The following is a 54,839-nucleotide window of genomic DNA, read 5'->3' as shown; positions in this document are numbered from 1 at the left end:
GGCGTGGTCGCCGATCTCGATGTACTGGTCGCGGTCGAACTCCACGCGGTAGCGGTACTCCAGGTAGGTCATCTCGCCCCACGGCGTCGACCGGGGCGTGTTCTTCATGTGCTCCGGCGTGGAGATCGCCGGCGTGCGCTTCTGGAACTTCACCGCCTGCAGTCCGGCGTCGGCCGCGACGTCGATGAGCCGCTTCGCGATGTCGACGTCGCCGTTGTGGTTGAGGCCGATCTCGCCGATCAGGTAGGCGGGGTGGCCCGCGCCGATCGTGGACGTGCCGATGGTGACCGTCATGGTGCTCCGTTCAGGGCTGGGTCGAGGTGCAGCGCGATGGCTTCGGCGACCGCGAGGTCACCGGGGTCGTCGATGTCGATCGCGCCGCGGGGGTCGACGACGACGAGTTCCATCCGCCCGTGGAAGCGGTTGCGGTGCTGCCGGAAGGCCGCGGTCCGGAAGACGTAGAACGCGCCGGTCTCGCGGTACTCCGGCTCGCGGTCCTGGCGGCGGGGACGGACCGCGGCGTCGTGGTTCACGGCGCGGGCGGTGACGGCACCGTCTGGCTCGCGTTCGACGCGCCACAGGAAGGCGTGCGAGGGGGTCGCCGCGAACACCGAGTCGGCGAGGCCGTCACGCACCCGGGCGACGGCGGCGTCGAGGTCCGCCGGGTCGGTGAACGGCGACGTGGCCTGCAGGAACACGACGACCTCGGGCTCCTCGCCCGCGGTCGCCAGTTCGTCGAGGACGTGCAGCAGCGCCGACTCCGACGACGCTTCGTCACCCGCCAGTTCGGTCGGACGTCGGACGACCCGGGCACCGGCGAGCTCGGCCTCGGCGGCGATCGCGTCGCCGTCGGTCGAGACCACCACGGCGTCGATCGACGTTGCCTCCAGCGCCGCCTCCACCGCACGGCGGACCAGGGATCGGCCGGCGACCGCGCGGAGGTTCTTCCCCGGGATCCCCTTCGAACCGGCACGGGCGGGGACGACCGCGACGACGGAACCGGTGGAGCGCATGTCCGGACGCTACGAAGCGCTGGTGACCCGGAAGCGAACTCCAGGCAGACGCGCGCCGAACCGTTCCGGAACCCGCCCTGCGGGGCCGAGCTGTGCCTCCCGGCAGTTGCACAGCGGTACCAACGGATGCCGAAAGCCGACGCGGTGACCCTGGGACCATGAGCGCCACGTCCCGCACACCCGTCGTCCAGCGAGCACGCTGGGAACGCCCGGCGTTCCTCGGGCTGCTCCTCGCCACCGGGGTGCTCTACATCGTGAACCTCGGGGCGAACGGGTACGCGAACGCGTTCTACTCCGCCGCCGTGCAGGCCGGCAGCACGAACTGGGAGGCGTTCTTCTACGGGTCCTCGGACGCCGGCAACTCGATCACCGTCGACAAGCCGCCCGCGTTCCTGTGGGTCATGGAGCTGTCCGTGCGGCTCTTCGGCCTCAACTCGTGGGCGATCCTGGTCCCCGAAGCGCTCATGGGGGTCGGAGCCGTCGCCCTGCTGTACGTCGTCGTGCGGCGACGGTTCTCGGTCGGATCGGCCCTGATCGCCGGAGCCGCGCTCGCGACGACCCCGGTGGCGACGCTCATGTTCCGGTTCAACAACCCGGACGCGCTGCTCACCCTGCTCATGGTGCTGTCGCTCTGGCTCGTCCTGCGCGGTGTCGAGAGCGGGCGCGTGCGGTGGGTCGTGCTCGCCGGGGTGGCCGTCGGGATCGCGTTCCTGACGAAGCAGCTGCAGGGGTTCCTCATCCTGCCGGTGCTCGTCGGCGTGTACCTGTACTGCTCGTCGCTGCCGTTCGCGAAGCGCCTCGTGCACCTGATGTGGGCGGCGCTCGCCGTGGTCGTCGCCGGCGGCTGGTGGGTGGCGATCGTGGAACTCGTGCCGAGTTCCGCGCGCCCGTACGTCGGCGGATCGCAGACGGACTCGTTCCTCGAGTTGACCTTCGGGTACAACGGCCTCGGGCGTGTGACCGGCGACGAGACCGGCAGCGTCACGGGCGGTGGAGGGGGCGGCACTGCCGGCGCGGGGTCGTGGGGTGCCACCGGGCTCCTGCGACTGTTCGGCTCGGAGTTCGCCGGGCAGATCACCTGGCTGCTGCCGACCGCGCTCGTCCTGCTCGTGGCGTCGCTCGTCGCCCTCGGGTTCCGGCAGCGGACCTCCGCCAGGCTCGCGACCGTGCTCGCCCTCGGCGGCGCCCTGCTGCTCACCGCCCTCGTGTTCAGCTTCATGGGCGGGATCTTCCACCCCTACTACACGGTCGCCCTCGCCCCGTACATCGCCGGGCTCGTGGGGATCGGGGCCGGGCTGCTGTGGGAGCGACGCGGATCCTGGTGGTGGCGGGGGACCGCGGCGCTCGCGGTGGTCGTGACCGTGCTGTGGCAGTGGCACCTGCTGACGGCGGCGTCAGGGTGGCAGCCGTGGATCCGGTGGGTGGTGCTCGGGGTCGGCGTGCTGACGGCGGTCGCGGTGCTCGTGCCGGTGCGGCGGGCCGGGGGTTGGGCGGATGTTCCTCTGCTCGATGTGGGCGGTGCTCGCCGGGCGTGGGGGCTGCCCGCTCGCTGGGCCCGTCCTGTCGGTGGCGTGGCCGTCGTGGGCGCGCTCGTCACGGGACTGCTCGGTCCGACGGCGTACTCGATCGACACGGTGACGACCGCGCACACGGGCTCGTTGCCGTCGGCGGGGCCGAGTGTGGCGAGTGCCGGGTTCGGCGGCGCGGGCCGGGGCGGCTTCGGTGGTGGCGGCGGCCGTGGCTTCGGCGGTGGCGGTGGTGCGGCTGGCGGCGGGGGCGCTGGTGGCGGTGCTGCGACGGGCGGGGGTGCGACGGGCGGGCCGGGAGGCGTCGGGCGTGGGTTCGGCGGTGGTGGAGCCGGCAGTCTGCTGGGCGGGTCGACCGACGTGGCCTCCGCGCTGCAGGAGGCACTGCGGGAGGACGCTTCCGACTACACCTGGGCGGCCGCCACGATCGGTTCGAACAGCGCTGCCACGTACCAGCTCGCCACGGGGGAGTCCGTGATGCCGATCGGTGGGTTCAACGGCTCCGACCCGTCACCGACCCTCGCGGAGTTCAAGGAGTACGTGGCTGCGGGCGAGATCCACTACTTCATCGCCGGGAGCGTCGGCCGGTCGAACGGTGGGAGCGACGCCGCCTCGGAGATCTCCGCGTGGGTCGAGTCGCACTACGCGGCGACGACGATCGGCGGCGTGACCGTCTACGACCTGACGACCGGGTGACGCCGGGCTAGGGTCGATGGATGCTCGGTGCCGACGACCCACTCGATCCGACCCCGCGGCGCATCCTGGTCGCCGGCACGACGGGCGTCGGGAAGACCACGACGGCCGGACGCATCGGTGCCGTACTGGGGGTCCCGCACACCGAGATCGACTCGCTGTTCCACGGCCCGGACTGGGAACCGCGGGAGACGTTCGTCGCCGACGTCGAGGCGTACACGAGCGAGCCGACCTGGGTCACGGAATGGCAGTACACCCCGGTGCGGGCGCTGTTGGCAGAGCGAGCGGACACCCTGGTGTGGATCGACCTGCCGACACCGGTGGCACTGTGGAGGCTGCTCCGCCGGACCCTCCGGCGACGACTGCGGCGCGTCGAGCTCTGGAACGGCAACCTCGAGCCGTCGCTCTGGACGTTCTTCACCGACGAGGGGCACATCCTGCGCTGGGGCATCCGGACCCGGAACGTCTCGCGCCGGCGCGTTCCCGAACTCGCCACGTCGGCACCGCACCTGCGGATCGTGCACCTGCGGTCGCAGCGGGAGATCGATCGGTTCGTGCAGCACCTCGGCGGAGGCCGCGGATAGAATCGTGGCCGTCCGCCTCCGTAGCTCAGTGGATAGAGCAGGTGGTTTCTACCCACCGTGCCGCGGGTTCGATTCCTGCCGGGGGCACCCACGACGAAGGCCGCCGTCCCTCGGGACGGCGGCCTTCCTGCTGGAGCGAGGGTCTACTCGTCGTCCTCTGCGGCGCGACGACGGAGCTCGCTGGCACTGATCGGCTGCGTGTAGGGCGCCTCCGAGGTCTCGTTCGCGTCGGTCGGTTCCGCCGGGGCGTCGGCGATGCGCGTGGGGACCGAGGTCGTGATCGGCGCGCGGGGTGCGTCGACCTTCCGGCCGTCCGTGTCCGGCGTGCGGTTGACGTGCGCGTCGGCCGAGGTCGGCTTCGCGACGGGTGGCGGTACGGAGCCGGGCGCGCTGGCGGACGGTGCGGTCGTGCTCGGCTTCGATCCAGCACCGCGTGCGTCGTCCACGGCGTCCGCGTTGTCGGCGTCGGAGTCCCTGCCCACCGGGGAACCCAGGGTCGGGCGAACGGGCGATCCGGGCAGCGGTGTGGTCGCGCCGTCGCCGTAGGCGCGCGTCGTGTTGGCATCCGAGATCGGCGTCGTGGCGTTCGTTGCATTCGTGGCGTTCGTGCCGCGCGTGCCGTTCGTGCCGTTCGTGTCCGTGATCGGCGTGGTGGCGTTCGGGTCGACCGGGGCCGAACCGCGGGTGACCGAGAACCCTGCACCTGCACCTGCACGTGCACCTGCACCGGTGCCGGCACCCGTCGGGGTGGATGGTGCCGCGCCCCCGGGCCGCTGCGGGGCGGGCCGGAGCGACGTCGTGGTCGGGGTGGGTCGCTCGGCTGCCGGAGCAGCGGTGGTCGCGGGCACGGCCGTGTCGGCCGGGGCGACCTGGTCGGCGTTCCAGTCCTGCTGACGCTTGATGAGGTCGGCGTCGGGGTCCGGCGAGTCGAACTTCCAGCGCTCGAGGTCGCTCTTGAACAGCTTGCGAGCACGACCGGGGCGTGCCTGCCACTCGAGCAGGCGATCGCGGAACTCGGCGAGGGACTGCTCCGCCTGGAAGCTGAACGTCGACGAGTTCTTCTTGATGTCGGCGATCTCGTGCTGCGTCCAGTTGGCCGCGAGCGGAGCACCGGCGACCGGCAGCAGTCGGAGACGGATGTCGGCGTCCTCGGCGAGGTGGTCGGCGTAGGCGCGTTCGTCGTGCCCGAGCGAGCCCCAGGCCGCCGCCTTGCGTGCCGCGGAGACGATGCCCGCGACCGCCGCGTTGCGTGCCTCGCGCTCCTGCAGCGCGACGACGCGCTTCGTCGCCCCGCGCCCGATGAGCGCCGCGACGACGCCGGCGACGATGATCGCGACGAAGGGGATGAGTGCTCCGGAGATCACTCGCCAGCCGTTGTCCGACGAGATCCAGTCGGTCAGGTCGTTCCACCAGTCCATGCGCGCACCATACTCACGAAACGGTCAGGCGTCGGGGAGGTCGGTCGGCGTTCCGTCCATCCGACCGGACTTGATTCCAATGTGGAACATCATCAGCCCCACCGGAGGCAGTCCACGGCGTCGTCGGCGGACCACACGTTCGGCAGCTCGACGAACCGGCGCTCGGTCGACACGTACCGGCGGGCACGGTACGCGGTCCCGCCGGCGACGTCGACCCGGTCCACGTACCCGACGATCTCGCCGTTCGCGCGGGTCACCCGGCTGAGGTCGTCGCGGACGTCGAGGATCCGGAGGTCACCGCGCGAACGGGCGACGGGCACGGTGCGGATCCGCAGTGCGGGTTCGGTCGTCGTGTGCATCGTGGTGCCTTCGGTTCGTCGTGCGGTTCGTCGTCCTGGGAAGGACGCTACGGCGCACCACCGACACGCCGAGCGCCGGTCACCCTCCTTGGGGAACGTCGGCGACCGCGTCCGCGTTGTGGAGGAGGAAGTCGCGGTCGCGGCTCGCTCCAGGACCGGGAAGGTAGGTTGAGCGCATGACCACGTTCGTGCTCGCAGGTGGATGTTTCTGGTGTCTCGACGCCGTGTACCGCACGCTCCAGGGCGTGCAAGACGTGGTGTCCGGGTACGTCGGCGGTGCGGTGGGGAACCCCTCCTACGAACTGGTCTGCACCGGGACCACCGGTCACGCCGAAGCCGTGGCGGTCACCTTCGACGAGACGGTGATCCCCGCCGAGGTCGTCCTCGACGTGTTCTTCACGCTGCACGACCCGCGTCAGCTCAACCGGCAGGGCGCCGACGTCGGCACCCAGTACCGGTCGGCGATGTTCCCGGCGGACGACGACCAGAAGGCCCTGTTCGAGCGTGCGATCGAGCGCGCTTCGGACATCTGGGACGGTGGCATCGTGACCACGATCGAGCCGTTGGGTACCTTCTACCGTGCGGAGGAGTACCACCAGGACTTCTTCGCGAAGAACCCCGGTCAGGGCTACTGCCTCGCGGTGGCGCTGCCGAAGGTGAACAAGGTCCGCAAGGCCTACAGTCAGTACATCCTGGCGTCCTGACAGTCGGGCGTCGGGGCCACGAGGAGGTGGTCGAACGATGACGAACAACACCGGGACCTGGGTAGCGGTCGGACCGGCGGGAGCGGTGGGCAGCATCCACCACGCCGACGGCGGCTTCCGGGTCGAGCTCTACGGTCACCGCGGCGCCGGCGGGACGTACCCGTCGCTCGAGTCCGCGAAGGGCGCGGTCCACGCGGCGCTCGGACCGCTCGCCGATCGGCCCGAGTTCCGCGCGCACTGACCGTTCCGGACCGGAGGCGCGGGGGACTTCTCCTCCACAGGTCGCCTCCCCGAGACATCCGGTCACAGATCGAGCCCCGGGGTGCTTCCGTACCCCGGGGCTCGATGACGATCGACGCATGAACGACACCATCACCGTCTGCGGGATCATCGCCACCGAGCCACGTCACCTCGTGACCGACACCGGCATCGCCATCACGAGCATGCGGCTCGCCTCACCCTCGCGGCGCTGGGACCGCGCCACCGCCACGTGGACCAACGGCGCCACGAACTGGTTCACCGTCACCGCGTTCCGGTCCCTCGCCGCGAACGTCCACAAGTCGTTGAAGAAGGGCGACCGCGTCGTCGTGACGGGCCGGGTCCGCATCCGGACGTGGGAACGCGACGGCCGCGGGGGCACCTCGGTCGAGATCGACGCCGAGGGACTCGGCCACGACCTCGCGTGGGGGATCAGCAACTGGATCCGTGTCCCGCGTCATGCCGGCGAGGCCTCCGGTGGGCCGAGCACCGCGTCGACGGTGGACCCGCGTACCGTCGGGGTCGACGGCTCCGGGGACCCGCACACCGTCCACGGGTCCGTGGACCCGCACACCGGGGTCGTCGACGAGTCCCTCGACGTCGACGCCGCAGCGGGCGAGGACCTCCCCGACGACTCGGACGCGGCGCTGCACGCGGCCGCGGTCCACCGGGGTGCGTTCGATCTCCCGGATCCGGACGACCTCGAGCACCCGCAGGAACGGGACGCCGCGTGAGCGCCGACGGCCCCGGCCGGCAGCGCGGGCTACCAGCGCTGCGTGATCATCGCGATGCCCGCGACCTCCTCGGTGTCCCAGTTGCCGCCCTTCGGCAGACCCGACACGCGTCCGTCGACCCAGAAGCTCGCGCCCTGGACCTTCGGCACGTTCGTCTGCCGCGCCTTGAGCCCACGGAAGGTGAACGAGGTGTTCCAGGTCCCCTGGAGCCCGGTCACGCCCGGACGGTTCCGCGTGATGATGTTCACGTTCTGGATCGACGAGTGCACGACGTCGCCGTTCAGGCGCGCGTTGGCTTCGGCGTTGAAGAAGAGACGGCCCTTCAGCGTGAGGGGGACCGCCGCCACCGTGTGGTTGTTCGCCAGGAAGGTGCCGACGCCGTTCGGGTACCAGCGCAGCATGACCGGCGTCAGCCCGTGGGTCGCGGGTCCGAGGTAGCCGTACGTGAACTTGCCGTTCTGCACGCGCTCCCAGATGAACCGGGGAGCGCCCTTGCTCACCGTCGAACCCTTGTCGGACTGGATCCCGACCGAGAACGCGTTGTTGTACGCGTCGTGGACGTTGATGTAGGACGAGTACCCCGTGCCCGTCCCGGTCTCGGAGATGCTCGCCGAGTACTCGGCGAGCGGGGTGCCGTGCGGGGCGACCGTCGCCGCGGACGCCGTGGCGCCCGTGGGGACGACGAGTCCCGCGGCGAGGGCGAACGCTCCGATGACGGGGAGCGCGAGTCGGTGCAACCGTGTTCTGGCCATGTCCATGATCCTGATCTGCTTGCGTTCGACGGATGCCTCTGGTTGAAGGCCAGGCCACGGTACGTCGAAGTCTGCGAGCGCAACAGCCCCCGTGCGGGTTCCGGCGAGCACGACGCAGCAGGCGCAGCATGCGCGCTCGGTCAGTAGACTTGTCGCGATATGGCTGAGTACATCTACCAGATGGTCCGCGCCCGCAAGGCGGTCGGCGACAAGCTGATCCTCGACGACGTCACGATGTCGTTCCTCCCCGGCGCCAAGATCGGCGTCGTCGGACCGAACGGTGCGGGCAAGTCGACGATCCTGAAGATCATGGCGGGTCTCGACCAGCCGTCCAACGGCGAGGCGAAGCTCACACCGGGCTTCACCGTCGGCATCCTCATGCAGGAACCCGAGCTCGACGAGTCGAAGACCGTCCTCGAGAACGTGCAGGAAGGCGTCGGCGAGATCCACGCCAAGGTCACCCGCTTCAACGAGATCTCCGCGTTGATGGCGGAGCCGGACGCCGACTTCGACGCCCTCCTCGCCGAGATGGGCACCCTGCAGGAAGAGATCGACGCGGCCGACGCGTGGGACCTCGACTCGCAGCTCGAGCAGGCGATGGCCGCGCTGCAGTGCCCTCCGGGGGACGAGCTCGTCACGCACCTGTCCGGTGGTGAGAAGCGTCGTGTCGCGCTCTGCAAGCTCCTGCTGCAGAAGCCCGACCTGCTCCTCCTCGACGAGCCCACCAACCACCTCGACGCCGAGTCCGTGCTCTGGCTCGAGCAGCACCTGCAGCAGTACCACGGCGCCGTCCTGGCCGTGACCCACGACCGGTACTTCCTCGACCACGTCGCCGAGTGGATCGCCGAGGTCGACCGTGGCCGCCTCTACCCGTACGAGGGCAACTACTCGACCTACCTCGAGAAGAAGCGCGCCCGGCTCGAGGTCCAGGGCAAGAAGGACGCCAAGCTCGCGAAGCGGCTGTCCTCCGAGCTCGACTGGGTCCGCAGCAACACGAAGGGGCGTCAGGCGAAGTCGAAGGCCCGCCTGGCCCGCTACGAGGAGATGGTCACCGAGGCCGAGCGCACGCGCAAGCTCGACTTCGAGGAGATCGTCATCCCCGTGGGTCCGCGTCTGGGCTCGCAGGTCATCGACGCCGAGAAGCTGCACAAGCAGTTCGGCGAGCGCGTCATCATCGACGACCTGTCGTTCACGCTGCCCCGCAACGGCATCGTCGGCGTCATCGGCCCGAACGGTGTCGGCAAGACCACGCTCTTCAAGACGATCGTCGGCCTCGAGCCCCTCGACGGCGGCACGCTGAAGATCGGTGAGACGGTCGACATCTCGTACGTCGACCAGAGCCGTGGCGGCATCGACCCGAACAAGAACCTGTGGGAGGTCGTGTCCGACGGGCTCGACTACATCCAGGTCGGCAAGACCGAGATCCCGTCGCGTGCGTACGTGTCGCAGTTCGGGTTCAAGGGCCCGGACCAGCAGAAGCGTGCCGGCATCCTCTCCGGTGGTGAGCGCAACCGTCTCAACCTCGCGCTGACGCTGAAGCAGGGCGGCAACCTGCTGCTCCTCGACGAGCCGACGAACGACCTGGACGTCGAGACCCTCGGCAGCCTCGAGAACGCACTGCTCGAGTACCCCGGCTGCGCCGTGGTCATCACGCACGACCGGTGGTTCCTCGACCGCATCGCGACGCACATCCTCGCGTGGGAGGGCCTGAACGAGGACGGCACCCCGAACTGGTACTGGTTCGAGGGCAACTTCGAGGCCTACGAGGAGAACAAGATCGAGCGACTCGGGGCCGAGGCCGCGAAGCCGGGTCGGGCGACGTACCGCAAGCTCACCCGCGACTGACCGTGGCGCGACTGCACGCTCCCATCCGCATGCGGTGGAGCGACATCGACGCCTACGGTCACGTCAACAACTCCGCGATGCTGCGCCTCCTGGAAGAGGCGCGCATCGTGGGGTTCTGGGGGCCCGACCCGGACGAGTTCGCGGCCGACGGGTCGATCCCGGAGCCGATCATCGACGGGCGTCCGGGTTCCGGCACGATGACGGTGATCGCGGGGCAGCGGCTGGAGTACCTGGCCTCGATCCCGTACTTCCGGCAGCCGCTCGACATCCAGATGTGGATCGGGCGGATCGGGGGAGCGAGCATCGACGTCTCGTACGAGGTGTGGTCGCCCGTCGGGCACGAACCCGCGGTGCTCTACACCCGTGCGACGACGGCGCTCGTGATGGTCGACGCTGCGAGCAACCGGCCACGTCGGCTCACCGAGGCGGAGCGTGCGGCATGCGCGCCGTACACCGAGCCGGCGGTCGAGTTCTCCCGGCCGTAGACCGGGCGCACGACGGGACGGCGTCAGCGCGGGATGCGCATCATGCCCTCCTGCGCGACCGATGCCAGCAGCCGACCGTCCGGCGAGAACATCCGGCCGAACGCGAGTCCCCGACCGCCCTGTGCGCTCGGGGACTCCTGCGTGTACAGCACCCACTCGTCGGCACGACCGTCGCGGTGCCACCACATCGCGTGGTCGAGGCTCGCGCTCTTGACCCCGGGCGTCCCCCAGGCCACCCCGTGCCGACGCATGATCGGCTCGAGGATCGACAGGTCGCTCGCGTACCCGAGGACCGCGCGGTGCAGCGCCGGGTCCTCCGGCAGGTCGCCCTCCACCCGGAACCAGACGGCCTGGTGCGGGACGTGCTCGCCCTGCACGTCGACGAACACCGGTCCCTCGACGTGTCGGAGGTCGATCGAGCGTTCGGCCCATGCCCGCGCGACGGGGTGGTCGATCGTGGACAGGATGGAGGCCGCCGACGGCAGGTACTCCGGCGAGGGCACGTCGACGGGGAACGGGTCCTGGTGCTCGACGCCGTCGTCGGGCCGCTGGAAGGACGCGATCATCGAGAAGATCGGGACGCCGCGCTGGTACGCCTGCACCCGGCGTGCCGCGAAGGACCGGCCGTCGTGGATGCGCTCGACGCCGAACGTGATCGGGACGTCGATGTCGCCGGGGCGGAGGAAGTACCCGTGCATCGAGTGGATGGCCCGGTCCTCGATGGTGGACTGCGCGGCGACGATGCACTGCGCGAGGACCTGACCGCCGAAGACGCGGCCGCCGGGTGACCAGTGGCTCGCACCGGTGAGGATCGTCTCGCCGGTGCTCGCACCCGTGTCCTCGAGTCGGAGGGTGCTGAGGAAGTCCGGTTCGCCGTTCACACGAGCAGTCTCACACGAGCCGGGGCACGAGCCCGCTACGAACGACGCCGTGCGGGGGCCGCGGTGACCACCGACCGCACGACACCCCAGGCGACGACGGCGAGCAGCGCGCCGACGACGCTGCACACCCAGGCGCTCAGCAGGTTCGTCCACATCGTCGGGGCGACCACCCAGAACAGGAAGTTCGCGGTCGTCGCACCGCCCAGGCCGAGCAGGATCGCGACCCGCCGTTCCATGCTCGGGACGGCCAGGGCCGTGGTGGCGACGAGGACGGACACGACGAGGTTCGCGAGCAGGAGCACCATGCACGCCAGCGTCGTCGGTCCGGATCGGCGGACACCCGGCACCGGCCGGGAGCCGACCGTGAGGTCGCCCAGCCGCCGCTGACAGCGGCGCCCGGTAGGCTCTGCGGTGACATGGGCACCTCGTTCACGCTTCCTGACGCAGCCTCCCACGGAGACCTCCGCACCTACCTCGGACGGGCCGCCCGCATCGAGGACGGGTCCGTCCGCCTGATCGCGGACTCGGGCGTGCTGGCGGTGTACACGGCGATCCTGTACCCGCTCGGCCTGCTCGACGAACTGCCGACGGTGCTCGGTCTCCGCACGTTCTCGCTCGCGCAGCCGGCCACGATCGACGCCGTCGTGCCGCTCGCCTCGTTGCAGGAGCGCCTGCGGGTGCTGGCCGAGGCGCACGACGCCGAGCACGCCGACGGTGCGGACCCGACCCGTGCCACCCCGATCGAGGTCGAGCTCCCGCACGAGGTGCACACCGTGACGTGGGCTGCCATCTCCCCGCCCCGCGGTGGATGGGTGCCGCTGCCGGACGTCTCGCCGGAGCACCTCCGCCGCGCAGCGCGGGACGGCATCGCCGAGGTCGCCGACGCCGTGCCGTCGAACGCGGGCGAGGCGATCGTCCGGAAGATCCGCGCCGAGGTGTGGGGCCGTCCGGTCGCGGGCATCGAGCACGTGCCGGCCGGTGCCGGGTTCGCGGGGGAGAGTCTCGGCTTCCTGGGACACGACCCCGTCCGGCTGTTCGAGACCGGACCGTGGAGCCGCTTGACGACCAGCCGTGGGCACGTCCTCGTGAAGCGGCGCGCCTGGACCCTCAACCTCTAGGCTGCATTCTCCGGACGCCGCGTGGTTGGCTGGTGGCATGCACGTCTTCCTCACCGGCGCCTCCGGCTACATCGGTTCCTCCGTCCTCCGCGCCCTCGTCGCCCACGGGCTCGAGGTCACGGCCCTCGTGCGCACGGACGAGAAAGCGCAGGCGGTCCGGGACGCCGGCGGGCGGGCGCTCGTCGGGGACGTCACCGACACCGACGTGGTCCGTCGTCTCGCGCACGAGGCCGACGCCGTCGTGCACACGGCGTCCGCGCAGAGCGTCGACGAGTCCTTCATCGCCACCGTCCTCGAGGCGCTCGAGGGCACCCCGAAGCCCTTCGTGCACACCGGTGGGATCTTCACCTTCGGCGACTCGACGGACATCTCCGAGCAGTCGCCCGCGTCGCCGCCGGCCATGACCGCGTGGCGTGGTCCGAACGAGGCCGTCGTCCGTGCGAGCGACGTCCGCACTACGATCGTCGCCCCTGGCATCGTCTACGGGCGCGGCGCCGGCATCCCCGCGATGTTCGTCGGCGACGGCGACGGCGACGGCGAGCACGAGGTCCGACTCGTCGGCGACGGCTCGCAGCGGTGGTCGACCGTGCACATCGACGACCTCGGCGAGCTCTACGTCCTCGCACTGCACCGTGGCGAGCAGGACGGCTACGTGCTCGCGGCGACCGGGGACAACCCGACGGTCCGCGAGATCGCGGAGGCCGGCGCTCACGGTTCCCCCGTGGTCGCCGAGAGCGTCGACGCGAGCCGGGAACGGCTCGGCGCGGTCTACGCGGACGCCCTGCTCATGCACCAGGAAGCGTCCGGCGCGCACGCGCGCGCCGCCTTCGGGTGGGACCCGACCCGTCCGTCCCTGCTCGAGGACCTGGCAGACGGGTCCTACGTCCGCTGACGCGACCACAAGACGGCCTGGAGGCACGTGGCGGCGCCGCCACGTGCCTCCAGTCCGGTGGGGCGTCAGCCCCGTTCGTCGCTACCCGAGCGCGTTGAGCACCGGTCGCACCGCGTTCGCGAACGCGTACCCGTTCGAAGCGTCCCAGTTGATCGACCAGGTCATCGCGCCGCGGAGCCCGGGGTACTTCGCCGACGGGACGAAGGAGCCGCAACCGGTGCCCTTCGCGAGGCAGGTCATCGCGTTGTTCACGACGCCCGGCGCGACGTACCCGCTGCCGGCGCCGCTGGTCGACGCCGGGAAGCCGAGTCCGACCTGGTCAGCGCGCAGGCCGCCCTGCAGCGAGGTGCACGCGAGCGCCGTCGCGAAGTCGACCGAGCCCTGTGCGTAGACGCCGCCGTCGCACCCGTTCATCGACCCGGAGTTGTAGTACTGCGTCTGCACGATCGTCAGGACGTCCTTGATGTTCAGTGCGAGGGCGAAGTAGTCCGACGACGTGCTGAGCATGTCGATGGTCTGCGGGGCCATCGTGATGATCATGCCCGGGTGCTTCGCCGCGACCGTGTGCAGCGCCTGCGCCATGTACGTCGGGTTGACCCCGTTCTCGAGGTCGATGTCCACGCCGTCGAACCCGAACGTGTTCATGAGCGAGTCGACGCTCGCGGCGAAGTTCGCGGCCGAAGCGCTGTCCGACACCGAGATCGTGCCGTTCTGCCCACCGACCGAGACGATCACCTTCTGTCCGCGAGCGTGGACCGTCGCCACGTCGGCGGTGAACTGGGCGTCCGTGTAGCCGCCGAGCTTCGTGGAGAGGCCGGGGTCGACCGAGTAGCTCACCGCGCCGGGCTTGGACGGGTCGGCGTTCGCGAAGGCGACCGCGATCAGGTCGTAGCTCGTCGGGACGTCACTGAGCCTGAGTGCCTTCGCGCCGTTGTCGAAGTCCTGCCAGTAGCCGGTCAGCGTGTGCTTCGGGAGTTGCGCGGCCGCGCCGGTCCCGGTGCCGGGCGTCGGAGTGGGCGTGGATGTGGGCATCGGTGTCGGTGTTCGCGTCGGCGTCGCCGTCGGGGTGGTGGTCGGCGTGCCGCCGGCACCGGCCGGTCCGGCCAGCGTGAGGTCGTCGGCGAAGTACGTGCCCTGGCCGTACCAGCCGTGGACGTACACCGTGGCGCTCTTCTGGGACGCCCCCGTCGTGAACGTCGTGGACAGCTGGTGGTAGCCCGAGCTCGACGTCCACGTGCTCGCACCCGAGACGCTCTCGCCGAGGTACACGTAGTTGCCCGACACCCAGCCGGACAGCGTGTACGAGGTGCTCGGCTGCACGGCGATCGTCTGGGAGCACTGCGCGGTGTCCGACGAGGTCGGCGTACCCGACACGGCCTTCGCACCGGAGTGGACCGGCGTGGAGACGACCGAGGCGCCGGAGCACACCCAGCCGCTCGTGGTCCCCGTCTCGAATCCCGGGTTCGACACGAGGTTGCCACTCGCCGCGTCAGCGGTGTGCGGCAGGAGGACGGCCCCGGCGAGCAGGGCGACCCCGGCTCCGACGGCGGCGAGTTTCGGAACGACCTGCATGGTTCTCCTCATGAGGCGTCGCGGCCCTCGGGAGTGGGCGCCGTGCCCGGACCACACCATTCCGCAAGGACGTTGCGGAATGGTGTGGAGAGGTTATGACCAGTCGGAGCCGACCGTCAAGGGGCAGCGCTCGGACGTCAGTCGAACGTGTTCGTCATCGCGTGCGCGGCGCGGTCGAGGTAGGCCCAGAGCTCGGCCTCGTCGAGGGGCGCCAGACCGAGCGACTCGACGGCGTCACGCATGTGGTGGAGCCAGCGCTCGCGTGCCTCGGAGGTGATGCGGAACGGCATGTGGCGCATCCGCAGGCGCGGGTGGCCGCGTTCCTCGCTGTACGTGCCGGGGCCACCCCAGTACTGCTGGAGGAACGCGGAGAGGCGCCAGATCGCACCCTCGAGGTCGTCGGCCGGGTACATCGGCCAGATGACCTCGTCCTGCTGGACGCCCTCGTAGAAGCGCCGGACGAGCCGGTCGAAGGTGGGGGCGCCACCGATGCGTTCGTAGAGCGAGCCGGTCGCCGAAGCGCCGTGCTCGCCGACGCGGAGGGTGATCGGCTGGGCAGGCACGGTGCCGAGGGGCGGGGTGGGTGCGGCGGGGCTCGGTGCGGCGGGAGTGGGTTCGGCGGGGGTCGGTTCGGTCACTGCGGGTCCTTCCCGGCGTCGGGCTCGTCGGTCCGGATCGGCTGACCGAGGATGTTCTTGCGGCCGCGCCGGGGCTTCGTCGGCGCCGGCGTCGGCTGCGTCCGCACGGTGCGGAGGCCGTTGATCGAGGTGGCGTTCTCCCAGCCCGCGGGCATGATCATCGCCATCGCCGGCAGCGTCACACCGAGTTCGTCGACGGCGTGCTTCAGTCGGATGCGGAGCTCGCGGCCGACGACGTCGAGCTCCGAGGCCCGCGTCTTCACGACGAGGCGGAACACCATGCCCGCGTCGGTGATGGACTGCAGGCCCCAGATCTCCGGCTTCTCGACGATGCGCTGGCGCCACCGGGGCTCCTGCGACATCGTGACCGCCGCCTTCAGCAGGGCGTCCTGCACGGCGTCGATGTCGGTGTCGTACGGCACGGTGATGTCGACGAGGACACGCGACCAGCCCTGCGACAGGTTGCCGACGCGCAGGATCTGCCCGTTCGGCACGAACCACAGGATGCCGTTCACGTCGCGGATCTGCATGACGCGCAGCCCGACGTTCTCGACCACGCCCGTGGCCTGCCCGGTGTCGACGACGTCGCCGACGCCGGCCTGGTCCTCGAGGATCATGAAGACGCCGGACAGCAGGTCCTTCACGATGCTCTGGGCGCCGACGGCGAGGCCGGCGGCGACGAGGGAGGCACCACCGACGATGCCGACGGCGGCGCCTTGCCACACGGCAGTGACGATGATGATGAGCGCGACGGCCACGACGACGACCGTCGCCAGGTTCTCGAGCACGCTGCCGAGCGTCCGGGTGCGCTGGACGACGCGCGCCGTCTGGATGGGAGACGCGATGAGGGCCTGCGTGTCGGCGGCGCCCTGTCGCTTCTTCACACCGTTGACGACGCGGTCGACGACCTGCTTGATCATCCGTCGCAGGATCAACCGGAGGATGATCGCCGCCACGATCGTGATCACGATCGTGATCGGCGCCTGCCACGTGTCGACGAACTGGGTGAATGCGTTCGACGCCCACTTCGAGACGTCGTCGGTCTGTGCAGCCAAGGTCATGATCCGGTCGATGCTAAAGGGCGGGGCCATGGCGTCCCCTGAGGAACGCCACGACCCCGCCGATGGTCACCCGATGCTCAGGCGTCCGCTGCCTGCACCCGGAGGGCACGCTCGGTGCCGGCCAGGCCCTCGGACACGATGCGCCGCAGCGCCGGGGTCTCCGGGTGCTGCTCGAGCCACGCCACCGCTGCGTCACGGAGCTCGGCGGACGCGAGCGGCGCCGGGTAGAGGCCCGTGACGATGGTGTCGGCGATGTGGTAGCTGCGCTCGGCCCAGATGCGCGTGAGCACCTCGAAGTACTTCGGCACCAGGCCCTCGAGCACGACCGGGCTGTTCACGTGCTGGTACCCGACCGTGGTCTGCCGCACGATCGCGTTCGGCAGCTCGGACGAGTCGACGAGCGACGAGAACGCGGCGAGCTTGCCCTCGGCGGTCGGGATCGTCGCCCGAGCACGCGCGGCCGCCTGCTCGCCCGACGCGGTCTTGTCCGCGGCGAGTTCGGCGTCGACCTCGGCGCCGGAGGCAGCGCCCGCGAGCACGAGGCCCTCGAGCAGCTCCCACCGGAGGTCGGTGTCGACCTCCAGGTCGTTCAGCGTGACCGAGCCGTCGCGCAGCCCGCTCAGGGTGGCGACGTGCTCCGGCGTCGAAGCGATCTGCGCGAAGAACTTCACGAACTGGAACTGCGCGTCGGAGCCCGCTTCGGCGCTCGAGGCGAGGTTCCACAGGGTGTCGCCGACGGTGCGGACGGTCGCGTCGACCTTGGCCGGCGCGACGTAGTTGCGGGTCGTCAGGAGCAGCTGCGACAGGGTCGTGCGGATCGTCGTCGACTCGGTCTCGGTCGCGATGTTGCCGAGGACGAGTCGGACGTAGTCGCTCGCGGGCGATTCCGCGTCACGCGTGGCGTCCCACATCGCGCCCCAGACGATGGAGCGGGCGAGGGGGTTCGCGATCGAGGCGAGGTGCTCGATCGCGGTGCGGCGGGACTGCTCGTCGAGGCGGATCTTGGCGTACGCCAGGTCGTCGTCGTTGAGGAGCACGAGGTCGCCACGGTGGACGCCGACGAGCTCGGGGACCTCGGTGCGGGCACCGTCGACGTCGATCTCGACGCGGTGTGCGCGCTCGAGCTTGCCGCCGGCCGACGCGGTGTCGGCGCCGAACGGTGCCTCGGCGTCCTGCGCGAACGCGTAGACGCCGATCGCGAGACGGTGCGGGCGGAGCGTCGGGTAGTCCGCCGGCGCTTCCTGCAGGACCGCGAACGACGTGATGACGCCGGACTCGTCGACCTCGATCTCCGGGCGGAGCGTGTTCACCCCGGCGGTCTCGAGCCAGAGCTTCGACCACTCGGAGAGGTCACGGCCGCTCGTCGCCTCGAGCTCGACGAGCAGGTCGCGGAGCTCGGTGTTCGAGTGGTGGTGCTTCTTGAAGTACGCCGAGACGCCCGCGAAGAACGCGTCGATGCCGACCCACGCCACGAGCTGCTTGAGGACCGAGCCACCCTTGGCGTAGGTGATGCCGTCGAAGTTGACCTGCACGTCCTCGAGGTCGTTGATCGTCGCGACGATCGGGTGCGTCGAGGGGAGCTGGTCCTGGCGGTAGGCCCAGGACTTCTCCATCGCCTGGAACGTCGTCCACGCCTCGGTCCACTCGGTGGCCTCGGCCGTCGCGATCGTGGAGGCCCACTCCGCGAAGGACTCGTTGAGCCAGAGGTCGTTCCACCACTTCATCGTGACGAGGTCGCCGAACCACATGTGCGCGAGCTCGTGCAGGATCGTGACGACCCGGCGCTCCTTGATCGCGTCGGTGACCTTCGACCGGAACACGTACGTCTCGGTGAACGTGACCGCGCCGGCGTTCTCCATCGCGCCCGCGTTGAACTCCGGGACGAACAGCTGGTCGTACTTCTCGAACGGGTACGCGACGTCGAACTTCTCCTCGTAGTAGGCGAAGCCCTTCTTCGTGATGTCGAACACGTACTCGGGGTCGAGGTACTCGGCGAGCGACTTGCGCGCGAAGACGCCGAGCGGGATCGTGCGGCCGTCACGGCTGGTCAGTTCGTCGCGGACGACCTCGTACGGGCCGGCGACGAGCGCGGTGATGTAGCTGGAGATCTTGGCCGTGGGCGTGAAGGCCCACGTGGCGATCTCGCCGTCGACGTGGGGCTCGGGCGTCGGGGAGTTCGAGACGACCTGCCACCGTGACGGCGCAGTCACGGTGAAGGAGAACTCGGCCTTGAGGTCGGGCTGTTCGAACACCGCGAACATGCGGCGCGAGTCGGGCACCTCGAACTGGGAGTACAGGTACACCTCGTCGTCGACCGGGTCGACGAAGCGGTGCAGGCCCTCGCCCGTGTTCGTGTACAGCGCGTCGGCGACGACCACGAGCTCGTTCTGCTCCTGCAGGCCGTCGAGCTGGATGCGCACGCCGTCGTTCACGGCGGCGACGTCGAGCGCGGTCCCGTTCAGCGTGATCGAGTGCACGGTCTTCGTGATCGCGTCGATGAACGTCGACGCACCCGGCGTGGCCGTGAACCGGACGCGCGTGCTGCTGCCGAACGTCTCGGCGCCACGCGTCAGGTCGAGCTCGACGTCGTACGTCTGCACGTCGACGATCGCGGCACGTTCCTGGGCTTCGATTCGGGTGAGGTTCTCTCCGGGCACGGACGCTCCATCTTCGCTGCGGACGCGGACGATCGGTGTCCGCGTGGGGGAGTCCCGGCACGGCGTCGTGCACCGGCGGGACGGTCGACTCCAGCCTAGCGAGCACGCGTACAGTCGCATCGTGACCGAGACGACTGTGGACAACACGACCGAACGCACCACGGGTGGACGGACCACCGTGGAGTTCTGGTTCGACCCGAACTGCCCCTGGGCCTGGATGACGAGCCGCTGGGTCGGTGAGGTCGCCCAGCACCGCGACCTCGACGTCACGTGGAAGGTGATGAGCCTGTTCGTCCTCAACGAGGACCAGGACATCCCCGACGAGTACCGCGAGCGCATCCACAAGGGGCAGCTGTACCCGCGCATCGTCACGGCGGCGCGGCTCCGGCACGGTCAGGACATCGTGAAGCCGCTCTACGACGCCCTCGGCGAGCACATCCACCACCGCCAGGAGAAGGACCCCGAGCAGGTCGTCCCCGCCGTGCTCGCTGAGCTCGGTCTCGACGCCGACCTGCTCGAGTACGCCTGGACGGACGAGGTCGACCAGGCCGTGCGCGTCAGCCACCAGGACGGCATCGACCGCGTCGGCCAGGACGTCGGCACCCCCGTGATCGCGGTCGAGGGCACCGCGTTCTTCGGCCCCGTGATCTCGCCGGCCCCGAAGGGCCAGGAAGCGCTCGACCTGTGGGACGGCGTCGTCGCCGTCGCGAAGGTCCCCGCCTTCTTCGAGCTGAAGCGGTCCCGCACGGTCGGCCCGATCTTCGACACCACGGCCTGAGACAGCTGTCGCTGTCGGACTGGAGGCACGGCGCGGGCTGGCACCGCGCCTCCAGTCCGACAATCGCGCCCCGTTTCGGACATCGCGCCCCGTTGTGCAGGGGCGCGATGTCCGGAGCGGGGCGCGATCGCGCAGCTGTCACTGTCGGACTGGAGGCACGGTGGGGGCTGGCACCGCGCCTCCAATCCGACAACCGCGCCCCGTTTCGAACATCGCGCCCGGTTGTGCAGGGGCGCGACGTCCGGAGCGGGGCGCGAACGCGCAGCTGTCGCTGTCGGACTGGAGGCGCGGCGCGGGCTGGCACCGCGCCTCCAGTCCCTGCTATGGTCGCTTGCGTACGGTGAAGTATCAGGCGATGGGGATCTCGATGGGGGAGTCGTACCGCGTCGACCGCGGGGCGTCCGAACGGACGGTCGCGGACGTGCGCGTCGCCGCGGCGAACGTCGCACAGCAGGCCGCAGCGATGCGCGATGCGCTCGACGCGCTCGCCGCGGCGGCGGGCGGGTCGCCCGACATCGCGGCTGCACTGACATCGTTCGGCGCGGGACGCACCGGGACCGCGTCGAGGATCGGCACGCACCTGCACGCCGTCAGCACCGTCGGCGCAGTCGCGCTCGCCGCCGTCGACGAGGCTGACGCACACATGGCGACCCAGACGGTTCGGGCGGCACGTCGGTGACCGCGATCATCGCGGCTGACGCTCGACGAGATCCGACTGGACATGGCATCGGTCGTCGCGGCCGCAGCATCGCTCCGTGACATCGCGGAGAAGGTCCGCGCGACCGCTTCGGACGGCGACCGGTCCTGGTCAGCGATGCCCGCGGCGTTCGAGATGCCCGGCGTGAGCGACGCGATGCCCGCCATGACACACCGCTCGACCAAGGTCGCCGACGACCTCGCCGACAGCGTCGATCGACTCGATCGCCTGCTGGACGACGCGTCGTTCGAGTTCGCGGAGTTCCGAACGAGCCGCGCGGCGCTCGCCGAGCGGATCTCCTCGTTCGCCGGCGGTCTGCACGCGGCCGTCGCTCGCCACGACGCGGCGCTCCCCGAACCGCCCACCAGCTCCACGCCGTGGCAGCAGGTCCCCGCGCTCGCCATCGAGGACGCCGCACTCCGCGCGGCCGTTGCCGCCTGGAACGAGCAGTGGCAGTCGTGGCAGCGAGAACTGGCCGGACGGATCCGCGCGATCTCCGGTGGCGAGTCGACGGCTGGGCTCGCGACGGACGGGACCGACGTCCGGACTGCGAGCCTGGTGGCACCGATGCCGCTCCCGGGGTTCCCGTCGACGCCGTTCCAGTTCCCGTGGCCGTGGCTCGGCGCCGCGGGCGGAACTGCTGCGGGCAGCGGTTCGGCGGTCGGGGGCCTGTCGGCGCTCGGACTGCTCGGCATCCTGTTCGGCCTGAGCGGCGACACGCAGCAGCAGACGCCTGCGGGTGCGATGCGGCAGCGGATGGCGCAGGCCGACCGGGATGCCTGGGCGTGGACGCACGATCCGCTCACTGGCAAGCCGCGCGAGGTGGCGGGTGGTGCTGGCATCATGACCGATGTCATCGGGCCGATGACCGGTGCGGAAGCAATCAAACATGCACGGAAGTACGGCAGAGTTCCGAAGAAGAAGCCGGTCGGAGAGGTCGACACGCCGGAAGAGCTCGTCGACATCTGGAAGGAGCTCACCCGTGGTGGCAAGCCGATGGACGGCGGAGCTCCCGACTCCACGTCAGTCGAGCTCCCCGACGGATCTCGCGTGCAATGGCGTCCCGACAGCCAATCGGGCGGGCCGACCATCGAGATCAACGCCGGTGGCAACAGCAAGTACAAGATCCATCTCCCGAAGGACTCACCACGGCACGACTTACCCGAGGAGGCTCGATGAACGAGCTGACGTACCAACTGCTCGCGGACGTTTCTGACGAGACCGGCGTGGACATCTACGGATGGCACATCGGGATCGCCGATCGGACGCGAGAACCGGAGGCCGTGGTGGAGGTCCGGATCCTCGGGTACCTCCGTGAGCTGCTCAAGGCAGACCTGATCGGCCTCGGCTCGATCGAAGCGGACGAAGCCGGCCGGGGTGTTTGGACCAACTGGCACGGTGACGTCGACGAGCTCATCCAACGTGCTGCGGTGCGCTACGGGAGATCCGACACGGTCTGGAACCTCCTCGCCACGGCAACACCTCGAGGAGTGCAGGTCTTCGAAGCGGAAGAAGCCGGTCGTGAGGCCGCCGGGCAGGACCCGTGGGCGCACGTCGACGACCGTTTCGGAGGGATCTGGGACGAAGACGGCAACGTCATCGAACCGCATGGGGATGAGATCGTTGTCTGACGCCGGTCTCGAGTACATCCCGTTCCCCGCCGAGGAAGTCCGCGCCATGCCGGACGGCTCCATCGCCGCGATGCGGGAGCCGCTTCCCGGTCATGAGGCGTACATCGACGTCATCCCTCCCGTCGACGCCGAGGACCCCAGAGTCCAGCGCCGCAGCGTTCGGCACGACACCGGCGTGCCGCCGAGCACGGAGCCGGCGCCCCGGACTCCCGAGGAGCAGCTGCTCTTGGAGCTCACGGAGTTCAACCGGAACGGGTGCGCCACCGACCTCCGTGCGCTGCACCGCATGGCGAGGACCGACCACGAGTCAGACGGCACCCGAGCCCGGGCGATGGCGCTGCGGACCGTCGAGGTCGGCATCCGTCGGGGCCTCCTGACGAGCGGGATGTTCGTCCGTGCCGGTTCGGAGCTCGCCTTCGTCGAACCCGAGCGGAGCGTCACGGAGCGGATGGCGTCCGTCCGGGACCGCTACATCAGCGCGCCCCAGGCCGGTGAGTCTGACGGTGACCTCGCGAACTCGGTGTGGTTGATGAACACGACGGACGGCGAGCGGTACGCGCGGACGCACAACGCCGAGCAGGCCGAGGACGACCAAGCGCGCGATGCCGGGCCGCGAACGACCCCGAGCGCGCCCGCGGTCGTCGTGCGCTCCTCGAGTGACGAATGGGACGACAAGAACCACGAGCTACTCGTGGAGAACGTCTTCGAGGAACTCCGCAACGGCTGGCTCTCGTGGGGCAAGGGCATCGAGGACGCGGCGCTCAAGAACATCGCGTGGGGGATCGCCGCCGAGATTGTGTATGCCTTCGACGTGAACTGGTCTCCGGACTGGGTGGCGAAGGGGCACCCGCACCGGTGGCACGACGACGACGGGTGGCGCGCGCGGTGCAGCGACTGCCTCGATGAGAGTCCGGCCGAGCCCGACGAAGCGGTCGCGTACGCGTGGTTCGCCGACCACCGTCCCGTCGCGCATGGTGACACTGCGCCGCCGTTCCGGCCGTCCCGAGCGCCGATCGCGGTCCCGATGCCGAGCGAGGGCTGAGCACGGCGCGACGGGGCAGCGGGCGATAGACCAGCGAGCGAGGCGGCCGCGTCAGGCCAGCGGCAGCCGCATCAGCGTCAGGTCCAGCCACCGGTCGAACTTGCGGCCGACCTCGGGCACCACGGCCACGGTCGTGAACCCGAGCCGCTCGTGCAGGGCGATCGATCCCGTGTTGGTGCTGCAGATCCCGGCGATCATCACGTGCCGCCCCTCGGCCGTCGCACGCTCCACGAGGGCGCGCATCAGGGTCGTGGCGACGCCTCGTCCGCGGAACTCCTCGACGACGTAGACGCTGTGCTCGACGGTCAGCCGGTACCCCTGGTGCGGCCGCCACTGCGAGTACGTGGCGTACCCGGCGACGCGCCCGTCGACCTCGGCCACGATCACGGGGTACCCGTCGGTCTGCCGCTCGGCGAGCCAGTCGTCGAAGTACGAGCGCGGGTGCGGTTCCTCCTGCCAGATGGCGGTGGAGTGCAGGACGGCGTCGACGTGGAGCGCGTGCACGACGTCGAGGTCGCGCGGTTCGCAGTCCCGGACGGCGACCGGCCCGCCCGTGTTCGTCGCATATGCTGTCGTCATGTCTCAGATCGTAGACGACGTGGCGCCGGATGCGGAAACGGGAGAGCGCCCCGATGACGCCGACCAGCGACGACTCGGCGAGCGCCTGCAGCGCCTCCGTACCGAGCGGAAGTGGAGCCTCACCGAGCTCGCGGAGGAGTCCGGCGTCTCCCGCGCCATGATCAACCGCGTCGAGCGCGGGGTGTCCAGCCCGACGGCGACGATCCTCGGTCGACTGTCGGGAGCGTTCGGGCTCACGATCTCACAGCTCCTCGACGAAGCGCTCGACCACGAGGTGCCGCGGGGGGCCGATCCCGACGAGGCGCGCGGCGTCCAGCGCGGCGCGACCGCGGACTCCTGGACCGATCCCGACACCGGGTACCGGCGTCGTCCCGTCTCGAGTGCGACGTTCCCCGCGGACGTCACCGAGGTGCGCCTCCCGGCCGGCCGCGAAGTGGCCTACCCGGCGTCCGCGTACGCGTTCCTGCGGCACTGCATCTGGGTGGTCGACGGCGTGCTCGAGGTCGTCGTCGGCGGCGAGCCGACACGGCTGTCCGCGGGGGACCGGATCGAGCTCGGCGAACCCGCCGACGTCGTCTACCGGAACCCCGGCGACGACACCGCGCGGTACGTCGTCGTGGTCGTCCGCACGCACTGAGACGGACGTGCCGACGCACGCGCAGCACGCGTCCGGACCGGGTCCCGCGCGGGAATAGGATCGGTTCCATGCGCATCCACCTCGGAACGGACCACGCCGGCCTCGAGTTCAACAAGACCCTCGCGACGCACCTCACCGAAGCGGGGCACGAGGTGGTGGACCACGGTCCGACCGAGTACGACGCGCTCGACGACTACCCCTCGTTCTGCATCAACGCCGCCCACGCCGTCGTGGTGGACCAGCGCGCGGGCGTCGAGGCGCTCGGTGTGGTGTTCGGCGGTTCCGGCAACGGGGAGCAGATCGCGGCGAACAAGGTCGAGGGCATCCGCGCGGCGCTCGTGTGGAACGAGTCCACTGCGCTCCTCGCCCGGCAGCACAACGACGCCAACGTCATCTCGATCGGCGCGCGCCAGCACACCGAGGACGAGGCGATCCGCTTCGTGGACCTCTTCATCGCCGAGCCGTTCTCGGGCGAGGAGCGCCACGCCCGCCGCATCGCCCAGCTCGCCGAGTACGAGACGACGGGGCACATCGCCGGCAAGCAGGTCGACCAGTAGGTCAGCGGTACCGAGTAGACAAGAGCAATGCCCGAGGGTCACTCCGTCCACCGCATCGCCAACCAGTTCTCCCGGCACTTCGTCGGCAAACGCTGCGAGGTGTCCAGCCCGCAGGGTCGCTTCGCCGCCGGGGCCGCACAGCTCGACGACAAGAAGATGATCGCCGCCCGCGCGGTCGCGAAGCAGATGTTCCTGGAGTTCGAGGGCGACCTGTTCCTCCGCGTGCACCTCGGCCTGTACGGGGCGTGGGACTTCGCGGGAGTGATCTCGTCCGCCGAACAGCTCTCCGAGGACGGCGACGGCGAGGAGTCCCTGGCCTCGATCGGGGCGCCGCGGCTCGCCCGGTACCGGATGGCCGAGCAGGAGAAGGTCGAGGACCCGATCGAGTCCTTCCCGCCGGACCCCGTCGGCCAGGTGCGCGTGCGGATCCTCACCGAGGACACCGTCGCCGACCTCCGCGGGCCGACCGCCTGCGTCGTCGAGACCCCGGCCGAGGTGCAGCAGGCGCTCGACAAGCTCGGCCCTGATCCGATCAACGACGACGGTCCGGAAGCCGAGAAGACCTTCGTCGACAACGTCCGGAAGCGCAACGTCGCGATCGGGCAGCTGCTCATGGACCAGTCGGTGGTGGCTGGGATCGGCAACATCTACCGCGCGGAGCTGCTGTTCCGGCAGCGCATCGACCCGTACAAGCCGGGCAAGAAGATCACCGTGAAGCAGGCGAAGGCGCTGTGGGCGGACTGGTCGAAGCTCCTGCACGACGGCGTCCGCGACGGCCTGATGCTCACGATGGACGGCCTGTCCGAGGCGGACCTGAAGAAGGCGAAGCGCTCCCGGAAGGACCGACACTGGGTGTACCACCGCGAAGGGGAGCCCTGCCGGGTCTGCGGCACGGAGATCCGGATGGCGGACATGGCCGGCCGCAAGCTCTACTGGTGCCCGAAGGACCAGAAGTAGCTCAGACCTCGCGGTGGGTGAACCGCCCCTCGACCGCGGTCGCGAGCACCCGCATCGACCGCAGTGCCGCCGACGACACCGACGCCGCGAGCGGGTCGTCCGCCACCAGCACGAGGTCCGCGACGTCACCCACCGCCACACCGACCCGCCCGTCGGTCGACCCACGCCACGCCGTCAGCGCCGAGAGCCGCTCGGCAGGGTGCCAGGCAGGACGGCCGTCCCGGTCGCGCCCGACGGCAGCGGCCAGCGACACCCACGGGTCGAGCGGCGCCACGGGCGCGTCCGACCCGAGCAGCAGCCGGGCCCCGGCACGGTCGAGCGACGCGAACGCGAACGCCCGGTCGGTGCGACCCGCCCAGTAGCGGTCGGCGATGTCCCGGTCGTCCATCGCGTGCTCGGGCTGCACGGACGCCGCGACGCCGAGCCGCGCGAACCGATCGAAGTCCTCGTCGGCCAGCAGCTGCGCGTGCTCGATCGTGCCGCGGGCGCCGACCGCCTCGAACACGTCGAGGGCGAGGGTGTTCGCCCGGTCGCCGATCGCGTGGATCGCGGGCACGAGCCCGGCGTCGACCGCGCGGCGGACCATCGGCACAACCTCCTCGAGGGGCCAGGTGAGCACGCCGTGGCCGCCGAGTTCGCCGTACGCGTCGACGACCGCTGCGGTGCGGGTGCCGAGGGACCCGTCGGTGATGACCTTGAACGGCCCCATGCTGAGGAGTCCGCGCGTGCCGGGCACGACGTCGCCGGTGCGGAGTCCGCGGTCGAGCACCGCGTCGAGTTCGACCGGGTAGACGCCGGACGACACCCGGAGCCCGTCCGCCCCGGCGTGGATCCGCCGGGCCCATCGGTCGAGGCCGAAGCGCATCTCCAGGTCGACGATCCTCGTGAGTCCGCGGGCGCTCGCCGCCTCGACGGCGTCAGCGACGTAGCCGTCGAGCACCTCGTCCGGCACGACGGAGAGCGCGCCGGTCACGTCGAAGGCGTCCTGCTCGCGCAGGACCCCGTCCTCGCCGGCGACCAGCGGCCGCCCGACGAGCTCCGAGAAGTGCGCGAGGGCCACGGCGTTGCACCAGACGGCGTGCAGGTCACCGCTGATGACGACGACCGGGAGGTGCGGCGCGGCCTGGTCGAGCAGCTCGCGTCGGGCGGGGCGGGGCCACATCCCGTCGCGGTAGCCGTGCCCGATGAGCACGCGGTCGGCGACGCCGGTGCGGGCGACCTCGGCGAGGAGGTCGGCGGTCGCCTCGGCGGAGTCGCAGCCGGAGACGTCGACGCGTCGACGGACGAGGGCCCACTGGTCGAAGTGCACGTGGTGGTCGACCAGGCCGGGCGCGAGCCAGGCGCCGGCCGCCTCGAGCACGTCGGTGTCGGGGCCGGCCGCGTCGAGCGTGCCGGCCGGTGCGACCTCGGTGACGCGACCGTCGACGATGCGGACGTCGGCAGGGGCTCCGGAGGTTCCCACCCGCCGGACGGTGCGCAGCAGGATCTCCCTCACCGCGCCTCCAGGCCGTCGACACGCGCAGCGTGTGCTCGTTCCATCTCGTCGGCGAGCGCCGGCGACGCGTAGGGGCCGTCCCCGCGGAGGCCCGCTATGATCCGGTCCACGACCTCGGGTGCCTTGTTCTGCGAGAGCTTCGCGCGGGCGTCGAACCGGGTGACCCGGATGCGGATCCCGACGGTGCCCTTGGCCATCCGTCGGGCGGTCTCCTCGTCGACCTGCAACGACACAGGCGACGGCATGACCTGCTCGAAGTGGTCGACGAGCTCGCCGAGGACCCGGAAGTTCTCGTCGTCGGACAGGATCTCCGGCGTGCCCCAGCAGTGCGCGGTGACGTGGTTCCAGGTCGGCACGAACTGTTCCGGCGGGTACCAGGCGGGGGAGACGTAGCCGTGCGGGCCCTGGAACACGACGAGGACCTCGTGCTGCCCGAGTTCGTGGGCGACCTCGTCGGGGCGGCCGACGTGGGACACGAGCACGATCTCGTCGTCGTCGGTGGCCTCGAGCAGGAACGGGTAGTGCGACGCCACGAGCCCGGAGTCGGTGTGCGACACGATCGAGGCCCACGGGTGGGCGTCGATGAGCCGTTCCACCTCGTCGACGTCCGTCATCAGGAAGTGCGGTGTGTGTCGCATGGTCCGAGCGTGGCACACCGGGTCCCTCGAGCGCGACGGCTCCCGTTTCCCGAGTGTTTCAGATCGGTAAAAGTTTCAGAGTTCATTGAAAGAACCATTGCCTCGGAGACTCCGACGGGCCTAGCTTCACTCTTCAACGACGACCCGAGGAGACTTCATGCGACGCAGGACGATCGCCGCGCTGGCAGCAGCGACCACCGTGGTGCTCATGGCCGCCGGCTGTTCGGCGAGTGGCACCGCCGACCAGTCGGGCGGATCGGGCGGCAGCCTGGTCTACGCCACCGGCGAGCCCGACCACCTCACCCCGGGTCGTCAGACCGTCGCGTTCGACCAGGTGCAGAGCCTGTTCGCACCGCTGACGCAGACCGACTCGAAGGGCAAGCTGCACGACGTCGCCGCGAAGAGCGTCGAGTCGAGCGACAACGTCACGTGGACGATCACCCTTCGCGACGGGTGGAAGTTCCAGAACGGCGAGACCGTCACCCCGGAGAGCTACGTCAAGGCCTGGAACCAGACCGCGTACGGCCCGAACGCCTGGGAGAACAGCGGTCAGCTGGCGTCGATCGTCGGGTACGCGGACCTGAACCCGGCGGAGGGGACGCCGAAGACCAAGGAGATGTCCGGCCTGAAGGTCACCGGCGACGACACCTTCACGGTCACGCTCACCCACGCCGACAGCCAGTTCCCGCTCCAGCTCAGCCAGGCCCAGACCGCGTTCTACCCGATGCCCGAGGCGGCGTACGAGGACCTCAAGGCGTACGACAAGAAGCCGATCGGCAACGGCCCGTACGAGATGAAGGCGGCGTGGAAGGCGAACCAGGAGTTCACCGTCACCGCGTGGAAGGGGTACGAGGGCACGAAGCCCGCGACGAAGGACGTCACCTTCCGCAGCTACTCCGACATGAACACGGCCTACACCGACGTCCTCGCCGGCAACGCCGACGTGCTGTTCCTGCCCGCCGACAAGATGACCAGCGCGAAGGGCGACTTCGGCGACAAGCTGCACTCGTTCGACGCCCCCGGCATCGACTACATCGGCTTCCCGCTCTGGGACGAGCGCTACTCGAACGCCGACGTCCGCCGCGCGATCTCGATGTCGATCAACCGCAAGCAGGTGAACAAGGCGATCTACGGCGGCCTGTACGAACCCGCGACCGCACTCACCCCGCCGTCGATGTCCGGCACGCAGGAGGGCATCTGCGGTGACGCCTGCGAGTTCGACCCGGCAGCGGCGAAGCAGCTCCTCGCGAAGGCCGGCGGGTTCGACGGCACGATCACGCTCGTCTACCCGGGCGGCAACGGCCTCGACTCGCTCTACCAGGCGTACGCGAACCAGATCCGGCAGAACCTCGGGGTCGACGCCGAGGCGAAGGCCACCACCGACTGGGCCTCGTACTACTCCGAACTGACGGACAAGAAGATCGAGGGACCGCACTTCGGCCACTGGGGCGCGCTGTACATCAGCCAGCAGAACACCCTCCGGGCCCTGTTCACCACGGCCGGCGGCTGCGCACCCTGCACCGGCTACTACCAGAACGACACCGTCGACGACCTGCTCGCGAAGGCCGACTCCGCCGGGTCGCAGGCCGAGGCGAACGAGTACTACGCGCAGACCCAGAAGGCCGTCCTGGAGGACTTCCCGGTCGTCCCGACCTTCTTCGACAAGTACTCGTACGTGACGAGCGACAAGATCGCGTCGCTCCCGGCCGTCGCCGGCAGCCCCGTCGTCTCGCAGATCACCGTCAAGTAGCGGTCCGGAAGGCTCCACATGGACACCGACTCCGTCCTCCGGCTCGTCGCCGAGGTCCCCGACCACGACGGCTTCCCGCTCGTCGACGACCTGCATGCCCGGTTCGACGCGCTCGCCGCGGCCCACCCCGAGCAGGTCACGGTCACCCGGATCGGCACGAGCAGGCTCGGCGAACCGCTCCACTCCTACCGGATCGGGTCCGGGTCGCACGCCGCCGTCATCGTCGGCGGCGTGCACCCGAACGAACCGATCGGCTCGTGGACGGCGCTGCACCTGGCGACGTGGGCGGCCGAGGGCGGATCGGCGGAGCTCGACGTCACGTGGCACGTCGTCCCGACGATCGACCCGGACGGCATGCGGCTGAACGAGGCCTGGTTCCACGACCCGCACGACCGGGTGTTCTACTCGCGGCACTTCCACCGTCCGGCCCCGGACAGCCAGGTGGAGTGGACGTTCCCGAACGCGTACAAGTCGGTGTACTTCGACCAGGTGCTGCCGGAGACCCTGGCGTTCATGCGGCTCATCGACGACACCGAGCCGGACCTGCTCGTCAGCCTGCACAACGGCGAGATGGGCGGCGTCTACTACTACCTGTCCGAGGACCTCCCCGATGTGATCGACACCCTGCACGCCGTGCCCGCGGCGCTCGGGCTGCCGCTCGACACCGGGGAGCCCGAGTCGCCGTACCTGCGGGAGCTCGCCCCGGCGGTGTTCGCGATGGACGGCATCGAGACGGCGTACGAGTACCTCGAGGGCCTCGGCGTCGACCCCGGCGAGCACATCCACGGGGCGTCGAGCGCGGCGTGGGCGATGCGGCACGGTGCGCTGTGCATGGTGGCCGAGCTGCCGTACTGGAGCCACCCGGACGCCGACGACCAGACCCCGACGGCGGAGTCCTACGCGGACCTCCTCCGCCGGTGCGCGGACGAGCTCGGGGCGTCGGGGACGGAGCTGCAGGCGATCCTCGACGAGGCGTCGCCGATGCTCACCATCGAGACGCCGTTCCTCGAGGGCTCGCGGGCGTTCATCCCGATGCTCACCGCCACCCCGGCGACCGACCACGCCCGCGCCGACCGGGAGCCGGCCGATCGGATGGCCACCGTCGCCGAACGCTTCGGGTGCGAGGACCTCGTCCGGTGCTTCCGCCTGCGCTACGGCGGCATGCTGCTCCGCGCGCTCGAGGCGGAGACGACGGCCGGCACCGCGCCGGCGCCGGTGCGACGGCTGCGCGACCGCCTGGTGGAGCGGTACGCGACCTGGCAGGCGGACGCGGCCACGGGCGCCGAACCGATCCCGATCCGCAAACTGGTGGGGGTGCAGTTCGGGGCGATCCTCGCCTGCGCGAGTCACGTGGCGGGCGCGAGTCGCGCCTCCAGTCCGTCACTGGTCACCACGAGTCGGCCTGGAGGCGCGTGATGCGTCCGGCGCTCGCCGTCGGCAGACGGGTCGGCGGCCTGGTCATCGTCTTCCTCGGCGTGACCTTCCTCATCTACGCGATGACGTTCGCGCTGCCGGGCGACCCGATCAAGGCGCTCGGTGGGGACCGGCCGCTCAGCGACTCGGTCGTCCGGGCGCTGCGGGCCGAGTACCACCTCGACCAGCCGCTCTGGCTGCAGTACGTGCAGTACGTCGGCGGGCTGTTCCGCGGGGACTTCGGCACCGACTTCAGCGGGCAGTCCGTCGGGGAGCAGATGGCGTCCCGGTGGCCGGTCACGATCACCCTGGCGCTGACCGCGTGGGCGCTCGAGATCGTGCTCGGCATCGGCCTCGGGGTCGTGTCGGCGCTCCGCCGCGGGACGGTCCTCGACAAGACGGTGCTCGTCGGCACCATCGTCGTCGGTGCGATCCCGGTCTTCGTGCTCGGCGTCGCCCTGCAGCTCGTGTTCTCGGTGCGCCTGCACTGGTTCCCCGTGGCCGGCGTGACGGCGGGCTGGCCGGAGGCGTACGTGCTGCCGGCGTTCGTCATCGCGCTGTTCGGCCTGGCGGCGGTGTCGCGGCTCACCCGGACCTCGATGATCGAGACGCTCGACGCCGACTTCGTCCGGACCGCCCGGGCGAAGGGCCTGGCACCGGGCCGGATCGTCGGCGTGCACGTGATGCGCAACTCGCTCATCCCGACGGCGACGTACCTGGCGACGGACCTCGGCTACCTGATGGGCGGCACCGTGATCATCGAGGGCATCTTCAACCTGCCCGGTGTCGGCAACCTGCTGTTCCAGGGGATCCGGTCGCACGAGGGCGCGGTCGTCGTCGGCATCTCCACCGCCCTCATCCTGGTGTTCCTCGTCACGAGCGTGCTCGTCGACCTGCTGCACGCCGCCCTCGACCCGCGCGTCCGGACGGGAGCCTCCGCATGACCACCTCCGCCATCGGCGCCACCGTCGAGCCGTCCGTCGTCACGAAGCGCCGCCCGCTGCGCGCCGCGGTCCGGAAGCCGGGCTTCTGGCTGCCGGCCGGGGTGCTCGTCATCGTGCTGCTCGTCGCGGTGTTCCCGTCGGTGTTCGCCGGTCTCTTCGGCCACGGCGACCCCCGCGTGTGCCAGCTCGGCCGGAGCGGGGCGTCCCCGACCGCCGGGCACCCGTTCGGCTACGACCTGCAGGGCTGCGACGTGTACGCCAACGTGGTCTACGGCACCCGGTCGTCGATCGCCGTCGCACTGCTCACCACCGTGCTCGCGGGCGTCGTGGCCGTCGTCGTCGGCACCGTCGCGGGCATGGTCGGCGGCTGGGTGGACGCCGTGCTCGCCCGGCTCACCGACGTGTTCCTCGGCTTCCCGTTCCTGCTCGGCGCCGTCGTGGTGCTGAACAGCGTGGGGGAGCGCTCGGTGCTGACCGTGTCGCTCGTGCTCGCGCTGTTCGGGTGGCCGACGATGGCCCGGCTCGTGCGGTCGAGCGTGCGGAGCGTCCGGAACGCCGAGTTCGTCCTGGCCGCCCGCACGATGGGGCTGTCCACGTGGCGGATCACCACGCGGTACGTGCTGCCGTCGTCGATCTCCCCGCTGCTCGTCCTCGCCACCATCACCGTCGGCGGGGTCATCGTGTCGGAGTCGTCGCTGACGTACCTCGGCATCGGGCTGGAGAGTCCGGCGATCTCCTGGGGACTGCAGCTCTCCGCCGCCACGTCGCAGTTCCTCCGGGCACCGCACATGCTCATCGCACCCGCGGTGTTCCTCGCCGTGACGGTGCTGTCCGTCATCGCGCTCGGGGACACGCTCCGCGCGGCGCTCGACCCACGACGACGCTGACGCGCCAGACTCGAACCACCGCCCCTCGAAAGGACCACCGTGACCGACACCCTCGCCGCCTACCGGAAGACCCTGCCGTACATCCACGACTGGGTGTCGTACAAGGTCTGGCAACTCCGGGTCCCCGGCGTGCAGGTCGCGATCGGGTACGGCGGCGAGGTGCTGTTCGACGAGGCCTGGGGCTACGCCGACGTCGAGGCCGGCCGCCGCCTGACCACGACGGACCTGTTCCGCATCGCCTCGCACTCGAAGACCTTCACCGCGACCGCGCTCCTGCAGCTCGCCGAACGCGGGTCGCTCCGCCTCGACGACACCGTCGGCACCTACGTCCCGGCGCTCGTCGAGGGCGGGTCCCCGCTCGCCGGCGCCACGATCCGGGAGCTCATGGAGATGGGCGCCGGGGTCATCCGGGACGGCCATGACGGCGACTACTGGTCGCTGCTCCGCCCGTTCCCGGACGAGCAGGAGCTGCTCGCGCTCGTCCTCGACCGTGGGCAGAAGGTCCCCACCGGGTCGTCGTTCAACTACTCGAACCTCGGGTACTCGCTGCTCGGGCTCGTCATCGCAGCGGTCTCCGGGCAGTCCTACAACGACTTCGTCCGCGAGTCGATCACCGAACCGCTCGGCCTCCGCAACACCGGACCGGACTGGGACCCCGCCCGTGCCGACGACTTCGTGGTCGGGTACACCGGCTTCCACACCGCCCGGTCCCGGCAGCGCATCGACCACGTCGACACCCGTGCGATGGCCGCGGCGACCGGGTTCCACGGCACCGCATCCGACCTGGTGCGGTACTTCTCGCAGCACGTCATCGGCCAGGGCACCCTGCTCGACGACCACTCGAAGCGACTCGCCCAGCGCAAGGCGTGGAGCGCCACCGAGGACCCGGCGGCCCGCGGCTACGGCGCCGGGTTCATCGTCGACCGGATCGGCGGGCGCGAGGTCCGCGGCCACTCCGGCGGCTTCCCGGGCCACATCACCCAGTCGCTGTTCGACCCGGCGTCCGGGCTCGTCGTCTCCGTGCTGACGAGCGCGGCGGCCGGTCCCGCGACGCTCATCGCCACCGCGATCATCACCCTGCTCGACGCCGCGGCCGACGCCGACGCCCCGGGGACCCCGGTGCCCGACGACGTCGACACCGACACGTTCACCGGCCGCTTCGCGAACCCCTGGGGCGTCAGCGACATCGCGCGCCTCGGCGACCGACTCCTCGAGCTCGACCCCTCCGCACCGGCGCCGCTCGAGACGCCGACCCGACTCCAGGTGGTCGACGCGGACACCCTCCGGATGACCCACGGGAACCGGTTCGGGTCCATCGACGAGGACATCACGTACGAGCGGGACGCCGACGGCTCCGTCCGCCGGATCCGCGCCGGCGGCGGCATGACCGAGGAACCCTGGGCGATCCCGTCCGAGTCGCCCCAGGTCGCGGCGGGACTGGCACCGTGAGCGCCGAGGGCACGGGCGTGCGCGGCGACGACGTGCGCGCCGACGCGGTCCGCGTCGACGACGTCGTCCTCGAACCCGAGCGCCAGGCCTTCGTCGAGGAGTTCGCCCTCATGCTCAACGACGGCGCCGGCATGCCCCTCACCGACGCCCGGGTCCTCGGCTACCTCATGATGACCCGCGCGCCGCACTCGTCCTCCGCCGACCTGCAGGCAGCACTCGGCGCGAGCTCGGGCTCGGTCTCGATGGCCACCCGCCGGCTCGTCGACTCCGGGTTCGTGAAGCGGCACATCGTCCCCGGCGAGCGCAGCCACTACTTTCGCGCCGAGGCGGACGTCTGGGGATCGTGGCTGGCGAGCGAGCGGAAGTACCTCGACCGGCAGCGCGACATCATCGGCCGCGGCCTGACCGTCGTCGAGGCAGCGGGGCGCACGGGCACGGGCGACGTCGACGCCGAGGTCCGCGAGCGCCTGCTCAACGGCCGTGACTACATGCAGTGGCTGCAGGGCTACCACCGCAAGATGCTCGAGGAGTGGGAGGCCTTCAAGGCCGCCCGCGACGACACCACCCGATCGGAGACCCCATGAGCGACGTCCTGACCGTCGAGCACCTCACCGTCACGTTCGACGTCGACGGGGACGAGGTCCGCGCGGTCGACGACGCCTCGTTCACGGTCGCGGCCGGCGAGGTCGTCGCGGTCGTCGGGGAGTCCGGCTCCGGCAAGAGCATGACGGCGATGACCGCGATGGGCATCGCGCCCGAGGGTGCCCGCGCCTCCGGAAGCATCCGGCTCGGCGACCTCGAGGTCCTCGGCGCCGACGAGCGCACCCTCCGAGCCGTCCGCGGCCGCCGCGTCTCGATGATCTTCCAGGACCCGTCCGCCGCCCTGAACCCCGTGTTCACCGTCGGGTTCCAGCTCGCCGAGGCCGTCCGCCGTGCCGACGCCGCCGCCGACCGGCCCACCGTGCGCGAGCGCTCGCTCGAGCTGCTGCGCGCCGTGGAGGTCCCCGAGCCCGAGCGCCGACTCGGCCAGTACCCGCACGAGCTCTCCGGTGGGCAGTGCCAGCGCGTGATGATCGCGATGGCGCTCGCCGCCGACCCCGACCTCCTCATCGCCGACGAGCCGACGACCGCCCTCGACGTCACGGTCCAGGCCGAGGTCCTCGACGTCCTCCGTGCCCTCCGCGAGCGCACCGGCACCGCGATCCTGCTCATCACGCACGACATGGGTGTCGTCGCCGACATCGCCGACCGCGTGGTCGTCATGCGCCGCGGTCGCGTGGTCGAGACCGGCACCGCCGACGCGGTCTTCGCCGCCCCGGCAGCGGACTACACGCGCGAACTGCTGGCTGCGGTCCCACGGATGGGGACGAGCGTCGGACTGGAGGAGCGGGTCGACTCCGCCACGGAGCCACCGTCGTCGGTCCTGGACGTCCGGCACCTCGTGGTCGAGTACGGCGGAGCCCTCCGTGGCCGCTTCCGCGCCGTCGACGACGTGTCGTTCAGCGTCGGTCGCGGCGAGATCGTCGGCCTGGTGGGGGAGTCCGGCAGCGGCAAGACGACCATCGGCCGCGCCGCCATCGGCCTCGCGCCGATCACGGACGGGACCATCGTCGTCGAGGGGACGGACGTGGCGGCGGCGAGCCGTGCCTCCAGGAAGGCCATGCGGCGACGTGTCGGCGTCGTCTTCCAGAACCCGCTGCGCTCCCTGAACCCGCGCTACACGTTGGGGCAGACCGTGGCCGAGCCGCTCCGTCAGATCCTCCGGCTGCCCTCGGCCGAGGTGGAGTCCCGCGTCGAACGGCTCCTCGACGACGTCGGACTCGACGGCGGTTTCCGGGAGCGCTACCCGCACGAACTCTCCGGCGGCCAGCGGCAGCGCGTCGCGATCGCGCGAGCCGTGGCACTCGACCCGGCGCTGCTCATCGCGGACGAACCGACGAGTGCGCTCGACGTCTCGGTGCAGGCACGGGTGCTCGACGTGTTCCGGGAGCTCCAGGAGCGCCTGGGTTTCGCATGCCTGTTCGTCACGCACGACCTCGCCGTCGTCGACACGCTGTGCGACCGGGTCGTCGTGCTGCACGGAGGACGCGTCGTCGAGGAGGGCACCTGCGACGCCATCCTCCGCGATCCCCGGGACCCGTACACGCGCCGGCTCGTCCAGGCCGCACCGGTACCGGACCCCGTGGAGCAGGCGGAGCGCCGCACCGCTCGCCTGGCGTCCCTGTCGTCCTGACCCCTGGCGTCGGCGGCGGAGAGACACATTCGTTTTCGCGTTTGACCGTTCCGGTTCGCGATCCTCGGGATCCGTGAACCGGAACGGTCAGAACGCGGACGGAACGTGGGTGTCCGGTGCGCGGACCCGTTCGAGCGCCCGTCGCATCGAACTCACCGTGCTGTACCCGAACCGGCCGGCGACCACTGCCGGGTCCGTTCCGTCGGCGAGGGCGGCGCGCACCGGGAACGATCGGAACCAGCGGCGCAGCTGCTCGGGGGAGCAGCCCGTCGTCGTCCGGAACCGCCGCCGGATCGTGCTCGCGGACACGCGAGTACCGCGGCCGAGCTCGTCGATCGGCACCGGGACGTCGGCGTCGACGAGCCGGTCGATGCAGCGTGCGATGCTGCGGTCGGCCAGGAACGCGGGTGGATTGTCGCGGAGGACCGCGGTCACCGCCACCGTCGCGAGGACGTCCCGCAGCGCCTCGCACCACCGCGCGCCGGACATCGTCTCGATGTGGCCGAGGGTGCGGAGGACGTCGTCGTGGGGAGCATCGAGCGGGTGCGTCCGGGCGATACGGGGGAGCGGGAACGCCTCCGCGCCGAACGGGCCGAACGTCGCAGTGCCCGTGTGGACACCGGTCGGGCCGAAGAACCCGCCGTCCGAGGTCGGCGGCGGGGCGCGGTCGAGGTCCGTCCCGATCGTCAAGGCTCCCTGCGGGCCGAACAGCGCCGCGGTGCCCTGTCGGACGAGGTCGACCTCGTCGCCCTGCCGGATCCAGACGTCGGTGCCGGACGAGCACGCGACCCACACGGAGCCGACGGATGCATCGAGGTCCAGCGTCCAGCGGTCGTCGTCCGACAGGACCTCGTGGCCGTAGTGCACCACGAGTCCGGCGGCATCGATCAGTGTCCGGAGCGCATCGCCCATGCGACGACGCTGGCATGCTGAGCGTCCGATTCCGGGGGCCGTGCGGCGTTCTGTGGAGAACGGGTCAGCGGACCTCGGCGGAGTCCCAGAGGCGGCCGGCGCCTGCGCCGAGCGTGCGCAGGAGGGGGACCGCGACGAGGACCGCGGCGGCGAGGTAGGCGACGGCCTGGAGCAGGCCGGGGATCGCGAACGCGACGACGAGGAACTCCTGCGAGGTCGACAGCGGGACCACCGTCTGGATCAGCACACCGACCACGAACCAGAGCGCCGCAGCGACGGTGACGACCCACCCGAGGGTGCGCTGCACGCCGCGGGCGGTCCACACCGTGAGCAGCCCGAAGGCGACGAGCGCGGCCTGGGCGACGAAGGACAGCGCCGAGCCGACGGGCCCTGGGGCGATCCACGCGAGCGCGAACGCGAGCACGGAGACCGCGATCGCCAGCGCCCGGCGATCGCGTGCCCGGACGGCGCCGATCAGCACGACGACGCCCGCGAGACCGCCGATCACCGTGGCCACGAGCAGGACCGACTGCGGCACACCGAACGCGAACGGCAGGCTGCCGACCAGCCCCCGCACGCCGAAGACCAGTGCGCCGACCGTGGCCGCAGCCGAGACCACCCGAACCCCCGTGATGTCCTGCATGCCCTGCAGGGTACGCGGATGCGGGGGATAACCCCACCACGGGTTCGGGAGAGGGCAGGATGGGGGGACGAGCCCGGAATCGCGAGGCTTGATGTCATGACCGACACCGCCCGCCTCGACCAGGCCGAGACCGTCCCCCTGAACGACTCCGTGCCACCAGGAGCCACCGAACCGATGTCGACGCAGCCGCAGCCGCAGCAGGACGACCGCACGCCGTCGGGGCCGCCCCCGGCCTCGTGGAGCGCGACGCCTCCCGTCAGCGGCGGAGGGGCCGGTGCCGGGTCCGGCATGACCGCGGGTGCGTTCTACCGCGAGGCCTGGAAGCGCCTGCCGCGTGACTTCGGGTACATGGCGCTGACGGCGGTTTTGCTCTGCACGCTGTACGCCGCGTTCCCCGCCGCGATCTTCGGCGGCGGGTTCCGCGACCTCTTCAACCCGTTCGTCCTCCTGATGTTCTTCATCGCGCTGTTCGTCGCGCGGTGGCTCGGGCAGTTCGAGAAGCTCCGCATCGGGTGGGCCGACAAGCGTCCGATCCGCCCGGTCGACTGGACGCCCCGCTGGCAGCAGAACTGGTGGACCCGCACGGGTTCGGCTGTCGCGAACCCGCACTACTGGCTGTACCTGCTGCACGCCGCGGTCGTGTACCCGCTCGTCGCGCTCGTCACCGTCGGCGCGGGTGTCGTCCTGCTCGCCGGCTTCGTGTGGCCCCTCATCCTCGGCGCGGTGTTCCTCGTCAACGGTGCGAGCACCGGGTACTTCTCGTCGTCCGACATCGGTCTGGTGGCCGGCGTCGGTCTCGTCGGCCTGCTGTCGATGGCCGCTTCGGTCGCGCTCTTCCCGCTCTGGGCGCGCGGCTCCGTCATCGCGCACTACTGGGTGGACTTCGGCCTGCTCGGCGGCTTCCGCGCGGAGCAGCTCGAGCAGCGCGTCGCCGGGCTGCAGGCCTCCCGTGCCGGTGCCGTCACCGCCGAGGGCCAGGCGCTCCGCCAGATCGAGCGCGACCTGCACGACGGTCCGCAGCAGCGCCTCGTCCGGCTCCGCATGGACCTCTCCGCCGCCGAGCGCGCGTTCGACAAGGACCCGGCGAAGGCGAAGCAGCTCATCGGCGAGGCATCGGAGCACGCCAAGGACGCCCTCGACGAACTCCGTGCCCTGTCCCGCGGGTTCGCACCGCCGATCCTGCTCGACCGCGGGCTCGTCGCCGCCCTCGAAGCGCTCGTCGCCCGCACGCCGATCCCGGTGGGTCTCGACGTCCGCCTGCCCGAGGGGCTCGAGCTCGCGACGGAGATCCAGCGCAACGTGTACTTCACGGTGAGCGAGCTCCTCACGAACACCACGAAGCACGCCGGCGCCTCGACCGCCGGGGTCTACCTCGGCCTCGTGGTGGACGCGTCGGGCCTCTGGTACCTCACGCTCAGCGTCACGGACGACGGCCGGGGCGGTGCTCGCCCGCAGGAGGGCCACGGCATCGAGGGGCTGATGGGCCGGATGCGTGCCCTCGACGGCGAACTCACGGTATCCAGCCCCGAGGGCGGCCCGACCGAGGCCACCGCGCGGATCCCGCTCGGTGCGCTCAACGGGGTGCCCACGGCGCGCGCCTGACACCACGGGAGCGCCACCGCTCCCACTAGGCTGGTCGGCATGAGCGACGGCCCGGATGCAGCACGCATCCGGGCCGTCGTCGTCGACGACGCCGTCCTGCTGCGCGAAGGGCTCTCCCGCGTGCTCGACGAGGCCGGCATCGACGTCGTCGGGCAGTACTCCGACGCCGACTCGTTCCTCGCGACGCTGCCGGAGCACGCCCCAGACGTCGTCGTGATGGACGTCCGGATGCCGCCGACCTTCACCGACGAGGGCGTCCGCGCCGCCGTCGAGACCCGACGCCTGGCACCGCGCACCGGCGTGCTCCTGCTGTCCCAGTACGTCGAAGCCACCTACGCCGAGGACGTTCTGGCGTCCGGCGCGACCGGCATCGGCTACCTGCTGAAGGACCGCGTCACCCGGCTCGAGGAGATCGACGACGCCGTCCGCCGCATCGCCGCCGGCGGCACCGTGCTCGACCCCGAGGTCGTCACGCAGCTCATGAGCCGTCGCCGCAACCCGCTCGAGGCGCTCACCCCGCGGGAGCGCGAGGTCCTCGGGCTCATGGCCGAGGGGCGCACGAACGCCGCGATCGCCCGCGCACTCGTCATCGGCACCGGCGCTGTCGAGAAGCACGTCTCCAGCATCTTCGGCAAGCTCACGCTCGAGGACACGGGCGAGGACCACCGCCGCGTCCTCGCCGTGCTCGCCTACCTCGGGTGACGGGGAACCGATGAACACGGCGTGCCGGTGAACCGGGTCCCGGCACCGCTCCTGGCGCTCGCCGCGATGGTCTCCGTGCAGGTCGGGGCCGCGATCGCGAAGACGAGGTTCGACGACGTCGGCTCGGTCGGTGCCGCGACGCTCCGGCTCGTCATCGGCGCGGTCGTCCTCGCCCTCGTCGTGCGCCCACACGTCCGGCACTGGACCCGGGAGCAGTGGCTCGGGGCGATCGGACTCGGCCTGGCCCTCGGCGGCATGAACGTCTTCATCTACATCGCGTTCGCGAGCATCCCGATCGGCGTCGCGGTGACGATCGAGTTCCTCGGCCCCCTCGCGCTCTCGCTCGTGCACACCCGACGCTGGCGTGACGTCCTCTGGGCGGTCCTGGCACTCGCCGGGGTCGTGCTCCTCGGGGTCGGGCCTGCAGCGGTCACCGCGGTCGGGGGTGTCGTCTTCGCCGTGCTCGCCGCCGCGTGCTGGGCGGGCTACATCGTGATGAACCGGCACGTGGGCGCCGCGATCCCCGGGGTGGACGGCCTCGCGGTGTCGATGCTCGTGGCGATGGTCGTGTCGCTGCCGTTCGGGCTCGGGGCGGCCGTCGACGGGGTCGTCCGCGAACCGGTGCTCCTCGTCGTGTTCGGTGCCGTGGCCGTGCTGTCGAGCGTCCTGCCGTACGCGCTCGAGATGCTCGCGCTCCGGCGGATGCCGACCCGCGTCTTCGGGGTGCTGCAGAGCCTCGGGCCGGCGATCGCGGCCCTCGCGGGCCTGCTGATCCTGCACGAGGGACTCGCGCCGCTCGAGATCGTCGCACTCGCGTGCGTCACCGCGGCGAGCGTGGGCGTGACGCTGTCCGCCCGTCGTGAGCGGGGCATGAGAAAAGGAGGCACGGATCTCGTTCCGTGAATCCGGAACGTGATCCGTGCCTCCAGTAAGACCGCCTATTCGTCGCGGAGGAAGTCCGCGTACGTGGGTTCCGTGTGTTCACCCGTCAGCAACGCCGGATCGTTGACCCGTCGTTCGACGTAGGCCGCGATGACCTCGGGTGGGGTGAGCACGTGGGCGACCCAGGACGGCACCTCGCTCTTCTTCATGGTGCCTCCTCCCAGTCCCAGCACTCGGATCGAATGCCTCGATCGTTGAGTTACTTGCTGTACCGGTGCTCCGTAAACGATCCTCGTGATGTCCGACGAAGTCAATGTGGTGCGTTCTCCGGACTGCGCCTGTCGATGTCGGCGCGGAGGGTGCGGTGCTTCACGGCCGACCGCCACACCCACGCGTTCGCCTGTTGCCCGAACTGTGCCCACTCGACCATCACGGCGTCGCGGGTCCAGCTCTTCGCGAAGGCCTTCACGCGGACGTGGAAGGTGGGGAACTGGATCCACGCCCACACCGGCACGGGGGTGACGGCGTGGCAGACGTCGGGCCCGCGGGCGTCCTCCGACAGGGAGTAGGCGCGCGGGCGTTCGACCTCCGGGTGTTCCGGGGGCTGCCACCGGTTCTCGCGACGCCGTCCCACGAAGGTATTCGAACGTGTGTTCGAATCGGCGTCAAGTCGGGCGCGCCGATCGTGCGTACGCGCGATCGGCGATCGGCGTGTCGGCGCGAGGTGCGCGGGGTGCGCGGGTTGCGCGCGCATGGCGCCGCGGCAGTGTGTGAGGTTCCGCGCATGGTGCGAGGCGCGCGGCGTCCCACGGTGCGCGGAACCTCGCACCGTGTGGGCGACCCGTCGCACCGTGCGAGGGGGCGCGCCGCGTCAGGGGGTGGCGCGACCCGTGGATTCACGGACGCTGAGCGTCAGCGACGGACCCGGGCGGGACGGCAGCGGCGACCCGGCGTCGATCTGCTCGCGGAGCAGTGTCGCCGCGCGCTGCCCGAGCTCGACCGTGTCGCGCGTCAACGAGGTGATCGACGGGCGGACGAGCCGCACCATCGCCGAGTCGTCGAACGACACGATCGAGACGTCTCCCGGGACGGCGACGCCCATCTCGCTCGCCACGCCCAGGCCGGCGACCGCCAGCACGTCGTTGTCGTACACGATCGCGGTGGGGCGGACGCGCCGCGAGAGCAGGGTGCGGGTCGCGTTCGCGCCGGCCTCGGCGGAGTAGTCGGTCGGGATGGACCCGGAGCCCTCGTGCCCCTCGGTGGCGGTGAACGCCCGGACGCGGTCGATCCGCATCGCCGTGTGCTCGAACTCGGGCCGCCCGGCGACGTGCGCGATCCGCCGGTGCCCGAGCGCGTGCAGGTACCGCAGGACGGTGTCCGTCGCGTCGGAGTCGTCGATCCACACGCTCGGCGCCGCGCCCTCGGCAGAGGGGTGTGACCCGACGACCACGGTCGGCATGCCGAGCTCGGCGAGCAGTGCGAGCCGCTCGTCGTCGCGCCGCGGGTCGATCACGATCACGCCGTCGACCCGGTGTCCGCGCCACCAGTCCCGGTAGGTGTCGAGTTCCTCGGCGGCGTCACGGGCGACGAGGAGGTTCATGCCGACGTGGGTGCCGGCGAGCCCGAGCTGGATGCCGGAGATGAGGTCGCCGAAGAACGACTCGGTGCCCAGGGTCCTGGCCGGCCGGTTCAGCACGAAACCGATCGACCCCGCCTTCGCGCCGCCCAGTGCGCGGGCGGCGGTGTGCGGCTGCCAGTCGAGTTCCCGGGCGACGGCACGCACCCGGGCGCGGGTCTCGTCGGACACTCCTGGGCGGTCGTTGAGCGCGAACGAGACCGCGCTGATGGACACGCCGGCACGAGCGGCGATGTCGGCGATCGTCGTGCGACGGTTCTTGGCCACGGACTTGACTATAGCGCTTTAGTTCGCAAACATCGCTGCATTCGACCGGTTCGGCAACGGGAACTGAACCGGTTCAGCAGCATCGGCAGCGCGACGAAGCAGCAGCCGTCGCACGACGAAGGAGTCACGAGCGATGAAGAACACCACACGCAGGACGACGGGACGCGCCGTGGCGCTCCTCGCCGGAGCGGCCGTCACGGCCCTCGCACTGACCGCGTGCTCGAGCGGCGGCAACGCCTCGGGCAGCGACGGCGGGAGCGGGAAGGTCGAGGGGTCCATCACCCTCCAGACCTGGGCACTGACCCCGACCTACACGGACTACCTCAACGGTGTGATCAAGGACTTCGAGAAGAAGTACCCGGACGCGAAGGTGAAGCTCGTCGACCAGCCCGGCGACGGGTACGCCGACAAGGTCCTCAGCCAGGCGTCCTCGAACTCCCTGCCCGACGTGATCAACCTGCCGCCGGACATCGCCCTGCCCCTCGCGAAGCGCGGCTTCCTGCAAGACGTCGCGAAGGACGACTCGAAGCTCTCGAGCACCTACGTCAAGGGCGCGCTGGCGGCGTACAACTACAAGGGCGTCGACGGCACCTTCGGGTACCCCTGGTACCTCAACACCGACGTCGACTACTGGAACAAGACGATGTTCCAGAAGTGCGGCCTCGACCCCGCGAACCCGCCGAAGACCACCGACGAGCTGTTCACGCAGGCCGAGACCATGCACCAGAAGTGCCCGGACGACTACCTGATGAGCCGCAAGCCCGGCCTGTCGGACTTCTCGCTCGCCGGCGTGAAGATCATCAACGACCAGGGCACGAAGTTCACCTTCGCGAACTCGTCGAAGGCCGCGGACCTCATCGCGAAGTACGCGAAGGCCTACAAGGAGGGCCTCATGCCCTCGTCGGTCCTGAACACGGACTACCTCGGCAACTCCACCCTGTTCACGCAGGGCAAGGTCGCCTGGACCACCGGCGGCGCCACCGCGATCAGCGACTTCGAGAAGAACAACCCGTCGCTCAAGGGCAACATCATCGTCTCGTCGGCACTCGACAACCCGCCGCTGTACGTCCAGGGCCTGAGCGTCAGCGCGAAGAGCAAGCACATCGCCACCGCCGAGGCCCTCGCCGCCTTCATGACGAACGCGAAGAACCAGGAGGCCTTCGCGCACCTGGTCAACATCTTCCCGTCGACCACCTCGTCGCAGTCCGACCCGTACTTCTCGAAGGACGACGGCACCGTCGAGGCGAAGGCCCGCGTGCTCGCGAACGACGCCCTGAAGACCGCGAAGAACCTCAACCCGGTCGAGGCGAACTCGGCGATGACGGACTTCCTCGACCAGCAGATCGCGCTGGCGATGAAGGGCGGCACCACCCCCGAGAAGGCCCTGCAGACCGCGCAGACCAAGATGAACAGCCTGCTGGCGAACAGCTGATGCGCGCCAACCGCTGGTTCACGCCCTGGCTGCTCGTCCTGCCGGCGCTCGTCTGGTTGCTCGCCTTCAGCCTCTGGCCGTCGATCAACACCGTCCGGCTGTCGTTCACGAACGCCAGCCCGCTCGGGGGCGTGAGCCAGTGGGTGGGCCTGCAGAACTTCGAGACGCTGCTCGCCGATCCGCAGGTCTGGGAAGCGCTCCTCAACAGCGTCATCTACATGGCGGTGTGCCTGCCGCTCCTGACGGTCCTGCCGCTCCTGATGGCGGTGCTCGTCGAGCGGAAGCTCCCCGGCATCGCGTTCTTCCGGACGGCGTACTACACGCCCGTGATCGCCAGCGCCGTGGTCGTCGGGCTCATCTGGAACTGGATCCTCGACGACCGCGGGGTCATCAACGAGATGGCGCAGCACCTCGGGATCGTCCAGAGCTCGATCCCGTTCCTCACCGACCGGTGGCTGCTGGTGTTCAGCGCGATCAGCCTCACGGTGTGGAAGGGCCTCGGGTACTACATGATCATCTTCCTGGCGGCCCTCGGGAACGTCGGCAAGGACCTGCACGAGGCCGCGGCGCTCGACGGCGCCGGCTCGGTCCGCCGGTTCTGGTCGGTGACCATGCCGGGCGTCCGGGGGACGATGACGCTCGTCGGCATCCTCGTCTGCGTGAGTGCGCTCCGGGTGTTCAGCGAGCTCTACATCCTCACCAACGGCACCGGCGGACCGGGCGGGCAGGACAACTCGCTCGTCATGCTCATCCAGCAGTACGCCCGCGGCTTCACCGGCAACCTCGGCTACGCGTCCGCCCTGAGCCTCCTGCTCTTCGTCGTGACGCTCATCCCGATGCTCGCCCTCGCCCGGATGAACAGCAAGGCGGACAAGTGACCAACACGACCTCGACCACCGAACCCGCCCTCGGGGGCGCCGCCGGCGCAGCCGCACCCGCACCGGACGTGGCCGGCGCGACGGACGCGGGCCGTGCCTCCAGGCCGCCCCGCAAGCGGCGCCGAGCCGCGTGGGGCGTCATGTCCACCCGCGAGAAGGTGCTCCGCTACGTCCTGCTCGTCGTGGTGCTCTTCATCACCATCGGCCCGTTCCTCTGGCAGCTGTCCACCTCGCTCAAGGGCACCGGTGAGGACATCTACACGGCGAACCCGTCGTTCATCCCGACGCAGCCGACGTTCGGCAACTACCTCCGGGTCGGCGAGGCGATCCCGGTCTTCGGGTACATCGGCAACTCGCTCGTCGTCGCCGCGATCGACGTGCTCGGGAACATCCTGTTCGCCACCCTCGCCGGCTTCGCCCTCGCGCGGCTGCAGTGGCGGTTCCGCAAGGCGGTGCTCGGCCTCTTCCTGGCGACCCTGGTGCTGCCGGGCGAGGCGACGATCATCTCCCAGTTCGTCACCGTGAAGGACCTCGGCCTCGCCGACTCCCTCGTCGGCGTCGCGCTCCCCGGGATGATCGCGGCGCTCAACGTCCTGCTGATGTTCAACGCGTTCCGGCAGATCCCCGAGGAGATCGACCAGGCCGCCGTGATGGACGGCGCGAACGCCCTGCAACGGCTCCGGTACATCTCGCTGCCCGCCGTGCAGGGGACCATCGCCGTCATCGCGATCTTCTCGTTCATCGGAGCATGGGACGACTTCCTCTGGCCGCTCATCGTGCTGCAGTCCCCGGACAAGCTGACCCTGACCGTCGGCCTGCAGTACCTGCAGGGCACGTTCGCGACGGACCAGCGCATGATCGCCGCGGGCACGATGATCGCGTTCATCCCGATCGCCGTGATCTTCGCGATCCTGCAGCGCTTCTTCTTCAAGGGCGTCGAAGAGGGCGGGGTGAAGGGCTGATGCGCTTCGGCGTCAACCACACCCCGTCGGTCGGCTGGTTCCACTCGTGGCTCGACTTCTCACCGTCGGACACGGCGCGGGACATGGAGCAGATCGCCTCGCTCGGCGCGGACCACGTGCGGATCTTCCCGCTGTGGCCGGTCGTGCAGCCCAACCGGACGCTCATCCGGCAGTCGGCGCTGCGGGACGTCGCGACGGTCGTCGACATCGCGGGGTCCTTCGGGCTCGACGTCAACGTCGACGCACTGCAGGGACACCTGTCGAGCTTCGACTTCGTCCCGTCGTGGCTGGAGAGCTGGCACCGGCGGAACATGTTCACCGACCCGGACGTCGTCGCGTCGACCGCGGCGTACGTCGAGGCGCTCGCGGCGATCGTCGCCGACAAGCCGAACCTGCTCGGGATCACCGTCGGCAACGAGGTGAACCAGTTCGCGCACGCGCCGCACCCGGCACCGCACGACACCACCGCGGAGCAGGGACACGCGTGGGCGGCGGCGATGGTCGCCGCCGCCCGGCGTGGGCTGGGCGACGGTCTGGAGGCGCGGCGCGACTCCGCCCCGTCGCCCGCGTCCGGCACAGCGTCGCGTCCAGGGCCGCTGGTCACCGTCGCGCAGTACGACGCGGCCTGGTACGACGACGCGCAGCCCTTCGGCCCGGAGCACGCGGCGGACCACGGTGACGCGACGGTCACGCACTCGTGGGTGTTCAACGGCTCGGCGGCGCTGCACGGCGCACTCGGTCCCGGATCGGTCCGGCACGGCGAGTACCTGCTCCAGCTCGCCGCCGCGTGGAACCGTGACCCCGCGCGGCCGAACTGGCTGCAGGAGGTCGGTGCCCCGACGAACGTGGTCGAGCCCGCCGACGCCGCCTCGTTCACCGAGCAGACGATCCGACACGTCCTCGACGCGCAGCACGTGCTCGGGGTCACGTGGTGGTGCTCGCACGACGTCTCCCGGTCCCTCGCGGACTTCCCTGAGCTCGAGTACGACCTCGGCCTGTTCACGAACGACGGTCGGCTGAAGCCCGCGGGTGAGGCCTTCGCGGCGCTCGCCCGCTCGGCCCGCGACGGCACCGCCACCCCGGTGGCCCCGCCGTCGACCGCCCTCGTCCTCGACGACGTGCGACCGGACGGCGCACCCCGGCACGGAGTCCGGGCCGACAGTGCCCCCGGAGGCCGGTTCGCCGCCGCCTGGCTCGCACTCGCCGAGAGCGCCCCGGACGGCCGCGGGCCGCAGGTCGTCCTGCGCTCCCGCGTCGGCGACGACGCCCTGCTCGCCGCACGGGGCATCACCCGGTGCGTCGAGGTCCCCGACGACGCCGCCACCGCCCTGCTGTCGGTCGCCCACCCGGCGACGATGGCCTGACCGCACCACCCGCCCGTCCCGCCGGCACCGACGCCGGCCCTCCCCTCCAGGAAGGTCCCCATGCACGACGACATCCCCCTCACCACCGGCCGGGCGCGACGCGTCCTCGACGAACGGATCCTGCCGGCCGTGCACGCGACGGCGACGCCGCTCGACACGGCGTGGCACGAGCTGCCGGGGGAGCCGATCCCGCCGTCGGAGGGGCTCGCGCTCGAGTTCACGCCGTACGAGGTGGGCACGACGTGGGGCGTAGCGTGGGGTACGACCTGGTTCCGCCTGTCCGGGACCGTGCCGCCCGAGTGGGCCGGCCGTCGGATCGAGGCCGTGATCGACCTCGGGTTCGACAAGAACATGCCGGGGTTCCAGTGCGAGGGACTCGTGTACCTCGCGGACGGCACCCCGGTGAAGTCGATCAACCCCCGGAACCAGTGGGTCCTCGTCGCCGAGGAAGCGGTCGGCGGCGAGACCGTCGAGCTCTTCGTCGAGGCGGCGTCGAACCCCGTCCTGCTCGACTACCACCCCTTCCTCGTCACGCACGAGGGCGACATCCAGACCTCGTCGTCCAAGCGCCTGTACACCTCGCGCCGGATGGACCTCGCCGTGTTCGAGTCCGAGGTGCACGAACTCGCCCTCGACATCGACGTCCTGCTCGAACTCCAGGCCGAGCTGCCGGAGGGCCCGCGTCGGATGCGCATCCTGCAGGCGCTCGACGACGCACTCGACCGGCTCGACCTGCAGCACATCGCCGAGACGGCCGGCGACGCCCGAGCGGCGCTCGCCGACGTGCTCGCCGCCCCGGCCGAGGCCTCCGCGCACACGATCTCCGCCGTCGGGCACGCCCACATCGACTCCGCCTGGCTCTGGCCCGTCCGCGAGACGATCCGCAAGGTCGCCCGCACCACCTCGACGATGACCGAGCTCATCGACCAGACCGACGACTTCCTGTACGGCATGTCGAGCGCGCAGCAGTACGCGTGGATCAAGGAGCACCGGCCCGAGGTCTACGCCCGGGTGCGGGCAGCCGTGGAGGCCGGCCGGTTCCTGCCGATCGGTGGCATGTGGGTCGAGTCCGACACCGTGATGCCGACGGGCGAGAGCATCGTCCGGCAGTTCTCGCAGGGCCAGCGGTTCTTCGAGCGGGAGTTCGGCATCCGGCCGAAGGGCGTCTGGCTGCCGGACAGCTTCGGGTACTCGCCGGCCCTGCCGCAGCTCATGCGCCGTGCGGGCTTCGAGTGGTTCTTCACGCAGAAGATCTCGTGGAACCAGGTGAACAAGTTCCCGCACCACACGTTCCTGTGGGAGGGCATCGACGGGTCACGGGTGTTCTCGCACTTCCCGTCGATGGACACCTACAACTCGCGGTTGTCGGGCAGCGAGGTCGCGAAGGCCTCCCGGCAGTTCCGCGAGAACCGACTCGCCACCGGGTCGATCGCACCCGTCGGCTGGGGCGACGGCGGTGGCGGCACCACCCGCGAGATGACCGGGACGGCCGCGCGCCTTGCCGATCTCGAGGGCAGCGCGAAGGTCCGCTGGGAGCACCCGGACGCGTTCTTCGACCGCGCGAAGGCCGAGCTGCCGAACCCGCCGGTGTGGGTCGGCGAGCTGTACCTCGAGCTGCACCGTGCGACCCTGACGAGCCAGCACGGCACCAAGCAGGGCAACCGCCGATGCGAACAGCTGCTCCTCGAGGCCGAGCTCTGGGCGACGACCGCTGCCGCACGTACCGGGTTCGCCTACCCGTACGACGAGCTCGACGCCCTCTGGCAGCAGGTCCTGCTGCAGCAGTTCCACGACATCCTGCCCGGCACCTCGATCGCCTGGGTGCACCGCGAAGCGGTCGCGAAGTACGCCGAGACGGCCGCTGCGCTCACTGCGATCATCGAGTCGGCGCTGTCGGCACTGGCCGGCCCCGGCGACGCGACGGTCGTCGTCAACCCGGCCCCGTTCCTCCAGGCCGGTGCACCCGCGCAGGGCGCGATCGTGGCGACGGACGTGCCGGAGGCGACCGCAGTCACCCTCGCCGAGCAGGACGGCGGCTACGTGCTGGCGAACGACCTCGTCCGGGTCGTCGTCGACGGTCGTGGACTCGTGACGAGCGCGGTCGACCTGGCCACCGGGCGCGAGGCGATCGCCGCCGGACAGGCGGCCAACCTGCTGCAGGTGCACCAGGACTTCCCGAACATGTGGGACGCGTGGGACGTCGACCGGTACTACCGGAACCGGGTCGAGGACCTCGTGTCGGTCACGGGGCTGCAGGCTTCGGTCGACGCGGACGGTGTCGCGCGCATCGTCGTGGAGCGTGCGTTCGGCGACTCGACCGTGCGGCAGGAGATCCTCCTCGCACCGGGCTCCCGCACGCTCGAGTTCGACCAGACCACCGACTGGCACGAGACCGAGAAGTTCCTCAAGGTCGCGTTCCCGCTCGACGTCCGCGCCGAGCACACCGTCGCCGAGACGCAGTTCGGGGCGCAGAAGCGGGTGACGCACACGAACACCTCGTGGGAGGCCGCGAAGTTCGAGACGTCCATGCACCGCTACGTCCTCGTCTCGGAGCCGGGCTTCGGGGTCGCGCTCGTGAACGACTCGATCCACGGGTTCGACACCACCCGCGACGCCGTCGACGGACACGTCACCACGACCGTGCGGCTCTCGCTGCTGCGGGCGCCGCGGTTCCCCGACCCCGAGACCGACCAGGGCGTGCAGACACACCGGTACGGCATCGTGATCGGCACCGACCAGCTCGGAGCGACGGCGGCCGGTGTGGTCATGAACGCCGGTCCGCGCACCGTGACGGGTGACCACGGGTTCGACCCGCTCGTGCAGGTGTCCGGCGACGTCGTGCTGTCGAGCGTCAAGATGGCGGACGACCGGTCGGGCGACCTGATCGTGCGGGTCTACGAGCCGAGCGGACGCCGCGGCACCGGTCGGATCTCGGTCGAGGGGCCGTTCGGTCCCGTCACCGAGGTCACCCTGCTCGAGGAACCGTCGACCGACACCGATGCGTCGTCGTTCGCCGTCGACGCGTACGAGGTCCGGACCTTCCGGTACTCGCGCGCCTGAGACCCCGCCGCCGGGACTTCGGGTGTCCCGGCGGCGGCTCCCGGTCGGCGACCGCCGGCCGGTTCATCACTCGAAGAGGAGTGTCATGAAGAAGTCCATGAAGTTCGGGATCGTGGCGGCCATCGCCGCGATGGTGGCGGCACCGCTCGTGCCGTCCGCAGCGACCGCAGCCCCGGCTGCGACCGCTGCCACCAAGTCCGGTCCGACGAGCATCGCGTACGTCGAGGTCAACAACGACCAGCTCGCCAACGTCGGCCGGTACCAGTTGGCGAACGGCGCGAACGCGTTCGACGTCGCGATCATCTTCGCCGCCAACATCAACTGGAACGGGTCGAAGGCCGTCCTGTACAACAACGACAAGGTGCAGGCGACGCTCGACGCCGCGGCCACCCAGATCAAGCCCCTGCAGGCGAAGGGGATCAAGGTCTCGCTGTCGATCCTCGGCAACCACCAGGGCGCCGGCATCGCCAACTTCCCGACCCAGGCGGCTGCGCAGGACTTCGCGTCGCAGGTCACCGCGACCGTCACGAAGTACGGGCTCGACGGGGTGGACCTCGACGACGAGTACGCCGACTACGGCACGAACGGCACCCCGCAGCCGAACCAGCAGTCGATCGGTTGGCTCATCACGGCGCTGCGGGCCCAGATGCCCTCGAAGCTGCTGTCGTTCTACAACATCGGGCCGGCGGCGTCCTCGCTGTCGTCGTCGAGCTCGACCATCGGCTCGAAGCTGAACTACGCCTGGAACCCGTACTACGGCTCGTACTCGGCGCCGTCGATCCCCGGCCTCGGGAAGAGCGCGCTGTCCCCGGCCGCGGTCGACATCCAGAACACGGCGCAGTCCACCGCGGTGTCGCTCGCCCAGCGCACGGTGCAGGACGGCTACGGCGTGTTCATGACGTACAACCTGCCGGGAGGCGACGAGTCCGCCTACGTCTCCGCCATGACGCAGAAGCTCTACGGGCAGGCCGCGACGTACCACTGACGTCGCGCCCGCAGCGGCGGCTCGCGCCCCGCGTCTCCTCGGCATCGGCCTGGAGGCGCGGGGCGCGTCCGTCTCGCGCCTCGCTCCTCGTGGGTCGCTGGGCAGGGCATCAGCGTGCGAGGGCATCAGTGTGCGAGGTTCCGCGCATCGTGCGAGGGGCGCGGGCTCGCACGCTGGGCGGAACCTCGCACAGTGTCCGCGACTCCTCGCACCGTGCGAGGGGCACGGGTCGTACGATCGCGGCGTGGAACTCGAGTTCAGCGGCGAGGTCATCGAGTGGCGCGGGCCGGCGCCGTTCTTCTACGCGGTCGTGCCTCCGGACGCTGCTGAGGTCATCCACGAGCTCGCACCGATGCTGACCTACGGCTGGGGCGTGATCCCGGCACGGGTGACGATCGGCCGGGTGACGTGGACGACCTCGCTCTTCCCGAACGACGGCGGGTACCTCGTGCCGTTGCGGGCCGCTGAACGAAAGCGTGCCGGAGTCGAACTCGGAGACGTGCCGACCGTGACCCTCGAACTCGGCGGTCCGTGAAAGCCGACGGAGGAGGTGGAGGGGATGACGGGAATCGAACCCGCGTGGCCAGTTTGGAAGACTGGGGCTCTACCATTGAGCTACATCCCCGCGCTGCGCACGTGTCGCAGCCCGACCATCGTACCGGACGAACGAGCACCGACATGCCACCCCGTGTGACGCTCCCACCGACCGACGCCGATGCCCGGCGGATCAAACGGTCGCGGGTCGTCTCGTACGTGCTGGTGGTCCTCGCCGCGGTCGTGTTCTCGATGCGCCCGGAGCTGTTCGGGGATCCCCAGGGGCAGCCCGCGCACGCGCTCCTGCACGTCTGGCGCATCGTCGTCGGGGTGCTCCTCGTGGTGGCCGCGCTCGGCGTCCAGGTGGCGGTCGGCGTGCAGTGGCGGAAGGGCCTGCGACGACGCGCACTCGACGACGGCGACGACGGCTCCGAACCTGCCGGGAACCGTGCGCCGGGGGACCGCTAGACTCATCGGCGTCCCGTGCGCCCGTCCGGCGCGCGCGGACACCCTGGCTCAGTCAAACGGGGCGTAGCTCAGCTTGGTAGAGCGCCCGCTTTGGGAGCGGGAGGTCGCAGGTTCAAATCCTGTCGCCCCGACCAGGACCACACGAACGTCAACCAACAGGAGAACATCCCTTGGCCACCAGCACCGTCGACAAGGTGAGCGACACCCGCGTCAAGCTCACCGTGAACGTGACGCCGGAAGATCTCAAGCCGAGCATCGACCACGCGTACAAGCACATCGCCGAGCAGATCAACATCCCCGGCTTCCGCAAGGGCAAGGTCCCGCCGGCGATCGTCGACCAGCGTGTCGGCCGCGGCGAGGTCCTGAACCACGCCGTCGGCGACGCGATCGACAACTTCTACCGCCAGGCGGTGGAGGAGCAGGAGCTGCGCATCCTCGGCCGTGCCGAGGCGGACGTCTCCGAGCTCCCGAACGTCAAGGACTTCACGGGCGACCTCGTCCTCACCTTCGAGGTGGACGTGCGTCCGGAGTTCGACCTGCCGGAGTACGACAAGTACGAGCTCACCGTCGACGCCGTCGAGGTGTCGGACGACGAGATCGAAGAAGAGCTGCAGAACCTCCGCACCCGCTTCGGCACGCTCGTGACGGTCGACCGTCCGGCGACCACGGGTGACTTCGCGCAGATCGACCTCACCGCGACCATCGGCGACGACGAGGTCGACTCGGCCACCGGCGTCTCCTACGAGATCGGTTCGGGCGACCTGCTCGAGGGTGTCGACGAGGCACTCGAGTCCCTCACCGCCGGCGAGTCCACCACCTTCGAGTCGAAGCTCGTCGGTGGCGACCGCGAAGGCGAGATCGCCCAGATCGCCGTGACCGTCACCGCCGTCAAGGAGCGCGAACTCCCCGAGGCCGACGACGAGTTCGCGCAGATCGCCAGCCAGTTCGACACGATCGACGAGCTGAAGGCGGACCTCAGGGAGCAGATCGCGAAGTCCAAGACCTTCGGTCAGGGCGCCGCGGCTCGCGACAAGCTCGTCGAGAAGCTCATCGAGGACGTCAACATCCCGATCTCGGAGAAGCTCATCGAGGACGAGGTGCACCGTCACCTCGAGCAGGAGAACCGTCTGGAGGACGACGAGCACCGCAAGGAGGTCTCCGAGTCCAGCGAGAAGGCCTTCCGCTCGCAGATCCTCCTCGACTCGATCGCCGAGAAGGAAGAGATCCAGGTCTCGCAGGAGGAGCTCACGCAGTACCTCATCCAGGCTGCTGCGCAGTACGGCATGGAGCCGGGCGAGTTCATCAAGGTGATCGACCAGAACGGGCAGATCCCGGGCATGGTCGGCGAGGTGGCCCGTTCGAAGGCCGTCGCGACCGTCCTCGCCAAGGTGACCGTCAAGGACTCCAACGGTGACGACGTCGACCTCTCCGCCTTCACGGCGGGCGTCGCGCAGACCCCCGCGGAGGCCGCGGAGTAGTCCGCGACCACCTCTCTGACTGGAGGCGGGGGGGGCCCCGGGGCCCCCCCCCCCCCCCCCCGTGGGGGGGCCCCCCCGCCCCCCCGCCCCAGGGGGGGGGGGTGTGCCCCACCAAAAAAAGCGGTGGGCCCCCCACCCCCAGGGGCGCGGGGTGGCA

At 70.6% G+C, this 54,839-nt stretch carries 55 protein-coding genes and 3 tRNA genes (1 of these 58 running past the window's edge); 38 read left to right on the top strand and 20 right to left on the bottom strand.

The window, feature by feature from the left end; genetic code table 11:
• On the bottom strand, positions 1 to 294 hold the 5' portion of the coding sequence (locus tag ABIC61_RS13685; RefSeq protein WP_354030343.1) for an N-acetylneuraminate synthase family protein. 579 nt of this gene lie to the left of the window's left edge; 294 of the gene's 873 nt are visible here — the first part of the coding sequence; it begins with the start codon at positions 292 to 294; its stop codon lies off the left edge, out of view.
• The gene (locus ABIC61_RS13680; RefSeq protein ID WP_354030342.1) at positions 291 to 1,013 is read right to left on the bottom strand and encodes an acylneuraminate cytidylyltransferase family protein; all 723 of its coding nucleotides are present in this window, start codon (positions 1,011 to 1,013) and stop codon (positions 291 to 293) included. Before ABIC61_RS13680 ends, ABIC61_RS13685 begins: the two co-directional genes overlap by 4 nt.
• 158 nt (positions 1,014 to 1,171) lie before the next feature.
• On the opposite strand from ABIC61_RS13680, the gene ABIC61_RS13675 reads away from it, so the two are divergent.
• From ABIC61_RS13675 to ABIC61_RS13665, 3 genes are all read left to right on the top strand, one after another.
• Complete coding sequence (locus tag ABIC61_RS13675) at positions 1,172 to 3,235, top strand: glycosyltransferase family 39 protein (RefSeq protein ID WP_354030341.1); 2,064 nt, start codon at positions 1,172 to 1,174, stop codon at positions 3,233 to 3,235.
• A 20-nt stretch (positions 3,236 to 3,255) separates the two neighbouring features.
• A complete protein-coding gene (locus tag ABIC61_RS13670) occupies positions 3,256 to 3,816 on the top strand; it encodes a P-loop NTPase family protein (protein WP_354030340.1) in 561 nt (186 codons plus the stop codon).
• Positions 3,817 to 3,830: 14 nt separating this feature from the next.
• Positions 3,831 to 3,903, top strand: a tRNA-Arg gene (locus ABIC61_RS13665).
• A 56-nt stretch (positions 3,904 to 3,959) separates the two neighbouring features.
• Here ABIC61_RS13665 and ABIC61_RS13660 read toward each other — a convergent pair.
• Positions 3,960 to 5,234, bottom strand: coding sequence for a hypothetical protein (locus ABIC61_RS13660; RefSeq protein WP_354030339.1), 1,275 nt, complete (start codon positions 5,232 to 5,234; stop codon positions 3,960 to 3,962).
• A gap of 92 nt (positions 5,235 to 5,326) precedes the next feature.
• A complete protein-coding gene (locus ABIC61_RS13655) occupies positions 5,327 to 5,593 on the bottom strand; it encodes a hypothetical protein (RefSeq protein WP_144754945.1) in 267 nt (88 codons plus the stop codon).
• 176 nt (positions 5,594 to 5,769) lie between these two features.
• Here ABIC61_RS13655 and msrA point away from each other — a divergent pair, with 176 nt between their 5' ends.
• The 3 genes from msrA (at position 5,770) to ABIC61_RS13640 (ending at position 7,289) form a co-directional block, all read left to right on the top strand.
• Positions 5,770 to 6,297: a peptide-methionine (S)-S-oxide reductase MsrA gene (gene msrA, locus ABIC61_RS13650; protein ID WP_354030338.1), complete on the top strand. Its 528-nt coding sequence runs from the start codon at positions 5,770 to 5,772 to the stop codon at positions 6,295 to 6,297.
• A 37-nt stretch (positions 6,298 to 6,334) separates the two neighbouring features.
• Entirely contained in the window at positions 6,335 to 6,538 is a 204-nt protein-coding gene (locus tag ABIC61_RS13645) for a methyltransferase (protein ID WP_354030337.1), read from the top strand.
• A 118-nt stretch (positions 6,539 to 6,656) separates the two neighbouring features.
• Positions 6,657 to 7,289, top strand: a complete 633-nt coding sequence (locus ABIC61_RS13640; protein ID WP_354030336.1) for a single-stranded DNA-binding protein — start codon at positions 6,657 to 6,659, stop codon at positions 7,287 to 7,289.
• A 29-nt stretch (positions 7,290 to 7,318) separates the two neighbouring features.
• Here the strand turns inward: ABIC61_RS13640 and ABIC61_RS13635 are convergent, their stop codons facing one another.
• A complete protein-coding gene (locus ABIC61_RS13635) occupies positions 7,319 to 8,041 on the bottom strand; it encodes a hypothetical protein (protein ID WP_144754933.1) in 723 nt (240 codons plus the stop codon).
• 159 nt (positions 8,042 to 8,200) lie between these two features.
• Here ABIC61_RS13635 and ettA point away from each other — a divergent pair, with 159 nt between their 5' ends.
• Both ettA and ABIC61_RS13625 read left to right on the top strand, forming a co-directional pair.
• Positions 8,201 to 9,886, top strand: coding sequence for an energy-dependent translational throttle protein EttA (ettA, locus tag ABIC61_RS13630; protein ID WP_144754930.1), 1,686 nt, complete (start codon positions 8,201 to 8,203; stop codon positions 9,884 to 9,886).
• A 29-nt stretch (positions 9,887 to 9,915) separates the two neighbouring features.
• A complete protein-coding gene (locus ABIC61_RS13625) occupies positions 9,916 to 10,371 on the top strand; it encodes an acyl-CoA thioesterase (protein WP_144754927.1) in 456 nt (151 codons plus the stop codon).
• A gap of 23 nt (positions 10,372 to 10,394) precedes the next feature.
• Here ABIC61_RS13625 and ABIC61_RS13620 read toward each other — a convergent pair whose 3' ends face one another.
• Positions 10,395 to 11,252, bottom strand: coding sequence for an acyl-CoA thioesterase (locus tag ABIC61_RS13620; RefSeq protein ID WP_354030335.1), 858 nt, complete (start codon positions 11,250 to 11,252; stop codon positions 10,395 to 10,397).
• Positions 11,253 to 11,287: 35 nt separating this feature from the next.
• Entirely contained in the window at positions 11,288 to 11,557 is a 270-nt protein-coding gene (locus ABIC61_RS13615) for a hypothetical protein (protein ID WP_144754921.1), read from the bottom strand.
• Positions 11,558 to 11,668: 111 nt separating this feature from the next.
• Here ABIC61_RS13615 and ABIC61_RS13610 point away from each other — a divergent pair, with 111 nt between their 5' ends.
• Together ABIC61_RS13610 and ABIC61_RS13605 are read left to right on the top strand one after the other, a co-directional pair.
• A complete protein-coding gene (locus ABIC61_RS13610; RefSeq protein ID WP_354030334.1) occupies positions 11,669 to 12,370 on the top strand; it encodes a DUF8185 domain-containing protein in 702 nt (233 codons plus the stop codon).
• A 37-nt stretch (positions 12,371 to 12,407) separates the two neighbouring features.
• Positions 12,408 to 13,262, top strand: a complete 855-nt coding sequence (locus tag ABIC61_RS13605) for an NAD(P)H-binding protein (protein ID WP_354030333.1) — start codon at positions 12,408 to 12,410, stop codon at positions 13,260 to 13,262.
• Positions 13,263 to 13,343: 81 nt separating this feature from the next.
• Here the strand turns inward: ABIC61_RS13605 and ABIC61_RS13600 are convergent, their stop codons facing one another.
• The 4 genes from ABIC61_RS13600 to pepN all read right to left on the bottom strand — a co-directional run bounded on the left by ABIC61_RS13600 (position 13,344) and on the right by pepN (position 19,190).
• Positions 13,344 to 14,834, bottom strand: coding sequence for a chitinase (locus tag ABIC61_RS13600; protein WP_354030332.1), 1,491 nt, complete (start codon positions 14,832 to 14,834; stop codon positions 13,344 to 13,346).
• 137 nt (positions 14,835 to 14,971) lie between these two features.
• Complete coding sequence (locus tag ABIC61_RS13595; RefSeq protein ID WP_502908811.1) at positions 14,972 to 15,382, bottom strand: globin; 411 nt, start codon at positions 15,380 to 15,382, stop codon at positions 14,972 to 14,974.
• 86 nt (positions 15,383 to 15,468) lie between these two features.
• Positions 15,469 to 16,533: a mechanosensitive ion channel family protein gene (locus ABIC61_RS13590; protein WP_354030330.1), complete on the bottom strand. Its 1,065-nt coding sequence runs from the start codon at positions 16,531 to 16,533 to the stop codon at positions 15,469 to 15,471.
• Between the two features lie 77 nt (positions 16,534 to 16,610).
• Positions 16,611 to 19,190 carry an aminopeptidase N gene (pepN, locus tag ABIC61_RS13585; RefSeq protein WP_354030329.1) on the bottom strand — a complete coding sequence of 860 codons (2,580 nt, stop codon included), beginning with the start codon at positions 19,188 to 19,190 and terminating at the stop codon, positions 16,611 to 16,613.
• A 217-nt stretch (positions 19,191 to 19,407) separates the two neighbouring features.
• Here pepN and ABIC61_RS13580 point away from each other — a divergent pair, with 217 nt between their 5' ends.
• The 5 genes from ABIC61_RS13580 to ABIC61_RS13560 all read left to right on the top strand — a co-directional run bounded on the left by ABIC61_RS13580 (position 19,408) and on the right by ABIC61_RS13560 (position 23,338).
• The gene (locus ABIC61_RS13580) at positions 19,408 to 19,968 is read left to right on the top strand and encodes a mycothiol-dependent nitroreductase Rv2466c family protein (protein WP_354030346.1); all 561 of its coding nucleotides are present in this window, start codon (positions 19,408 to 19,410) and stop codon (positions 19,966 to 19,968) included.
• A 355-nt stretch (positions 19,969 to 20,323) separates the two neighbouring features.
• Entirely contained in the window at positions 20,324 to 20,647 is a 324-nt protein-coding gene (locus tag ABIC61_RS13575) for a hypothetical protein (protein ID WP_354030328.1), read from the top strand.
• A 42-nt stretch (positions 20,648 to 20,689) separates the two neighbouring features.
• Positions 20,690 to 21,844, top strand: coding sequence for a hypothetical protein (locus ABIC61_RS13570; RefSeq protein WP_354030327.1), 1,155 nt, complete (start codon positions 20,690 to 20,692; stop codon positions 21,842 to 21,844).
• The gene (locus tag ABIC61_RS13565) at positions 21,841 to 22,296 is read left to right on the top strand and encodes a hypothetical protein (RefSeq protein WP_354030326.1); all 456 of its coding nucleotides are present in this window, start codon (positions 21,841 to 21,843) and stop codon (positions 22,294 to 22,296) included. The genes ABIC61_RS13570 and ABIC61_RS13565 overlap by 4 nt, the downstream gene beginning before the upstream one ends.
• The gene (locus ABIC61_RS13560; RefSeq protein ID WP_354030325.1) at positions 22,289 to 23,338 is read left to right on the top strand and encodes a hypothetical protein; all 1,050 of its coding nucleotides are present in this window, start codon (positions 22,289 to 22,291) and stop codon (positions 23,336 to 23,338) included. The genes ABIC61_RS13565 and ABIC61_RS13560 overlap by 8 nt, the downstream gene beginning before the upstream one ends.
• 51 nt (positions 23,339 to 23,389) lie before the next feature.
• Here the strand turns inward: ABIC61_RS13560 and ABIC61_RS13555 are convergent, their stop codons facing one another.
• A complete protein-coding gene (locus ABIC61_RS13555; protein WP_354030324.1) occupies positions 23,390 to 23,917 on the bottom strand; it encodes a GNAT family N-acetyltransferase in 528 nt (175 codons plus the stop codon).
• Here ABIC61_RS13555 and ABIC61_RS13550 point away from each other — a divergent pair.
• The 3 genes from ABIC61_RS13550 (at position 23,916) to ABIC61_RS13540 (ending at position 26,068) form a co-directional block, all read left to right on the top strand.
• Positions 23,916 to 24,554 carry a helix-turn-helix domain-containing protein gene (locus tag ABIC61_RS13550; RefSeq protein ID WP_354030323.1) on the top strand — a complete coding sequence of 213 codons (639 nt, stop codon included), beginning with the start codon at positions 23,916 to 23,918 and terminating at the stop codon, positions 24,552 to 24,554. The two genes, ABIC61_RS13555 and ABIC61_RS13550, sit on opposite strands and share 2 nt — an antisense overlap.
• A 68-nt stretch (positions 24,555 to 24,622) precedes the next feature.
• Positions 24,623 to 25,111, top strand: a complete 489-nt coding sequence (locus tag ABIC61_RS13545) for a ribose-5-phosphate isomerase (protein ID WP_354030322.1) — start codon at positions 24,623 to 24,625, stop codon at positions 25,109 to 25,111.
• Positions 25,112 to 25,138: 27 nt separating this feature from the next.
• Positions 25,139 to 26,068: an Fpg/Nei family DNA glycosylase gene (locus ABIC61_RS13540; protein WP_354030321.1), complete on the top strand. Its 930-nt coding sequence runs from the start codon at positions 25,139 to 25,141 to the stop codon at positions 26,066 to 26,068.
• 1 nt (position 26,069) lies between these two features.
• On the opposite strand, the gene ABIC61_RS13535 is transcribed toward ABIC61_RS13540, so the two are convergent.
• Together ABIC61_RS13535 and ABIC61_RS13530 are read right to left on the bottom strand one after the other, a co-directional pair.
• Positions 26,070 to 27,530, bottom strand: coding sequence for an amidohydrolase (locus ABIC61_RS13535; RefSeq protein ID WP_354030320.1), 1,461 nt, complete (start codon positions 27,528 to 27,530; stop codon positions 26,070 to 26,072).
• A gap of 29 nt (positions 27,531 to 27,559) precedes the next feature.
• Entirely contained in the window at positions 27,560 to 28,201 is a 642-nt protein-coding gene (locus ABIC61_RS13530) for an FMN-binding negative transcriptional regulator (RefSeq protein ID WP_354030319.1), read from the bottom strand.
• A 157-nt stretch (positions 28,202 to 28,358) separates the two neighbouring features.
• On the opposite strand from ABIC61_RS13530, the gene ABIC61_RS13525 reads away from it, so the two are divergent.
• From ABIC61_RS13525 to ABIC61_RS13495, 7 genes are read left to right on the top strand one after another with little or no spacing between them, the layout of a single operon-like run.
• On the top strand, positions 28,359 to 29,951 hold the full coding sequence (locus tag ABIC61_RS13525) for a peptide ABC transporter substrate-binding protein (RefSeq protein WP_354030318.1): 1,593 nt from the start codon (positions 28,359 to 28,361) through the stop codon (positions 29,949 to 29,951).
• Between the two features lie 18 nt (positions 29,952 to 29,969).
• Positions 29,970 to 31,367, top strand: coding sequence for a M14 family zinc carboxypeptidase (locus ABIC61_RS13520; protein ID WP_354030317.1), 1,398 nt, complete (start codon positions 29,970 to 29,972; stop codon positions 31,365 to 31,367).
• Positions 31,367 to 32,308: an ABC transporter permease gene (locus tag ABIC61_RS13515; protein WP_144754880.1), complete on the top strand. Its 942-nt coding sequence runs from the start codon at positions 31,367 to 31,369 to the stop codon at positions 32,306 to 32,308. The genes ABIC61_RS13520 and ABIC61_RS13515 overlap by 1 nt, the downstream gene beginning before the upstream one ends.
• Positions 32,305 to 33,195: an ABC transporter permease gene (locus ABIC61_RS13510; RefSeq protein ID WP_354030316.1), complete on the top strand. Its 891-nt coding sequence runs from the start codon at positions 32,305 to 32,307 to the stop codon at positions 33,193 to 33,195. Before ABIC61_RS13515 ends, ABIC61_RS13510 begins: the two co-directional genes overlap by 4 nt.
• A gap of 39 nt (positions 33,196 to 33,234) precedes the next feature.
• Positions 33,235 to 34,644: a serine hydrolase domain-containing protein gene (locus ABIC61_RS13505; RefSeq protein WP_354030315.1), complete on the top strand. Its 1,410-nt coding sequence runs from the start codon at positions 33,235 to 33,237 to the stop codon at positions 34,642 to 34,644.
• Between the two features lie 17 nt (positions 34,645 to 34,661).
• Positions 34,662 to 35,228 carry a GbsR/MarR family transcriptional regulator gene (locus ABIC61_RS13500; protein WP_354030314.1) on the top strand — a complete coding sequence of 189 codons (567 nt, stop codon included), beginning with the start codon at positions 34,662 to 34,664 and terminating at the stop codon, positions 35,226 to 35,228.
• The gene (locus ABIC61_RS13495; RefSeq protein ID WP_354030313.1) at positions 35,225 to 36,877 is read left to right on the top strand and encodes a dipeptide ABC transporter ATP-binding protein; all 1,653 of its coding nucleotides are present in this window, start codon (positions 35,225 to 35,227) and stop codon (positions 36,875 to 36,877) included. Before ABIC61_RS13500 ends, ABIC61_RS13495 begins: the two co-directional genes overlap by 4 nt.
• 87 nt (positions 36,878 to 36,964) lie before the next feature.
• On the opposite strand, the gene ABIC61_RS13490 is transcribed toward ABIC61_RS13495, so the two are convergent.
• Together ABIC61_RS13490 and ABIC61_RS13485 are read right to left on the bottom strand one after the other, a co-directional pair.
• Entirely contained in the window at positions 36,965 to 37,789 is an 825-nt protein-coding gene (locus tag ABIC61_RS13490; RefSeq protein WP_354030312.1) for a helix-turn-helix domain-containing protein, read from the bottom strand.
• Between the two features lie 64 nt (positions 37,790 to 37,853).
• Positions 37,854 to 38,432, bottom strand: a complete 579-nt coding sequence (locus ABIC61_RS13485; protein WP_354030311.1) for a hypothetical protein — start codon at positions 38,430 to 38,432, stop codon at positions 37,854 to 37,856.
• Positions 38,433 to 38,528: 96 nt separating this feature from the next.
• Here ABIC61_RS13485 and ABIC61_RS13480 point away from each other — a divergent pair, with 96 nt between their 5' ends.
• From ABIC61_RS13480 to ABIC61_RS13470, 3 genes are read left to right on the top strand one after another with little or no spacing between them, the layout of a single operon-like run.
• Positions 38,529 to 40,034, top strand: coding sequence for a sensor histidine kinase (locus ABIC61_RS13480; protein WP_354030310.1), 1,506 nt, complete (start codon positions 38,529 to 38,531; stop codon positions 40,032 to 40,034).
• Positions 40,035 to 40,073: 39 nt separating this feature from the next.
• On the top strand, positions 40,074 to 40,736 hold the full coding sequence (locus ABIC61_RS13475) for a response regulator transcription factor (protein WP_354030309.1): 663 nt from the start codon (positions 40,074 to 40,076) through the stop codon (positions 40,734 to 40,736).
• Between the two features lie 21 nt (positions 40,737 to 40,757).
• Complete coding sequence (locus tag ABIC61_RS13470) at positions 40,758 to 41,639, top strand: EamA family transporter (protein WP_354030308.1); 882 nt, start codon at positions 40,758 to 40,760, stop codon at positions 41,637 to 41,639.
• A 35-nt stretch (positions 41,640 to 41,674) separates the two neighbouring features.
• Here ABIC61_RS13470 and ABIC61_RS13465 read toward each other — a convergent pair whose 3' ends face one another.
• The 3 genes from ABIC61_RS13465 to ABIC61_RS13455 all read right to left on the bottom strand — a co-directional run bounded on the left by ABIC61_RS13465 (position 41,675) and on the right by ABIC61_RS13455 (position 43,521).
• Positions 41,675 to 41,827 carry a hypothetical protein gene (locus ABIC61_RS13465; RefSeq protein WP_156794738.1) on the bottom strand — a complete coding sequence of 51 codons (153 nt, stop codon included), beginning with the start codon at positions 41,825 to 41,827 and terminating at the stop codon, positions 41,675 to 41,677.
• A 101-nt stretch (positions 41,828 to 41,928) separates the two neighbouring features.
• A complete protein-coding gene (locus tag ABIC61_RS13460) occupies positions 41,929 to 42,252 on the bottom strand; it encodes a hypothetical protein (protein ID WP_079238562.1) in 324 nt (107 codons plus the stop codon).
• A 237-nt stretch (positions 42,253 to 42,489) separates the two neighbouring features.
• The gene (locus tag ABIC61_RS13455; protein ID WP_354030307.1) at positions 42,490 to 43,521 is read right to left on the bottom strand and encodes a LacI family DNA-binding transcriptional regulator; all 1,032 of its coding nucleotides are present in this window, start codon (positions 43,519 to 43,521) and stop codon (positions 42,490 to 42,492) included.
• A gap of 133 nt (positions 43,522 to 43,654) precedes the next feature.
• Between ABIC61_RS13455 and ABIC61_RS13450 the strand changes: the two genes are divergently transcribed.
• The 7 genes from ABIC61_RS13450 to ABIC61_RS13420 all read left to right on the top strand — a co-directional run bounded on the left by ABIC61_RS13450 (position 43,655) and on the right by ABIC61_RS13420 (position 52,737).
• Positions 43,655 to 44,953 (top strand): ABC transporter substrate-binding protein, encoded by a 1,299-nt coding sequence (locus tag ABIC61_RS13450; protein ID WP_354030306.1) that lies wholly within the window; start codon positions 43,655 to 43,657, stop codon positions 44,951 to 44,953.
• Positions 44,953 to 45,831 carry a carbohydrate ABC transporter permease gene (locus tag ABIC61_RS13445; protein ID WP_079238565.1) on the top strand — a complete coding sequence of 293 codons (879 nt, stop codon included), beginning with the start codon at positions 44,953 to 44,955 and terminating at the stop codon, positions 45,829 to 45,831. Before ABIC61_RS13450 ends, ABIC61_RS13445 begins: the two co-directional genes overlap by 1 nt.
• Positions 45,828 to 46,793, top strand: coding sequence for a carbohydrate ABC transporter permease (locus tag ABIC61_RS13440; RefSeq protein ID WP_354030305.1), 966 nt, complete (start codon positions 45,828 to 45,830; stop codon positions 46,791 to 46,793). Before ABIC61_RS13445 ends, ABIC61_RS13440 begins: the two co-directional genes overlap by 4 nt.
• On the top strand, positions 46,793 to 48,157 hold the full coding sequence (locus ABIC61_RS13435; RefSeq protein ID WP_354030304.1) for a glycoside hydrolase 5 family protein: 1,365 nt from the start codon (positions 46,793 to 46,795) through the stop codon (positions 48,155 to 48,157). Before ABIC61_RS13440 ends, ABIC61_RS13435 begins: the two co-directional genes overlap by 1 nt.
• A 60-nt stretch (positions 48,158 to 48,217) precedes the next feature.
• On the top strand, positions 48,218 to 51,217 hold the full coding sequence (locus tag ABIC61_RS13430; protein WP_354030303.1) for an alpha-mannosidase: 3,000 nt from the start codon (positions 48,218 to 48,220) through the stop codon (positions 51,215 to 51,217).
• An 85-nt stretch (positions 51,218 to 51,302) separates the two neighbouring features.
• A complete protein-coding gene (locus ABIC61_RS13425) occupies positions 51,303 to 52,202 on the top strand; it encodes an endo-beta-N-acetylglucosaminidase H (RefSeq protein ID WP_354030302.1) in 900 nt (299 codons plus the stop codon).
• 244 nt (positions 52,203 to 52,446) lie between these two features.
• Positions 52,447 to 52,737, top strand: a complete 291-nt coding sequence (locus ABIC61_RS13420; RefSeq protein WP_354030301.1) for a DUF1905 domain-containing protein — start codon at positions 52,447 to 52,449, stop codon at positions 52,735 to 52,737.
• A 16-nt stretch (positions 52,738 to 52,753) separates the two neighbouring features.
• On the opposite strand, the gene ABIC61_RS13415 is transcribed toward ABIC61_RS13420, so the two are convergent.
• A tRNA-Gly gene (locus tag ABIC61_RS13415) sits at positions 52,754 to 52,827 on the bottom strand.
• A 53-nt stretch (positions 52,828 to 52,880) separates the two neighbouring features.
• Between ABIC61_RS13415 and ABIC61_RS13410 the strand changes: the two genes are divergently transcribed.
• The 3 genes from ABIC61_RS13410 to tig all read left to right on the top strand — a co-directional run bounded on the left by ABIC61_RS13410 (position 52,881) and on the right by tig (position 54,682).
• Entirely contained in the window at positions 52,881 to 53,204 is a 324-nt protein-coding gene (locus tag ABIC61_RS13410) for a hypothetical protein (RefSeq protein WP_354030300.1), read from the top strand.
• Between the two features lie 57 nt (positions 53,205 to 53,261).
• Positions 53,262 to 53,338 (top strand) — tRNA-Pro (locus ABIC61_RS13405).
• Between the two features lie 36 nt (positions 53,339 to 53,374).
• The gene (gene tig, locus ABIC61_RS13400) at positions 53,375 to 54,682 is read left to right on the top strand and encodes a trigger factor (protein WP_354030299.1); all 1,308 of its coding nucleotides are present in this window, start codon (positions 53,375 to 53,377) and stop codon (positions 54,680 to 54,682) included.
• Positions 54,683 to 54,839 lie beyond the last annotated feature (157 nt).

The sequence above is a fragment of the Curtobacterium sp. 1544 genome (genome assembly GCF_040544915.1).
Taxonomy (GTDB): Bacteria; Actinomycetota; Actinomycetes; order Actinomycetales; family Microbacteriaceae; genus Curtobacterium; species Curtobacterium pusillum_C.
The sequence above is the reverse complement of the archived record's forward strand: the minus strand, read 5'-3'. Positions and strand labels throughout refer to the sequence as shown.

What these genes read in the sequence shown, in the direction of transcription:
- ABIC61_RS13570 (WP_354030327.1), top strand. Translation starts at nt 20,690, where the DNA reads ATGGCATCGGTCGTCGCGGCCGCAGCATCGCTCCGTGACATCGCGGAG.
- ABIC61_RS13450 (WP_354030306.1), top strand. Translation starts at nt 43,655, where the DNA reads ATGAAGAACACCACACGCAGGACGACGGGACGCGCCGTGGCGCTCCTC.
- ABIC61_RS13540 (WP_354030321.1), top strand. Translation starts at nt 25,139, where the DNA reads ATGCCCGAGGGTCACTCCGTCCACCGCATCGCCAACCAGTTCTCCCGG.
- ABIC61_RS13590 (WP_354030330.1), bottom strand. Translation starts at nt 16,533, where the DNA reads ATGACCTTGGCTGCACAGACCGACGACGTCTCGAAGTGGGCGTCGAAC.
- ABIC61_RS13670 (WP_354030340.1), top strand. Translation starts at nt 3,256, where the DNA reads ATGCTCGGTGCCGACGACCCACTCGATCCGACCCCGCGGCGCATCCTG.
- ABIC61_RS13580 (WP_354030346.1), top strand. Translation starts at nt 19,408, where the DNA reads ATGACGAGCCGCTGGGTCGGTGAGGTCGCCCAGCACCGCGACCTCGAC.
- ABIC61_RS13525 (WP_354030318.1), top strand. Translation starts at nt 28,359, where the DNA reads ATGCGACGCAGGACGATCGCCGCGCTGGCAGCAGCGACCACCGTGGTG.
- ABIC61_RS13410 (WP_354030300.1), top strand. Translation starts at nt 52,881, where the DNA reads ATGCCACCCCGTGTGACGCTCCCACCGACCGACGCCGATGCCCGGCGG.
- ABIC61_RS13495 (WP_354030313.1), top strand. Translation starts at nt 35,225, where the DNA reads ATGAGCGACGTCCTGACCGTCGAGCACCTCACCGTCACGTTCGACGTC.
- ABIC61_RS13565 (WP_354030326.1), top strand. Translation starts at nt 21,841, where the DNA reads ATGAACGAGCTGACGTACCAACTGCTCGCGGACGTTTCTGACGAGACC.
- ABIC61_RS13435 (WP_354030304.1), top strand. Translation starts at nt 46,793, where the DNA reads ATGCGCTTCGGCGTCAACCACACCCCGTCGGTCGGCTGGTTCCACTCG.
- ABIC61_RS13545 (WP_354030322.1), top strand. Translation starts at nt 24,623, where the DNA reads ATGCGCATCCACCTCGGAACGGACCACGCCGGCCTCGAGTTCAACAAG.
- ABIC61_RS13550 (WP_354030323.1), top strand. Translation starts at nt 23,916, where the DNA reads ATGTCTCAGATCGTAGACGACGTGGCGCCGGATGCGGAAACGGGAGAG.
- ABIC61_RS13575 (WP_354030328.1), top strand. Translation starts at nt 20,324, where the DNA reads ATGGGGATCTCGATGGGGGAGTCGTACCGCGTCGACCGCGGGGCGTCC.
- ABIC61_RS13655 (WP_144754945.1), bottom strand. Translation starts at nt 5,593, where the DNA reads ATGCACACGACGACCGAACCCGCACTGCGGATCCGCACCGTGCCCGTC.
- ABIC61_RS13485 (WP_354030311.1), bottom strand. Translation starts at nt 38,432, where the DNA reads ATGCAGGACATCACGGGGGTTCGGGTGGTCTCGGCTGCGGCCACGGTC.
- ABIC61_RS13510 (WP_354030316.1), top strand. Translation starts at nt 32,305, where the DNA reads ATGACCACCTCCGCCATCGGCGCCACCGTCGAGCCGTCCGTCGTCACG.
- ABIC61_RS13445 (WP_079238565.1), top strand. Translation starts at nt 44,953, where the DNA reads ATGCGCGCCAACCGCTGGTTCACGCCCTGGCTGCTCGTCCTGCCGGCG.
- ABIC61_RS13515 (WP_144754880.1), top strand. Translation starts at nt 31,367, where the DNA reads ATGCGTCCGGCGCTCGCCGTCGGCAGACGGGTCGGCGGCCTGGTCATC.
- ABIC61_RS13680 (WP_354030342.1), bottom strand. Translation starts at nt 1,013, where the DNA reads ATGCGCTCCACCGGTTCCGTCGTCGCGGTCGTCCCCGCCCGTGCCGGT.
- ABIC61_RS13610 (WP_354030334.1), top strand. Translation starts at nt 11,669, where the DNA reads ATGGGCACCTCGTTCACGCTTCCTGACGCAGCCTCCCACGGAGACCTC.
- ABIC61_RS13475 (WP_354030309.1), top strand. Translation starts at nt 40,074, where the DNA reads ATGAGCGACGGCCCGGATGCAGCACGCATCCGGGCCGTCGTCGTCGAC.
- ABIC61_RS13605 (WP_354030333.1), top strand. Translation starts at nt 12,408, where the DNA reads ATGCACGTCTTCCTCACCGGCGCCTCCGGCTACATCGGTTCCTCCGTC.
- ABIC61_RS13645 (WP_354030337.1), top strand. Translation starts at nt 6,335, where the DNA reads ATGACGAACAACACCGGGACCTGGGTAGCGGTCGGACCGGCGGGAGCG.
- ettA (WP_144754930.1), top strand. Translation starts at nt 8,201, where the DNA reads ATGGCTGAGTACATCTACCAGATGGTCCGCGCCCGCAAGGCGGTCGGC.
- ABIC61_RS13465 (WP_156794738.1), bottom strand. Translation starts at nt 41,827, where the DNA reads ATGAAGAAGAGCGAGGTGCCGTCCTGGGTCGCCCACGTGCTCACCCCA.
- ABIC61_RS13520 (WP_354030317.1), top strand. Translation starts at nt 29,970, where the DNA reads ATGGACACCGACTCCGTCCTCCGGCTCGTCGCCGAGGTCCCCGACCAC.
- ABIC61_RS13615 (WP_144754921.1), bottom strand. Translation starts at nt 11,557, where the DNA reads ATGGTGCTCCTGCTCGCGAACCTCGTCGTGTCCGTCCTCGTCGCCACC.
- ABIC61_RS13480 (WP_354030310.1), top strand. Translation starts at nt 38,529, where the DNA reads ATGACCGACACCGCCCGCCTCGACCAGGCCGAGACCGTCCCCCTGAAC.
- ABIC61_RS13600 (WP_354030332.1), bottom strand. Translation starts at nt 14,834, where the DNA reads ATGCAGGTCGTTCCGAAACTCGCCGCCGTCGGAGCCGGGGTCGCCCTG.
- ABIC61_RS13640 (WP_354030336.1), top strand. Translation starts at nt 6,657, where the DNA reads ATGAACGACACCATCACCGTCTGCGGGATCATCGCCACCGAGCCACGT.
- ABIC61_RS13660 (WP_354030339.1), bottom strand. Translation starts at nt 5,234, where the DNA reads ATGGACTGGTGGAACGACCTGACCGACTGGATCTCGTCGGACAACGGC.
- ABIC61_RS13530 (WP_354030319.1), bottom strand. Translation starts at nt 28,201, where the DNA reads ATGCGACACACACCGCACTTCCTGATGACGGACGTCGACGAGGTGGAA.
- ABIC61_RS13635 (WP_144754933.1), bottom strand. Translation starts at nt 8,041, where the DNA reads ATGGCCAGAACACGGTTGCACCGACTCGCGCTCCCCGTCATCGGAGCG.
- ABIC61_RS13490 (WP_354030312.1), bottom strand. Translation starts at nt 37,789, where the DNA reads ATGGGCGATGCGCTCCGGACACTGATCGATGCCGCCGGACTCGTGGTG.
- ABIC61_RS13430 (WP_354030303.1), top strand. Translation starts at nt 48,218, where the DNA reads ATGCACGACGACATCCCCCTCACCACCGGCCGGGCGCGACGCGTCCTC.
- ABIC61_RS13625 (WP_144754927.1), top strand. Translation starts at nt 9,916, where the DNA reads ATGCGGTGGAGCGACATCGACGCCTACGGTCACGTCAACAACTCCGCG.
- ABIC61_RS13675 (WP_354030341.1), top strand. Translation starts at nt 1,172, where the DNA reads ATGAGCGCCACGTCCCGCACACCCGTCGTCCAGCGAGCACGCTGGGAA.
- ABIC61_RS13425 (WP_354030302.1), top strand. Translation starts at nt 51,303, where the DNA reads ATGAAGAAGTCCATGAAGTTCGGGATCGTGGCGGCCATCGCCGCGATG.
- msrA (WP_354030338.1), top strand. Translation starts at nt 5,770, where the DNA reads ATGACCACGTTCGTGCTCGCAGGTGGATGTTTCTGGTGTCTCGACGCC.
- ABIC61_RS13555 (WP_354030324.1), bottom strand. Translation starts at nt 23,917, where the DNA reads ATGACGACAGCATATGCGACGAACACGGGCGGGCCGGTCGCCGTCCGG.